The 57,524-nt window shown below is 61.2% G+C and carries 50 protein-coding genes and 1 pseudogene (1 of these 51 running past the window's edge); 26 read left to right on the forward strand and 25 right to left on the reverse strand.

The window, feature by feature from the left end:
- Positions 1 to 34: 34 nt before the first annotated feature.
- From murD to murG, 4 genes are all read left to right on the forward strand, one after another.
- Entirely contained in the window at positions 35 to 1,462 is a 1,428-nt protein-coding gene (gene murD, locus ABI_RS05470; RefSeq protein WP_006271859.1) for a UDP-N-acetylmuramoyl-L-alanine--D-glutamate ligase, read from the forward strand.
- A gap of 256 nt (positions 1,463 to 1,718) precedes the next feature.
- Entirely contained in the window at positions 1,719 to 2,876 is a 1,158-nt protein-coding gene (locus ABI_RS05475) for an FtsW/RodA/SpoVE family cell cycle protein (RefSeq protein ID WP_006271860.1), read from the forward strand.
- 51 nt (positions 2,877 to 2,927) lie between these two features.
- Complete coding sequence (locus ABI_RS05480; RefSeq protein ID WP_006271861.1) at positions 2,928 to 3,221, forward strand: antibiotic biosynthesis monooxygenase family protein; 294 nt, start codon at positions 2,928 to 2,930, stop codon at positions 3,219 to 3,221.
- A 69-nt stretch (positions 3,222 to 3,290) separates the two neighbouring features.
- Positions 3,291 to 4,442, forward strand: coding sequence for an undecaprenyldiphospho-muramoylpentapeptide beta-N-acetylglucosaminyltransferase (gene murG, locus ABI_RS05485; protein ID WP_006271862.1), 1,152 nt, complete (start codon positions 3,291 to 3,293; stop codon positions 4,440 to 4,442).
- Between the two features lie 49 nt (positions 4,443 to 4,491).
- Here the strand turns inward: murG and ABI_RS05490 are convergent, their stop codons facing one another.
- Both ABI_RS05490 and ABI_RS05495 read right to left on the reverse strand, forming a co-directional pair.
- Complete coding sequence (locus tag ABI_RS05490; RefSeq protein WP_006271863.1) at positions 4,492 to 5,058, reverse strand: hypothetical protein; 567 nt, start codon at positions 5,056 to 5,058, stop codon at positions 4,492 to 4,494.
- A 134-nt stretch (positions 5,059 to 5,192) separates the two neighbouring features.
- Positions 5,193 to 5,795 carry a hypothetical protein gene (locus ABI_RS05495; protein WP_006271864.1) on the reverse strand — a complete coding sequence of 201 codons (603 nt, stop codon included), beginning with the start codon at positions 5,793 to 5,795 and terminating at the stop codon, positions 5,193 to 5,195.
- Between the two features lie 365 nt (positions 5,796 to 6,160).
- Here ABI_RS05495 and ABI_RS26420 point away from each other — a divergent pair, with 365 nt between their 5' ends.
- Entirely contained in the window at positions 6,161 to 6,292 is a 132-nt protein-coding gene (locus ABI_RS26420; RefSeq protein ID WP_006271865.1) for a hypothetical protein, read from the forward strand.
- 16 nt (positions 6,293 to 6,308) lie between these two features.
- Here the strand turns inward: ABI_RS26420 and ABI_RS05500 are convergent, their stop codons facing one another.
- Genes ABI_RS05500 through ABI_RS05510 form a run of 3 tightly spaced genes read right to left on the reverse strand, consistent with a single transcriptional unit; the run spans position 6,309 to position 8,688 of the window.
- Positions 6,309 to 6,866, reverse strand: a complete 558-nt coding sequence (locus ABI_RS05500; RefSeq protein ID WP_006271866.1) for a hypothetical protein — start codon at positions 6,864 to 6,866, stop codon at positions 6,309 to 6,311.
- Between the two features lie 29 nt (positions 6,867 to 6,895).
- Positions 6,896 to 7,531, reverse strand: coding sequence for a hypothetical protein (locus ABI_RS05505; protein ID WP_169313707.1), 636 nt, complete (start codon positions 7,529 to 7,531; stop codon positions 6,896 to 6,898).
- A complete protein-coding gene (locus tag ABI_RS05510; RefSeq protein WP_040308616.1) occupies positions 7,528 to 8,688 on the reverse strand; it encodes a hypothetical protein in 1,161 nt (386 codons plus the stop codon). The genes ABI_RS05505 and ABI_RS05510 overlap by 4 nt, the downstream gene beginning before the upstream one ends.
- Before the next feature lie 148 nt (positions 8,689 to 8,836).
- Here ABI_RS05510 and ABI_RS05515 point away from each other — a divergent pair, with 148 nt between their 5' ends.
- Positions 8,837 to 9,916: an AI-2E family transporter gene (locus ABI_RS05515; RefSeq protein WP_006271869.1), complete on the forward strand. Its 1,080-nt coding sequence runs from the start codon at positions 8,837 to 8,839 to the stop codon at positions 9,914 to 9,916.
- Between the two features lie 84 nt (positions 9,917 to 10,000).
- Positions 10,001 to 11,635, forward strand: a complete 1,635-nt coding sequence (locus tag ABI_RS05520) for a long-chain fatty acid--CoA ligase (RefSeq protein WP_157138709.1) — start codon at positions 10,001 to 10,003, stop codon at positions 11,633 to 11,635.
- A gap of 187 nt (positions 11,636 to 11,822) precedes the next feature.
- On the opposite strand, the gene ABI_RS05525 is transcribed toward ABI_RS05520, so the two are convergent.
- Entirely contained in the window at positions 11,823 to 13,778 is a 1,956-nt protein-coding gene (locus ABI_RS05525) for a putative bifunctional diguanylate cyclase/phosphodiesterase (RefSeq protein ID WP_006271871.1), read from the reverse strand.
- Between the two features lie 86 nt (positions 13,779 to 13,864).
- On the opposite strand from ABI_RS05525, the gene ABI_RS05530 reads away from it, so the two are divergent.
- Positions 13,865 to 14,650, forward strand: coding sequence for a phosphodiester glycosidase family protein (locus ABI_RS05530; protein WP_157138710.1), 786 nt, complete (start codon positions 13,865 to 13,867; stop codon positions 14,648 to 14,650).
- A gap of 84 nt (positions 14,651 to 14,734) precedes the next feature.
- Here ABI_RS05530 and ABI_RS05535 read toward each other — a convergent pair whose 3' ends face one another.
- Positions 14,735 to 15,625, reverse strand: coding sequence for a peptidylprolyl isomerase (locus ABI_RS05535; RefSeq protein ID WP_006271873.1), 891 nt, complete (start codon positions 15,623 to 15,625; stop codon positions 14,735 to 14,737).
- 57 nt (positions 15,626 to 15,682) lie between these two features.
- A complete protein-coding gene (locus ABI_RS24900) occupies positions 15,683 to 15,973 on the reverse strand; it encodes a hypothetical protein (RefSeq protein WP_006271874.1) in 291 nt (96 codons plus the stop codon).
- Between the two features lie 257 nt (positions 15,974 to 16,230).
- On the opposite strand from ABI_RS24900, the gene ABI_RS23425 reads away from it, so the two are divergent.
- From ABI_RS23425 to ABI_RS05555, 3 genes are all read left to right on the forward strand, one after another.
- Positions 16,231 to 20,538: a beta strand repeat-containing protein gene (locus tag ABI_RS23425; protein ID WP_006271875.1), complete on the forward strand. Its 4,308-nt coding sequence runs from the start codon at positions 16,231 to 16,233 to the stop codon at positions 20,536 to 20,538.
- A gap of 396 nt (positions 20,539 to 20,934) precedes the next feature.
- On the forward strand, positions 20,935 to 22,695 hold the full coding sequence (locus ABI_RS05550; protein ID WP_006271877.1) for a type I secretion system permease/ATPase: 1,761 nt from the start codon (positions 20,935 to 20,937) through the stop codon (positions 22,693 to 22,695).
- Position 22,696: 1 nt separating this feature from the next.
- Complete coding sequence (locus tag ABI_RS05555; protein WP_006271878.1) at positions 22,697 to 24,103, forward strand: HlyD family type I secretion periplasmic adaptor subunit; 1,407 nt, start codon at positions 22,697 to 22,699, stop codon at positions 24,101 to 24,103.
- 80 nt (positions 24,104 to 24,183) lie between these two features.
- Here ABI_RS05555 and ABI_RS05560 read toward each other — a convergent pair whose 3' ends face one another.
- From ABI_RS05560 to ABI_RS26595, 4 genes and pseudogenes are all read right to left on the reverse strand, one after another.
- Entirely contained in the window at positions 24,184 to 24,603 is a 420-nt protein-coding gene (locus ABI_RS05560) for a hypothetical protein (RefSeq protein WP_006271879.1), read from the reverse strand.
- 46 nt (positions 24,604 to 24,649) lie between these two features.
- Positions 24,650 to 25,492: a DeoR/GlpR family DNA-binding transcription regulator gene (locus tag ABI_RS05565; RefSeq protein WP_006271880.1), complete on the reverse strand. Its 843-nt coding sequence runs from the start codon at positions 25,490 to 25,492 to the stop codon at positions 24,650 to 24,652.
- 88 nt (positions 25,493 to 25,580) lie between these two features.
- Positions 25,581 to 26,240 (reverse strand): hypothetical protein, encoded by a 660-nt coding sequence (locus ABI_RS26590; protein WP_374188340.1) that lies wholly within the window; start codon positions 26,238 to 26,240, stop codon positions 25,581 to 25,583.
- A gap of 9 nt (positions 26,241 to 26,249) precedes the next feature.
- A pseudogene (locus ABI_RS26595) lies at positions 26,250 to 26,924 on the reverse strand (FGGY family carbohydrate kinase); the annotation flags it as partial.
- Positions 26,925 to 27,183: 259 nt separating this feature from the next.
- On the opposite strand from ABI_RS26595, the gene ABI_RS05575 reads away from it, so the two are divergent.
- The 3 genes from ABI_RS05575 to rhaI all read left to right on the forward strand — a co-directional run bounded on the left by ABI_RS05575 (position 27,184) and on the right by rhaI (position 31,728).
- On the forward strand, positions 27,184 to 28,017 hold the full coding sequence (locus ABI_RS05575) for an O-fucosyltransferase family protein (RefSeq protein WP_006271883.1): 834 nt from the start codon (positions 27,184 to 27,186) through the stop codon (positions 28,015 to 28,017).
- 154 nt (positions 28,018 to 28,171) lie between these two features.
- Positions 28,172 to 30,262, forward strand: coding sequence for a bifunctional rhamnulose-1-phosphate aldolase/short-chain dehydrogenase (locus ABI_RS05580; protein ID WP_211211116.1), 2,091 nt, complete (start codon positions 28,172 to 28,174; stop codon positions 30,260 to 30,262).
- 140 nt (positions 30,263 to 30,402) lie between these two features.
- Positions 30,403 to 31,728: an L-rhamnose catabolism isomerase gene (gene rhaI / locus ABI_RS05585; RefSeq protein ID WP_006271886.1), complete on the forward strand. Its 1,326-nt coding sequence runs from the start codon at positions 30,403 to 30,405 to the stop codon at positions 31,726 to 31,728.
- 21 nt (positions 31,729 to 31,749) lie between these two features.
- Here rhaI and ABI_RS05590 read toward each other — a convergent pair whose 3' ends face one another.
- Both ABI_RS05590 and ABI_RS05595 read right to left on the reverse strand, forming a co-directional pair.
- The gene (locus ABI_RS05590; protein WP_006271887.1) at positions 31,750 to 35,229 is read right to left on the reverse strand and encodes an AAA family ATPase; all 3,480 of its coding nucleotides are present in this window, start codon (positions 35,227 to 35,229) and stop codon (positions 31,750 to 31,752) included.
- Positions 35,226 to 36,500, reverse strand: coding sequence for a metallophosphoesterase family protein (locus ABI_RS05595; RefSeq protein ID WP_006271888.1), 1,275 nt, complete (start codon positions 36,498 to 36,500; stop codon positions 35,226 to 35,228). Before ABI_RS05595 ends, ABI_RS05590 begins: the two co-directional genes overlap by 4 nt.
- A gap of 373 nt (positions 36,501 to 36,873) precedes the next feature.
- Here ABI_RS05595 and ABI_RS05600 point away from each other — a divergent pair, with 373 nt between their 5' ends.
- From ABI_RS05600 to ABI_RS05610, 3 genes are all read left to right on the forward strand, one after another.
- Complete coding sequence (locus ABI_RS05600) at positions 36,874 to 39,684, forward strand: TonB-dependent receptor (protein ID WP_006271889.1); 2,811 nt, start codon at positions 36,874 to 36,876, stop codon at positions 39,682 to 39,684.
- A 117-nt stretch (positions 39,685 to 39,801) separates the two neighbouring features.
- Entirely contained in the window at positions 39,802 to 41,232 is a 1,431-nt protein-coding gene (locus ABI_RS05605) for a DUF4832 domain-containing protein (RefSeq protein ID WP_006271890.1), read from the forward strand.
- A gap of 367 nt (positions 41,233 to 41,599) precedes the next feature.
- On the forward strand, positions 41,600 to 42,346 hold the full coding sequence (locus ABI_RS05610) for a DUF1961 family protein (RefSeq protein ID WP_006271891.1): 747 nt from the start codon (positions 41,600 to 41,602) through the stop codon (positions 42,344 to 42,346).
- Here ABI_RS05610 and ABI_RS05615 read toward each other — a convergent pair.
- Complete coding sequence (locus tag ABI_RS05615; RefSeq protein WP_006271892.1) at positions 42,330 to 42,602, reverse strand: hypothetical protein; 273 nt, start codon at positions 42,600 to 42,602, stop codon at positions 42,330 to 42,332. The genes ABI_RS05610 and ABI_RS05615 overlap by 17 nt on opposite strands.
- Before the next feature lie 195 nt (positions 42,603 to 42,797).
- On the opposite strand from ABI_RS05615, the gene ABI_RS05620 reads away from it, so the two are divergent.
- Positions 42,798 to 43,466, forward strand: a complete 669-nt coding sequence (locus ABI_RS05620) for a TMEM175 family protein (RefSeq protein ID WP_006271893.1) — start codon at positions 42,798 to 42,800, stop codon at positions 43,464 to 43,466.
- Between the two features lie 135 nt (positions 43,467 to 43,601).
- Here the strand turns inward: ABI_RS05620 and ABI_RS05625 are convergent, their stop codons facing one another.
- The 3 genes from ABI_RS05625 to ABI_RS05635 are packed head-to-tail and all read right to left on the reverse strand — an operon-like array spanning position 43,602 to position 45,309.
- Positions 43,602 to 44,378, reverse strand: a complete 777-nt coding sequence (locus tag ABI_RS05625) for a GIN domain-containing protein (RefSeq protein WP_006271894.1) — start codon at positions 44,376 to 44,378, stop codon at positions 43,602 to 43,604.
- Between the two features lie 23 nt (positions 44,379 to 44,401).
- Positions 44,402 to 44,962, reverse strand: coding sequence for a DUF1700 domain-containing protein (locus ABI_RS05630; protein ID WP_006271895.1), 561 nt, complete (start codon positions 44,960 to 44,962; stop codon positions 44,402 to 44,404).
- A 2-nt stretch (positions 44,963 to 44,964) separates the two neighbouring features.
- Complete coding sequence (locus ABI_RS05635) at positions 44,965 to 45,309, reverse strand: PadR family transcriptional regulator (protein ID WP_006271896.1); 345 nt, start codon at positions 45,307 to 45,309, stop codon at positions 44,965 to 44,967.
- A gap of 169 nt (positions 45,310 to 45,478) precedes the next feature.
- On the opposite strand from ABI_RS05635, the gene ABI_RS05640 reads away from it, so the two are divergent.
- Both ABI_RS05640 and ABI_RS05645 read left to right on the forward strand, forming a co-directional pair.
- On the forward strand, positions 45,479 to 46,453 hold the full coding sequence (locus ABI_RS05640; protein ID WP_040308959.1) for a DNA polymerase beta superfamily protein: 975 nt from the start codon (positions 45,479 to 45,481) through the stop codon (positions 46,451 to 46,453).
- On the forward strand, positions 46,450 to 47,265 hold the full coding sequence (locus ABI_RS05645) for a nucleotidyltransferase domain-containing protein (RefSeq protein WP_006271898.1): 816 nt from the start codon (positions 46,450 to 46,452) through the stop codon (positions 47,263 to 47,265). The genes ABI_RS05640 and ABI_RS05645 overlap by 4 nt, the downstream gene beginning before the upstream one ends.
- Here ABI_RS05645 and ABI_RS05650 read toward each other — a convergent pair.
- On the reverse strand, positions 47,252 to 48,541 hold the full coding sequence (locus ABI_RS05650; protein WP_006271899.1) for a S41 family peptidase: 1,290 nt from the start codon (positions 48,539 to 48,541) through the stop codon (positions 47,252 to 47,254). The two genes, ABI_RS05645 and ABI_RS05650, sit on opposite strands and share 14 nt — an antisense overlap.
- A gap of 100 nt (positions 48,542 to 48,641) precedes the next feature.
- Between ABI_RS05650 and ABI_RS05655 the strand changes: the two genes are divergently transcribed.
- Positions 48,642 to 49,094, forward strand: coding sequence for an Lrp/AsnC family transcriptional regulator (locus tag ABI_RS05655; RefSeq protein ID WP_006271900.1), 453 nt, complete (start codon positions 48,642 to 48,644; stop codon positions 49,092 to 49,094).
- A gap of 123 nt (positions 49,095 to 49,217) precedes the next feature.
- Here the strand turns inward: ABI_RS05655 and ABI_RS05660 are convergent, their stop codons facing one another.
- Positions 49,218 to 49,826: a response regulator gene (locus tag ABI_RS05660; RefSeq protein WP_006271901.1), complete on the reverse strand. Its 609-nt coding sequence runs from the start codon at positions 49,824 to 49,826 to the stop codon at positions 49,218 to 49,220.
- A 67-nt stretch (positions 49,827 to 49,893) separates the two neighbouring features.
- The gene (locus tag ABI_RS05665) at positions 49,894 to 51,627 is read right to left on the reverse strand and encodes a hypothetical protein (protein WP_040308618.1); all 1,734 of its coding nucleotides are present in this window, start codon (positions 51,625 to 51,627) and stop codon (positions 49,894 to 49,896) included.
- Between the two features lie 211 nt (positions 51,628 to 51,838).
- Here ABI_RS05665 and ruvC point away from each other — a divergent pair, with 211 nt between their 5' ends.
- The 3 genes from ruvC to ruvB all read left to right on the forward strand — a co-directional run bounded on the left by ruvC (position 51,839) and on the right by ruvB (position 54,120).
- A complete protein-coding gene (gene ruvC / locus ABI_RS05670; protein WP_006271903.1) occupies positions 51,839 to 52,369 on the forward strand; it encodes a crossover junction endodeoxyribonuclease RuvC in 531 nt (176 codons plus the stop codon).
- Complete coding sequence (ruvA, locus tag ABI_RS05675) at positions 52,369 to 52,974, forward strand: Holliday junction branch migration protein RuvA (protein WP_006271904.1); 606 nt, start codon at positions 52,369 to 52,371, stop codon at positions 52,972 to 52,974. Before ruvC ends, ruvA begins: the two co-directional genes overlap by 1 nt.
- Positions 52,975 to 53,085: 111 nt before the next feature.
- Positions 53,086 to 54,120, forward strand: a complete 1,035-nt coding sequence (gene ruvB / locus ABI_RS05680; protein WP_006271905.1) for a Holliday junction branch migration DNA helicase RuvB — start codon at positions 53,086 to 53,088, stop codon at positions 54,118 to 54,120.
- Position 54,121: 1 nt separating this feature from the next.
- On the opposite strand, the gene ABI_RS05685 is transcribed toward ruvB, so the two are convergent.
- The 4 genes from ABI_RS05685 to ABI_RS05700 form a co-directional block, all read right to left on the reverse strand.
- Entirely contained in the window at positions 54,122 to 54,553 is a 432-nt protein-coding gene (locus tag ABI_RS05685; protein WP_006271906.1) for a DoxX family protein, read from the reverse strand.
- On the reverse strand, positions 54,550 to 55,278 hold the full coding sequence (locus ABI_RS23435; protein ID WP_006271907.1) for an HvfC/BufC N-terminal domain-containing protein: 729 nt from the start codon (positions 55,276 to 55,278) through the stop codon (positions 54,550 to 54,552). Before ABI_RS23435 ends, ABI_RS05685 begins: the two co-directional genes overlap by 4 nt.
- Positions 55,271 to 56,095 carry an MNIO family bufferin maturase gene (gene bufB / locus ABI_RS05695; protein WP_006271908.1) on the reverse strand — a complete coding sequence of 275 codons (825 nt, stop codon included), beginning with the start codon at positions 56,093 to 56,095 and terminating at the stop codon, positions 55,271 to 55,273. The genes ABI_RS23435 and bufB overlap by 8 nt, the downstream gene beginning before the upstream one ends.
- Before the next feature lie 92 nt (positions 56,096 to 56,187).
- A complete protein-coding gene (locus ABI_RS05700) occupies positions 56,188 to 56,451 on the reverse strand; it encodes a BufA1 family periplasmic bufferin-type metallophore (protein WP_006271909.1) in 264 nt (87 codons plus the stop codon).
- Positions 56,452 to 56,641: 190 nt separating this feature from the next.
- On the opposite strand from ABI_RS05700, the gene ABI_RS05705 reads away from it, so the two are divergent.
- Positions 56,642 to 57,184, forward strand: coding sequence for a sigma-70 family RNA polymerase sigma factor (locus ABI_RS05705; protein ID WP_040308619.1), 543 nt, complete (start codon positions 56,642 to 56,644; stop codon positions 57,182 to 57,184).
- Positions 57,177 to 57,524 carry the 5' portion of an NrsF family protein gene (locus ABI_RS05710; RefSeq protein WP_006271911.1) on the forward strand. It continues 291 nt past the right edge of the window, so 348 of the gene's 639 nt are visible here — the first part of the coding sequence; the start codon lies at positions 57,177 to 57,179; the stop codon falls past the right edge of the window. Before ABI_RS05705 ends, ABI_RS05710 begins: the two co-directional genes overlap by 8 nt.

A 57,524-nucleotide genomic window follows, 5' to 3' on the forward strand; every position in this document is an offset into this window, starting at 1 on the left:
GTCAGTTCGCCGTTATGGCTGGAGATGTACTGAGATGATCCCCGTCAAAGGTTTTGAAGGCAAGCGTGTCGCCATTTTCGGCCTGGGCCGGTCTGGCCTGTCGGCGGCGCGGGCGCTGAAAGCCGGCGGCGCCGAGCCGGTACTGTGGGACGACAAGGTCGCTTCGACGGCGGCCGCCATGAAGGAAGGCTTCACGGTCGAGGACCTGAAAAAGGCCGACTGGGCGGAGTTCGACGCCCTGATGCTGTCACCGGGCGTTCCTTTGACTCATCCGGAGCCGCACTGGACCGTCAAGGCTGCCAAGGCTGCCGGCGTTCAGGTACTGGGTGATATCGAGCTGTTCGCCCGCACCCTGGCGCGGTTTCCGGCGCGCAACCGTCCCAAGACAGTGGCCATTACCGGCACCAACGGCAAGTCGACCACGACGGCGCTTATTGGCCATATCCTGAAGTCGGCGGGCAAGAACGTCCATGTCGGCGGCAATATCGGCATCGGCGTCCTGGACCTGGATGAGATGCAGCCCGGCGCCGTCTATGTCATCGAGACCTCGTCCTACCAACTGGATCTGTCGCTGACCTTCAAGCCCGATGTGTCGATCCTGATGAACCTCTCGCCGGATCACCTGGACCGGCACGGTGGCATGGACGGCTACATCGCCGCCAAGAAGCGCATCTTCATGAACCAGGAGAAGGGCCAAACCGCCGTCATCGGCGCCGATGACGACTACACGGCCGACCTTATTTCGCAGATGCGCGTCAGCCATCCGGTCAAGCTGGTCGCCATCTCGTCGCGCCGCGTCGTCGGCGACGGGGTCTATGCGCTGAACGGCGAACTCTACGACGCTAGCGGTGAGCGGGCGCGGCATATCATCGACTTGAAGACGGTGCGAACCCTGACCGGCCGCCACAACTGGCAGAACGGGGCGGCGGCCTTTGCGGCGTGCAAGGCGCTGGGGCTGACCAACGAACAGATCGCTGTCGGCATGCGCTCCTTCCCGGGCCTGGCTCACCGCATGCAGGAGATCGGCCGCATCGGCAAGGTGCGCTTCATCAACGATTCCAAGGCGACCAATGCCGATGCCGCGCGTCAGGCGATGTCGAGCTTCGACAAATTCTTCTGGATCGCCGGCGGCAAGGCCAAGGCCGGCGGCATCGATGAACTGCGCGACCTGTACCCGCGCATCAAGCACGCCTTCCTGATCGGCGAGGCGGCGGAACTGTTCGAAAAGACCATAGGCAAGGCAGCACCCTGCACCCAGTCGCGGCTGCTATTCACCGCCACTGCCCAAGCCTATGCTGAGGCGGAAAAGTCCGGCAAGGAAGAGATCGTGCTGTTCTCTCCGGCCTGCGCCAGCTTCGACCAGTTCACGGATTTCGAGGCCCGCGGTGATGCTTTCCGTGATGCGGTCAATGAGATCGCCAAGTCGGTGGCGGTTGCTGGCGTACAGGATATTGGGGCTTAAGTCGTCTTCGCGCCTTCGCGTCTTCGCGTGAAACCTTCGAACTCAGATAGGGACGTCTCACACGAAGACGCGAAGGCGCGAAGATTTTATGAGGGACTCTCAGGTTAAGTCCGACTTTAGGCAGAATACCCCGCTTGGCAGGGACGTCCGGATGGCGGGTTGCATTTCCGTTACCGAGGCGCCGCCTGGTTAATCCGATATTAACCGTGATGGGTTGAATCCTGACCCTTGGCTGTTTGCGTATTCAGGTTGCGTTATGACCCAGGCCTATGCCCACCCTTTTACCCGGACAGACCGATCGCCGATCGCCATGTGGTGGTGGACCTTGGACCGCGTCACCCTGGCGCTCGTCCTGATCCTGCTGATGCTGGGCTTCTTCTTCTCGTTTTCGTCGAGCCCTGTCGCAGCTCCGCATACCGATCCGTATGACGCCTTCTATTACACCAAGCGCCACTTCGTCTTTGCCATCCTGACGGCCGCCGGCATGATCATGGTGTCGATGCTGTCGCTGAAAGGCGTCAAGCGGGTCAGCGTGCTGGTCTATGCCGGGGCTATCTGCATCATGGCACTATTGCCGGTGATCGGCCACGAAGCCAAGGGCGGGACGCGCTGGCTGAACCTGGGGCCTGTCGCGTTGCAGCCGTCGGAATTTCTCAAACCGGCGCTGATCGTGCTGATCGCCTGGATGTTCTCCGAAGGTCAGAAGGGCAAGGGGGTGCCTGGTGTCACCGTCGCCTTCTTCCTCTATTCCGTCGCTATCGGCCTGCTGCTGATCCAGCCTGATGTCGGCCAATCGGTCCTGATCACCTGCGTCTTCGGCGCCTGCTTCTTCATCTCGGGCGTACCGTTTCGCTGGATTATCGGCATGGGGGCGACCGCTGCCACCGGCCTGGTCGGGCTGTTCTTCATCCAGCCGCACTTTCGCAATCGCCTGCTCGGCTTCTTCAACCCTGACGCCGACAGCGGCTATCAGGTCAATAGCGCCAAGGCGGCCATCGCCAATGGCGGCCTGTGGGGCGAGGGGCTGAACGAAGGCGTCATGAAGAAGCGCATTCCCGACCTGCATACCGACTTCATCTATTCGGTGGTGGGCGAAGAATACGGCCTGTGGCTAACCCTGATCCTGATCGGCATTTTCGGATTTTTGATCGTACGCGGCCTGCTAAAATCCATGGCCATGCAGGACCCGTTCCGCCAGATCGCGACCTCGGGCCTGTACATCATGCTGGGGACCCAGGTGCTCATCAATGTCAGCGTGAATCTGGGCCTGATCCCGCCCAAGGGCATGACTCTGCCGTTTATCTCGTACGGAGGCTCGTCGATGCTGGCCATGGGATTGACCCTGGGCTTCATCCTGGCCCTGACTCGCAAACGTCAGGAAGAGGTGCCGCAGGACGATCCGACCAAGTGGTGACTCCGCCGAGTTGGCGGCGTAAGATGACGCCGTTATCCATGGGAGGGTACCATGACAGCCTTCAATGCCGTTCGCTTCAAAGTCAAACTCGGTCGCGAGGACGACTTCCTCGAAGCCCATCGCGCGGCAGTCGCCGACTGGCCGGGTTTGCGCCACGCCAATATGATCAAGACCGGTGAGGGCACCTACTGTATCATTGCCGAGTGGGAGAGCCTGGAGGCCATGGCCGTTGCCAGGCCGCAGATGATCGCCACGCTCGATTCCTTCCGCGACACCCTGGAAACCCTGGACAATGGCGGGGTTACCGACCCGGTGTCGGGCACGGTCGTTCTGGCGCTGAAATAGCCGCGGGAGGAATTGCGGCGCAGCGCGATTCCCGGCTACAAGGTACAACCCTTTTCGGTGAGACATACCTTGGCCAAAGCCCCCAAACCGCGCCGCAAGGCTTCGTCCTTTTCCGAAACGCCGCTGGCCGTGGTGGCCGCCGGCGGTACCGGCGGGCATATGTTCCCGGCCGAAGCCCTGGCGCGCGAACTGATCGCGCGCGGCTGGCAGGTGGTGCTGGCCTCGGACGCCCGCGGCGCCGCCTATGCCGACAAGTTCCCGGCGATCGAGCGCCTGTCGTTGGAAGCCGCCACCTTCAAGGCCGGTGACCCCATCGGTATGGCGCGCGCTGCCATCAAGATCGCGCTGGGCACCATGCAGGCGCGCAAGGCCTTTGCCCGGCTGAAACCCTGGGCGGTCATCGGGTTTGGCGGCTATCCGTCCTATCCGGCTCTGCTGGCAGCGCTGGGGCGCAAGGATGTCACCCTGATCCATGAACAGAATTCAGTCTTGGGCCGTTCCAACCGGCAACTGGTCAAGAAGGTTGACGCCGTCGCCTGTGCCTTCCCGGTGTTGCGCATGGCGCCGTCAGAGTTGGAAGGCAAGGTCCAGGTCGTCGGCAACCCCGTCCGTCCGGACATCCAGGCCCTGTACGACGAGCCCTATCCAGCCGTCGAGAAGACCATTCGCATCCTAGTCACCGGCGGCTCTCAGGGGGCCAAGATTCTGTCCGAACGGGTACCCCAGGCCCTGGCGTCACTGCCGATATCGATCCGCATCAATCTTCAGCTCGAACAGCAGGCGCGCGCCGAGCAGGCCGAGGCCGCGGTGAAGATTTATCAGGATGCCGAGATTCACGCCGAAGTCTCGCCGTTCTTTTCCAACATGGCCGAACGGCTGGAGCGGGCCCATATCGTCATCGGCCGGTCCGGGGCCTCGACCGTTTGCGAACTCGCGGTGGCCGGCAAACCCGCGATTCTGATCCCGCTGAAGATAGCCGCTGACGATCACCAGACCCACAATGCCGAGGTCCTGAAAGAGGCCAAGGCCGCCGTTGTCATCCCCGAGGATGAGGCTACAGTTGAACGCCTGGCCGAGGAGATTCGGACGATGATCGAAGGCGCGGCCTTGCTGCCGATGCGCGCCAAGGCTGCCAAATCCGTGGCGCGGCCGGATGCCGCCAAGCTGCTGGCGGATCTGGTTGAGCGGACCGTGGCGAAGGTCAAGCAAGGCGCAACATAGGCCTCGTGCCGAACAAAGCGGCAATCTAATTTTGGGCATGAGGCAATAGCTAAAAGCCGGTACTGTCCCCCTGTACGGATATCCGGTCACAAATGTCCTTGTTTCGGAATCCGTAGGCGATCATCACACTTGTCGCGTTAGTCGCATCCGAAGTGATCAGCAACGCGAGGGCTGCGACGTCATCGGGGCCATCGTTCAGCTTCCACTTCACCGTCACTTTCCGCTCTCTTCGGAATATAGATACCGCAAAACTGCTGTCTCCATTCGACAAGGTATCCGGCGGCACTTCATCTTCCGAGATGGGGGGACCGTATTTTGCGATCAATGCCGTCCTGAGCCGTTGGTAGGAGGATATGACGGTCGTTCCGTATCCGTCATTCGGATAAAGCCTTCCGAATCCGACAAGGCTGCATACACCGGTTTCCGGTGTAAGGCCGACGACATACCGCGAGAATTCCGCGTTGGGTTGTGGCACGGTGATCGAATAGTTTTTTACCGGGCCGGAGCCATTGAACAGCTTAGCGTCCCTCAGTTGGCTGAGCGGTGTCCCCATCTCGACGCCGAAAGCGCCGGCCATGGCTGAGCCTGCCATCAACCAAGCCGCAGCGGCCGCCATAAAAATTGTCCTGTATGTCATTGCCGCGTCTTTCGTTTGGCGCAAATCGTGAACACTAGGCAGCGCCGATGTCAAATGCAATCTCGAGTGCATATGGCCATTCAGGTCTGTCATGAAAGTTGGACAAGATGATCCTATAAACCCCTATCTCGGTCGTCGGGTAGGTATTCATCCAGGCATTGACTGAAGTTTGTCATCTCATAGTTCAGGATGACGTACGTGTCCCGGCCATTTGACGATCCGGCTATCAACGCAATGCTTTCGATCCTTGATGTCGGGTCGACGCTATCCCAACCGCTCGACAAATTACGCTGGTACTTGCGCAGCGAGGCGGCAAACTGATCACGCCCGGTGAGCGTGGCGCTATCATTAAGACCCTCAAGGGTATCCGTGGGCGGGCCGTACTTACCACTCAGGGCGGTCTTCAACATCGTGAAAATCGCACTGACCTTGGCGCCGTCCAAATCATTCAACTGCTTATGCCCAAAAGCGGTGATGACGCAGACTCCGGCTTTTTTCGTCAGTTCGACATGATATTCGGAAAAGTGTTCATTCGGTACTGGCGGAATGACACCATAGGTTTGAACGGGACCATCGCCGAGTATCGGTTCCAGCGGCGAAAGCGTGAGATCTTCGAGCCTGGTCCCCATGGCGATTCCGAACGGCCCGTCGGCGGCCCAAGACGGAACCGCGATCATCAACCCCAGTACGGTCGCCAGCCACGTCCTCTGTAACATGTTCGTCCACCTTTGTACTTGTGGACAAATCAAGAACATGGCGATGAAGCTTTGTCAACCTCATCCTCGGGTTGAATGTCACTTACGGCTTGCAAGTTTAGCCGCTCTTGGGAGTAGTGATGCCGGTATCGGGTCGGGAACAGGTGGAAAAGGCATGACACGTGACGGTCTGACACGCGGATTTATGCAAAGGGTGGCCTCGTCATTCTGGCCGTCGCCGGCAAGCCCTCGATCCTGATCCCTCTGAAGATCGCCGCCGATGATCGTAAGAACCACAATGCCGAGGTGCGAAGGAAGCCAAGGCCGCGGTTGTCCTCCCCGAAGATGAAGCCACGGTCGAACGCCTAACTAAAGAAATCCGCACGATGATCGAAGGCGCGGCCTTTCTGCCCATGTGGTCCAAGGCTGCAAAGTCGATCGCCCTGCCTGAAGCCGCCAAACTGCTGGCCGACCTGATCGAGCGGAGGGTGGCCAAGGTCAGGCAGGGTGTGAAGTAATGGCTCAGCCCGCGTGCTACCCGGGCATGCATCCTTCCGAGTTCTTGAAATGATAAGAGATGAAAAGCGTCGTCGATGTTGCGTCGTCGGCGTCGGCGGACAGCATGATTCGACTGAGATCGCCCGGTGAGTCCGGTTCGAAACGCCAGAATACCGCGATCTTTTTCTCATCCCTGTAAAGTTGACCGGCAAAATCCTTGGAACCGGGCCGGTGGTCTTTCAGATCGGAGGTCAAAGGGGTGCCTTTGCCGTACTTTTTCGCAAGACCTGTGGCAATTGTGTAGGCGGAGGAGACCACCTTCTGCCCATCGGCTTCGTCCTGATTGGCATCACTGAAGGCTATCACACCGCAGGCGCCCGCCGTATCGTCGACAAGGACAAAGTAATATTGGAATTCCGGATTGATAATCGGAGGTTCCACGCGATAGGTCGTCCTCTTTCCCTCTCTTTCCCACGTCTTGATAACCTTCAGGTCCTTCGCCTTGTCGCCCATGTCGATGCCGAAGGCGCCGGCCATGGCCGTGGTTGAAAACGACCCGGCGATCAGCAGAGCAGTGTTAATTGTCCGGAACATATTTGTCCGCCTACCCGTGGGTGTCATTTTCAAAGCCCGGCTCCCTCGGCTTCGGCCTCTAGGTCGGCACAGGCGTCGTCGTTGGTAAAGGCATACGCAATCATCAGCGCTGTGGTCGACGAATCCGGCGCTGTCGCCATAAGATGGATAGCTCTCACATCGTCGGCTTTCCCGCCGTTTGGAATCCATCCCGAAGTCAGGTTGCTTTCGTCGGTATGGAGTGACGTCGCGAAATTGCGCGTAGCGGGCCTTTGGTTCTGTTGCGCCGGCTGGCCGTATTTTCGGACGAGATCGGCTTTGACTCGACTGTAAACGGCCTTGATCTGCGCACCACTTTGGTCGTTCGGGTAGTTTCGGCTGACGGCGTAGATCCGGCAGACTCCCGTCCGGGGCGACAGGTCCACCGTGTAAATGCCGAAATCCGGATTCGGCGCAGGAACCCGTATATCGTAGGATTTGACCGGGCTAAGGTCGTCGAAAACCCCGACGACCTTCAGGTCAACAAGCGGTGTCCCCATTTCGATACCGAACGCACCGGCCGTGGCCGTGTTTGAAACGGACCCGACGATCAGGAGGGCAGAGGCAAACGTCCTGAACACATATTTCTCCGGGTGGGGGATGTCACTTTCTAAGCCTGCTCCAACGGACGGGCGCGCTGTCGTCACAACCCGGAGGCATCCGATCCGCTGGCTTTCCCGCCTTTGCACTGGTTGTAATTTTTGAAGTCGTACACCAGATTGACATGTGTATCGCGCCCGTCCGGCGAGGTGGCATACAGCCAGATTTGCGCATATTGGGAGGCAGCGTCGGAGAATGTCCAGGTGCTCGAAAGCTCGCGCTGATCCTTTTCGAGAGATGCGGCGAACTGATTTCGAGCGGTGAGGCTGGCATAGGATTCCAAACCTTCCTCGATCTCCGAAGGCGAGCCATATTTCTTGGTAAGGGCTGACTTTAATGCAAAGTACACGGTGCTGACTTTGGCGCCATCAAGATCGTTCACCTGCTTGTTCCCAAATCCGACCACCTGGCAGGCGCCGGTCTGTTGCGTCAGCTTGACAATATAATCCTCAAATTGGGCGTTGGGTGTCGGCACGGCGACGGCATAGGCATCCAAGCCGTCGACTCTTGTGATAGGTTCTTCGAAGCGAAGCTCCAGATCTTTCAGCTTCGTTCCCATGCCTATACCGAACGCGCCGTCTCCGGCCGGGACCGGCGCCGCTTGATTATTGTGACCGACGACCGTCTTGCCGGCCTCGCACTGATCGTTATTTTCAAACTCATAGCTAAGAAACACCTTTGTGTTGCGGCTATCGGGGGAACTCGCGAACAGAAAGATTTCCTTTACCTGGGCTGCCTGGCCGGTGAGCTCCCACTTCGCCGAGAGGGTACGTTCATGGCTGTATAGCGATTCAGCAAATTGCTGGCGTTGGGTCAGCCGGGAGGAAGACTCAAGTTCATCGACAACCGAGGCGGCCGGCCCATAAGTCTGAGTCACTCCCGACTTTACATTCTCGAACATAGCTCGGACCTTTTTTCCGTCCGGGTCATCAGCCAGTATCTGGCCGATGGCCGTTAGCTCGCACACGCCGTCCTTTGGAGTGAGATCAACGAGATAGCCTTCAAATAAATAATAAGGTTTGGGCGGTATCACGGCGTAAACTTGTACCGTCCCTGAGGACGAAATCGGAGCATCATGTTCGAGCTTCAGTGTCTGCAATCGGCTACCCATGCCGATGCCAAAAGGACCGTCCGCCGCCCACGACGCCGTTGCCACAAACGTGGCCAAAAATACCGCCAAACCTGCTTTCTGCAACATCTTCATCCACCCTGCCTTCTGTGGACAAAGCAAGAACACGAAGGGTGCGTCTTGTCAACTACATCTTCGGGTTGAATGTTACTTACGGCTTGCAAGTTTAGCCGCTCTGGGGAGTAGTGATGCTGGCATCGAGTCGGGAACAGGTGGAAAAGGCATGACAAGTGACGGTCTGACACGCGGATTTATGCAAAGGGTCGGTTTCGTCGTCCTGGCGGTGGCGGCGACCCTGCTGGCCTACAACCTCATGAATCTATGGATCCTCATCTTCGGTGCCATCGTGATCGCCGTCGTATTGCGCGGCATTGCCGAGCCTCTGATGAAGGTCTGCAAGCTTAATGCGCCCCTGGCCGTGCTGGCCGCGGTGCTGCTGGTCGTAGGTGTTGTCGCGACGACCTTCTACCTGTTCGGCCGCGACATCGTCGCCCAGGTCCAGATCCTGTCGAAGCAATTGCCCGTCGCCTGGGCGGAGTTGCAGACCCGTCTTGAGGCGGCCGGTCTGAGCGACGAGGTTCAGGCCCAGATCGATGCGGCGGGCCAGCAGGCCGGCGGCGTCGCCTCCAAGATTCCGCAACTGGCCGGCGGGCTGCTGTCGGGTGTGGCCAATTTTCTGGTCGCCCTGATCGCCGGCATCCTGTTGGCTATCCATCCGGGCCAGTACCGCGACGGCATCGTCTTCCTCTTCCCAGACAGCTATAAGGCGCGTGTCAAGGACTCGCTCAATGTCGCTGGCAAGGCGCTGCAGCTGTGGTTCCTGGGCCAGTTCGTTTCGATGATCGTGGTCGGGGTGATGACCGGTGTCGGACTGTGGGTCATGGGCGTGCCCTCGGCCCTGGCCCTGGGCATGATGTCCGGTCTGGCCCAGTTCGTCCCCATCGTCGGTCCGGTGATTTCGGCCGGCCCTGGCCTGCTGTTGGCCGGTGCAGCCGGGCTGGACAAGTTCCTCTATGCCTTGGTCCTGTATGTCGGCGTGTCGCAACTTGAAGCCAACCTGATCACCCCGGCGGTGCAGAACCGGATATCGTCGGTGCCCATGGTCCTGACGCTGTTCGCTGTCGTCGGTTTCGCCGGGCTTTTGGGTCCGGTTGGCGTCTTGTACGCGATGCCGCTGACGGTCGTGCTTTATACGCTGGTGATGCGCTTCTACAAAGGCGAAGACGTCAGCAAGAAAGGCGACAAGCCGGAAGCCGCGGCCGAAACGCCGACGAAAAAGCCACGCCGGCGCGCCGCTATCTGAGGTTCACGCACAATTATCTTTCCCTTCGCGTCAAGTTTTGTTAGGCTCGCCTTAACAAAGAAAAACTGACTAAAGGGAAACGCCGTGCTCGGATTGATGATGGATGGGCCTCTGCTCATTTCCGCTGTTCTCGACTATGCCGCCAAATACCATGCCTCCAAGGAAATCGTTTCCCGCAACGAGGATTCGAGCCTGCACCGGTACACCTATGCCGACGCCGGGCGGCGGGCGGCGAAGCTGGCGCATGCCCTGACCAAGCTGGGCCTGCAGCCCGGCGACCGTATCGCTACCCTGGCCTGGAACAATTACCGCCATTTCGAGCTCTATTACGGAGCACCAGGCGCCGGCTTCGTTTGCCATACAGTGAATCCGCGCCTGTTCCGCGAGCAGATCGAGTTCATCATCAACGATGCGAAGGATCAGTATATCTTCACCGATCCTTGTTTTGCACCGCTGGTCGAGGCGATGGTGATCAACCTGCCCTCGGTCAAGGGCGTGGTGGTGATGGGCAGCCGTGAGCAGATGCCGGGCAATATCCTGCACCGTGCCCTGTGTTACGAAGACCTGATCGCCAACGAACCCGATCATTTCGACTGGCCGCAGTTCGACGAACGGACGGCGGCGGGGCTTTGCTATACCTCGGGCACAACCGGCCACCCCAAGGGCGTCCTCTACTCGCACCGTTCGACCGTGCTGCATGCCATGGGTCTCAACCAGCCCGGCCTGTTTGGCTTCACGCCGGACGAAACCGTCATGCCGGTCGTGCCGATGTTCCACGTCAATGCTTGGGGCGTGCCCTATTCCGCCGCCCTCGCCGGGGCCCGCCTGGTCATGCCGGGACCGCGGCTGGATGGTCCGGGTCTGCTGGAAATTATTCGTGCTGAGGGTGTGACAGTCTCGGCCGGGGTGCCGACCATCTGGATGAACCTGCTCAATCACTGCGATCAGGTCGGCCAGTCGGTAGCGCCCTTGCGCCGCGTGGTCATCGGTGGCGCCGCCTGTCCGCAGATCCTGATCGAACGTTTTGCGGCACATAAGGCCCTGGCCGTTCACGCCTGGGGCATGACGGAGACCTCGCCTCTGGGTTCGGTCAGCGTGCTGTCGTCAAACCACGAGGATTTGAGCAGCGATGACAAGATGAAGCTGCTGCTGAAGCAGGGGCGGGCCCCCTTCGGCATCGAGATGCGCATCACGGGACCTGACGGCAAGGCTTTGCCGTGGGATGGCGTGGCGCGTGGCGAGTTGGAGGTCCGCGGGCCGTGGATCGTTTCGGGCTACTACAACAATGCTGAAACGGACCAGTTCACGACGGACGGCTGGTTCCGTACCGGGGATATCGCGACCATCGACGGCGAAGGGTTTATGAACATTGTCGACCGATCGAAGGACGTCATCAAGACCGGTGGCGAGTGGATCAGTTCGATCGAGCTTGAGAATCTGGCCATGCAGCACCCCAGTGTCCGCGAAGCGGCGGTGATTGCGCGTATGGACTCCAAATGGAGCGAACGGCCGCGCTTTATCCTGGCCTTACATCCGGGCAAGACGATCACAGGGGCGGAGTTGCGTAAGGTAATCGAGCCGCATGTGGCGCGGTGGTGGATCCCGGAGGACTATATTGTGGTCGACGAGATTCCGCATACGGCGACGGGCAAGATCCTGAAGACGAAACTGCGCGAACTGTACGGAATGGAACACCATCCGCAGGCGCAGAAGCTTTAGGCTTATACCAACCCCCAAAAAGACTGACCCATCCGACCAGATGAGGTGCGGTTGGTATTGCATTTTTTTGCTCAAGCGCCGCCGCACGGGCGGCCCCTATGGGTCCTCGCATAAGCTCGGGCGGCCAAGAAGCGTTCTTTGGCGCCCTTGCCAACCCACGATGAGTCAAAATCATCGTGGGTTGGTATTACTTCCCCATCCGACGCCGCGACGGCAATTTGTGCTCGGACTCGAGGTAATGCACCACGTCCTGCTCGGGCATGGGCCGGGCGAAATAATAGCCCTGGACGTAGATGCAGCCCAACGCCTGCAAGACCTCGAGCTGTGCCGCCGTCTCGACCCCTTCCAACACGCAGGCCAGGCCCATGTCGGCGCAAAGGGCACTCAGCGACTTGATGATCTTGTGCGACACCGGGTTGGTGGTGACGTCTGCCACGAAACTGCGGTCGACCTTGATCTTGTCCAGCGCCAGGCGATGGACATGGCTGAGCGACGAATAGCCGGTGCCGAAATCGTCCAGGGATATCCCCAAGCCCAGGGCCCGGAAGGCGATGACTGCCGCACGCGCCTGCTGGAAGTCGTAGGAGATCGAGGTCTCGGTGATTTCGAAATCGATCCGCTTGGGCGAGACCCCGCTGCGGTTGATCAGGGCGATGATCTGGATAACGCTCTCGGCCTGAGAAATGTCGTGGGCCGACAGGTTGAACGAGATGCGCACCGTTTCCGGCCACTGCGCGGCCGCGCGCAGGGCCTTGCCCAGCAGCGCCAAAGTCAGGTCGCGAACCTGACCGGTGCGCTCGGCCACCGGGATGAAGTCGCCCGGACTGACGGCGCCGAGCGACGGACTGTTCCACCGCGCTAAAGCTTCAAAGGTCGAGGCCCGGCCGGTACGGGTATCGACAATCGGCTGGTAGACCAGCGACATCTCGGCTTCGAAATTTGCCGCCTGAAGCGCCTGTTCGATGACGCCGTGGCTGCGGATCTGTTCTTCGTGGCGGTTTGAGAAGACGACCACGTGTCCGCGCTGGTTGCGCTTGGCGTGGTACAGGGCGTAGTCAGCTCGTTCGAATAGCGATTCCGGTGTGTCGGCCGAGTCAGGGTAGCGGGCGACGCCGATCGAAGCACCCAGCGCCGCGTGGCTGCCGCCGATGGCAAAGGGCAGGCGCACCGTCTCGATCAGGGCCGCGCCGAAGGTTTTCAGGCGTTCCTCGCTGGGGTCGTCCCCCATGATGAAGCCGAACTCATCGCCGCCCAGGCGCGCCAGGGTGACACCGTCGCGACCGGCCTTGCTGAGCCGCCGGCCGACCTCGCTCAAGACCTTGTCGCCCGTCATGTGGCCGTAGGTGTCGTTGACCGGCTTGAAGCCGTCGAGGTCTATAATGCCGACGGCGAAGCCAGCGCCGGCCGCGGTGGCCTCGCCATGGCGGCGTTCCAGTTCGGCGAAGAACCAGCGCCGGTTGGGCAGGTCGGTCAGGGCGTCAAGATTGGCGATGCGGAAGTTTTCGTCCGACAGCCGCCGGGTTTCGGCCTGGGATTCCACCAGCCTGGCGAAGTCACGCGAATAGACCAGCAGAATCATGATCATTGCCACCGACACTAGGGCCAGGTTGACGGCGACGGCCTTAAGGCTGCCGTGGCCCTCCAGGAAGAAGAACAGGATGAACGGGCCGTTGGCAAACAGAGTGACCGACAAAGCCGCCGGCCGCAGGTGCATCAGACAGAAGACGCAACCGATCACCGTTAGCGCCATGCAGAACACCACCTGACCGCGGGCATAGGCGTCGCCGTAGGGGTAGAGCAGCAGGCCCCAGATGGTAAAGCCGAAGGTCAGCAGCGCCGCGAGTTGCGATGTCGTGCGCATGTGCTTGATGATGTAGGCGTCGCTGAACGTCTGTTTGCGCGCCTGCCACCACCACAGGCAGCGCACACCGCACAGGGTGCACAGGGCGGTCGGGATGTAGACGGCCAGCCAGGCCGGGGCGAACTGGGTAAAGGTCCAGGCCGCCGCCAGGGAATTGGTCGTCAGGATAAAATAGAGCAGCGGGATCTGTTTGGAAAAGGCGTCGAACTGCGCCCGGACCAATGGCATATTGCCGGTCGGGAAACGGAACAGGTCGAAAAAGGCAGCGAAAAGACACTTCAAACGCGAATCCAGGCAGGTTTACGTCACCGCGGCGCGGTACTCCGGGCGAAGCGTCACCCTATCTGTTCAGCGTGACTATTCGGTTAGTGAACGCCGTTAATTTCGGTCCCGAAGCTGCCGGATTGTCATGCCACAACCGCTTCACGTCGAGGGAGGCCGTTATGCGAAACCTTTTGGTTTTATGGATTTTTGCCGTGATCTTTATGCCGCTGTCAGCACTGGCAGCGGACGCCTATACAGCCGTCACGATCGATCCGGGGAAGGAGCGTCTGAGCTTTCACTGGAAGGACGCCCGGGGCCATCGCATCGCCTCGCTGTCGGGCCTGGCAAGACAGGCAAAAGAACAGGGGCGGACCTTGGTCTTCGCTACCAATGCCGGGATTTTCGCCAAGGATTTTACGCCGCTTGGCCTGTTCGTCGCCGACGGCAAGACCAGAAGGCCATTGAACACCGGTACTGGCGGCGGCAACTTCTTTATGCAGCCTAACGGCGTCTTCTATGTGGACGGCACGGGCGGACATATCGCGCGGACGGCAGGCTTCAAACCGACCCCGGACATTTCGCTCGCGACCCAGTCGGGGCCGATGCTGGTGGAGACGGGTGTCATCAACAGCCAGTTTGCCGTCAAATCAAAGAACAGGCTGGTGCGCAGTGGTGTCGGAATCAACCGTGACGGCAAGATTGTTTTCGTCATCTCGAACGGACCCGTATCGTTCTACGACTTTGCTCGTTACTTCCGCGACGATCTGCGCTGCGACAATGCGCTGTATCTGGATGGCGTCATTTCGCGCATGTACGCCCCGGCGCAAGGCCGCCGCGACACGGACGGCGACTTCGTCGGGATGCTCGCGGTGACCAAGGCTGCGAAGTAACACTGGCCGGCCTCAGACGGCATGGCAAGGGGCTACCACTTCTATGTCATAGTGAAGCAAACCGCGAAATGGCAGAAGGAAATTTCAGGGGTGCGTCCGCACCGGCGGCAAGGCATTGCATACATCGAGAGCGCCGGCGGCCTTTACGAAGAAGGCGCCGCTGCGGTTGGCCCTGGCCTTTAGCCAGGCGTCGAAGGTCGGCGTATCGCTATCGAGGATCTGCCAGTGCGGCTGTTCGGGCGCAGTCAGGTCGGCGGCCATGCGCGCAGAAACGATCTTCATCTGTTCGGGGCCGGTCTTGTAGAAGCCAAGGGCCTCGCTGCCGCGTGGCCGAGCGGTCAGGTATTCCATGCCCGCCACGATACGGCCGACGACTGCCAGGTTGCGATCGAGATGGCGCGGCGCATGGCCCATCACGGTATAAAGCTGGGTGGAGGAGCCGGTGTCTGGCGCGACATCACGCGCCACGCCGATCAGGCCATAGCAGTGGACCAGCCAGGCGCTTTTTCCGTCCGTCGCCACTGGCCATGAAGCCACATGTCCGGCCTTTCTGGCATAAGCGTCTCGCCAGGGCATGGGCTTGAATTTCAGCGTCTTCAGCGGCCAATCATATTCCGCCGGGGGGTGTTCGTCTATGCCGACCGGCTTGGTCGGATCCTCGTCGGGACGCCCCCACTGGACGACGTAATTGTCCTGGACGCGCAGGATGACGGCGCCGTCGAAATAGCCGCTGCGCACCAGCTGGCGGATATTGGCGACGTGGACGGGGGCGAAATCAGGGGCCAGCTGGTAGATGACCTGCCCACCGTCGGCCAGGGTCATGACGACCAGGTCGTCAGCGGCGATGGTGCGCCATGACGCGGGCACGGAACGGTCGAGAATGTCCTGGGGCGAAGGCGGTTCGGCGGGTTTGTCCTGCGCCATGGCCGGTCCGGCCAGAGCCGCCGTCAAGATTATGCTTGCCCAGAACTTCATACTCAACCTCCTGCGATTTCATCTGCAACTTATCATGACCATTTCAGCCGTCCACGGTTATGCCTGATAAATTGCGGAAGCAAAATCTTGAGGGTAAGTCCTGTTCAACTCCTGAACCGGTGCGCCCCTTCCGAAGGCGACACCGCGGATCAGGGTTGCGAGGGGCACGGCGCGACCTTCATAGGTGGCTCCACCGCGAACACATCCGGCATAGCGGCCGTGCTCAGTTATTGCAACGGCGAGCGGCCGGACGGCAGCCTGGCCGAAACCAACCTGCGACTTCAGGCTTGGCAGGATTGGGTCGAGGCTTTCGACTTCACGGGCGGTTCCGGCGGTGGCACCGGCCATAGCTTTCTCTCCGCCGATACCATCCGCTGCAGAAGCACCTTCAGAATGCCGGGCGCTCTCCTGAGTGAGGTCCGCGGGCATATCGCATGGTAACCACTCCGCACAGGAGCGACGGGGCTACTGCCGGAAAAATGCGATGTCAGACATACGTGATTTTCGTCGTGCTCGTTGCAGTTGGCAACATAATCAGGCATGACGTGTATCAGGCAGTTCGGCATAGCTTGTTAGCCTGAGCGCCTTTTAGGGGAAAAATCAAAATGGCGAATTTTGTTGGCGGCGCGAACGCCGAAACTTTCACGGGCGGTGCGGACAATGATACGGCTTCGGGCAACGCTGGAAACGATGTCCTGATCGGCAAAGGGGGCAGTGACGTACTGGACGGCGGCGCGGACAACGATGCGCTCTATACTGACAGTTTGCTGGGGGACAACGGCACTCTCGACCGTGACGCAACGGCCGATACGGTCAACGGCGGTGCCGGTGATGACACCATTTCGGCAGGATTCGGCGACAGCATCGACGGCGGCGACGGCGTCGACTATCTGCATGTCAGCTTCCAGGGAGCAACCTCAGGCATAAGTTTCGATATGATGCTGTCCAGCCAGACCGTGGGCGGTGCCACAATCAAGAACATCGAAAACCTGCTTTCGGTTGAGGGCAGCGAATTCAACGACATGATCAAAGGCGCGGCTATGTACTGGCATGGTGATGCGCCGTACATGCATGGCATGGGTGGAAATGACACTCTGACAGCCGGCTACTATACTTACGAAATGTACGGAGACGATGGCAATGACCTCGTGGACGGTCGCAGTTCCCAGTATCTCAACCGTCTTGACGGAGGCGCTGGTGACGATACCCTTTACAGCTACAGCAATAGCTGGACCAGCGCCCATGCCGGTGATGGGGATGACCTGATCTACGCCCACTCCGACGTCTATGGCGGCGCCGGCAACGATACTCTGATGATGACGTCGGGCACGCACAACGGCCCGGGTTACGGCGGCGACGGAAACGACGAAATCGTCGGCGCGCAGGGCGTGGCATCTGTTCTGCTGGGTGAGGGTGGGGACGATATTCTGCTCGGAAACAGCGCAGAGGACATGCTGACCGGCGGCGCTGGTAACGACTCCCTGACTGGTGGCGACAACATTCCGCACTATTATTATGGCACCGGCAGTGGCGATATTGCCGTCTACAGTGGCGCCGTTACTGATTACCAGGTAACTCGGGACCCGGACACGCAATTTGTCACCGTGGTCGACCTGCGCCCCGATTCTCCCGACGGTACCGATCTGCTGGACTCCAGCATCGAAGCCTTGAAATTTTCCAACGGCACCTATCTCGTCGATGTGGTCCTGGCGGGCGCCAATCTCGGTGTTTTAAACTTTACCGGTACGGATAACCCGGACACCTATGCCGGCAGCGAGGACAGCAACACAGCCGTAGGCAAGGGCGGAAATGACAGCTTCAACGGCAATGGTGGTTCCGATGAGCTGCAAGGCGACAGCGGCAGCGACCTGTTGAACGGCGGTACGGGGAGCGACCGCCTGCATGCTGCGGCGGCTCCGGGCAGCTACCAGACGCCATGGTACAATAATACCTATTCCCCGCCGCAGCTCGATCGCGGCAGCGAGACCGACACCTTGAACGGCGGTGCCGGTGATGATGTCCTGTCTGCGGGCTATGGCGACAGTGTAGATGGCGGCGAAGGTACCGACAGCCTGTTCATCAGCTTCCAGGGCGCCACCAGCGGCGTGACCTTCAACCTGAGCCTGACCAGCCAGGAGGTCGGGGGCGCCACCATTCAGAATATCGAAAGCGCCGTCTGGGTTGAAGGCAGCGAGTTCGGAGACACCGTTACCGATTCCGGCAATCCTTACGGGAGCTTCGGCCTTGTGTTCGGCATGGGCGGTAATGACAGCCTCAAGGCCGGCTACTATACCTCCAGCCTTTATGGCAACGAGGGCGACGATCTCGTCGACGGCCGTGGCTCACAATACCTTCAGCGTGTCGATGGTGGTGCAGGTAATGATACGCTCTACGCTAACGGTCTCACCTCAGGCATTGCTGATGGCGGTGCTGGCGACGACCTGATCTTTGCCTATAGCGGCGCAAACGGGGGCAGCGGCAACGACACGATCCAGAGCTCCGGGGCTCAGGGTGGTGACGGCAATGACGAAATTACGGCCTCGGGGTATTCCTCCGGGATGCTGTATGGCGAAGCCGGCAACGATACCTTGACCGGCAGCAATTCAGGCGATCACCTGGATGGCGGCCTTGGCGATGATCAGCTTGCCGGCGGCGTCGGCGATGACACCTATGTGGTCAATTCCGGCGATGATCAGATTGCGGAAGCTGCCAGCCAGGGCACTGATCAGGTTAACAGTTCCGCCAGTTTCACTCTGGGCGCCAATCTCGAGAATCTGATTCTGGCGGATGGAGCGGCGATCGACGGCACGGGTAACGGCCGCGCCAATGTCATCACCGGCAACGAATCCGCCAACCGTCTCGAGGGCGGTGCCGGCCTCGACACACTGTATGGCGGCGCCGGAAATGATGTCCTGAGCGGTGGAACCGGGGCCGACAGTCTGTCCGGCGGCTCGGGCAATGATACCTATGTCGTCGATGCTTCCGGCGAAGCGATCGTCGAAGCCGTGTTCCAGGGTACCGACACCGTCCAGGCGTCCGTCGGTCACACTTTGGCGATCAACGTCGAAAACCTGGAATTGACCGGTAGCGGCCATATCAACGGTAACGGCAATTCCGCCCAGAATGTGCTGACCGGCAACAGCGGCAACAACATCCTGAACGGCGCGGCTGGCAACGACACCATGGCCGGCGGCGCAGGTGACGATACCTTCGTCGTCGCCAACAGCGGCGACGTCGTGACCGAAGCGGCGGGAGAGGGCGCCGACGTCGTCCAGGCTTCAATCAACTATACCCTAAGCGCGAACGTCGAAATCCTGACGCTGACTGGTACGGCCAATCTGACCGGCACCGGCAACGACCTTGCCAATGGGCTTGTCGGCAACGATGGCGACAATCTGCTGAATGGGGCAGGTGGCAATGACGCCCTGGCCGGCGGGCTAGGAAACGACACCCTCCTGGGCGGCCTGGGCGACGACAGCTATGTTGTTGACGTGGCTGGAGACAGCGTGACCGAACTGGCAGGTGAGGGCACCGATACCGTGGTGGCCGGCCTGTCTCATAACCTTGGTGCCAACTTCGAAAACCTTATGTTTGCGGGAACCGGCAACTTCGTGGGCAACGGCAACGGTCTTGCCAACGCGATCGTCGGCAATACCGGCAACAACTGGCTGGAAGGCGCCGCCGGCAACGACACCCTGACGGGTGGACTTGGCAATGACACCTTCGTGGTCGACGCCGACGATATCGTTGCGGAAAACGCCGGCGAAGGCACCGACTGGGTGCTGGCCTCACGCAGCTATGTCCTGGGCGCAAACCTCGAGAGCCTGGCCCTGTCCGGCAGCGGCAACCTCACCGCCACGGGCAATGCCGTCGCCAACCGCATCGGCGGCAATTCGGGCAACAACCTGATCGACGGGCAGGGCGGCAATGACACCCTGCAGGGCGGCCTTGGCAACGACACCTATGTCATCGACGGGGCGGGTGACATGGTGACTGAAAATGCGTCCGAAGGTACGGACGCGGTGCAGGCGTCGGTCACCTATGGTCTGGGCGCCAACCTGGAAAACCTGGTCCTGACCGGTTCGGCCCATATCAACGGCACCGGCAATGGCGGCAACAATACCGTCACCGGCAATGCCGGTAACAACCTGCTGGACGGCGGCGCCGGAGCGGACCGCCTGGTCGGCGGGTTGGGTGACGACACCTATTACGTTGACAGTATTGGCGACAGCGTTGGCGAGAACCACCTCGAAGGCACCGACACCATCATCTCTTCGGTCAGCTATTCGCTGTTCGGGCGAGCCGTCGAGGTCCTGACCTTGAACGGAACGGACAATCTGAACGGCACCGGTAACTCGCTGAACAACACCCTCACCGGCACCAATGGCAACAACCTGCTGGATGGTGGGGCCGGCATGGACAAGCTGGTCGGCGGCCTGGGCGACGACACCTATTATGTCGACAATGCCCTGGACAATGTCACCGAACTGCATTTCCAAGGCACGGATACAATCATCAGTTCGGTCACCTATTCGCTGTTAGGCCGCGCCGTCGAGATCATCACCCTTACGGGCGCGGGCAACATCAACGCTACCGGAAATTCGCTGGGCAACACGATCACGGGCAATGATGGCAGCAACCGCCTGGATGGCGGTGTTGGTAACGACACCCTGACTGGTAACCTGGGGGCTGATATGTTCGTTTTCCTGACGGGTAGCTGGAAGGACACCATCACCGACTTCAGCGCGGCCGAGAATGACAGCATTAATGTCAATGCCTATACCGCTGGCGTGATCAATACAGCCATGGTCACCCAGATGGGCGCAGACGTTCTGGTTAATCTGGGCGGCGGCAATACCGTCACCGTGCTGAGCGCTAGCCAGGCGGATGTCCTGGACCATATGGTGTGGTAACATATTGGTGCGTGTTTCGATCCTGTAGAGTAGGATCGGCGCTCTAAGCTTTTCTTTTGACGCGCACCTTGGTCCAGAACGTGCGTCACCCGTTTCGGGAAGCTCTCTGGCCGGCCTGTCTTTCGACGGGCCGGCCAAATCTAACTGTAGTATACTAGGTTTCCCCCGATGCGCATAACGGACAAATGTCTTTGCCTTGGCTACGCGATGCGGATAAATTTTGCCCGCAAGTTCTGACTACCCACAGGCCGCGTCGTCCCAGGCGGGAAGGCGCGACTTTTTCTTTCTCGATGCCGTGCACCCGGAAAGCTTGCGCTGGGGCAGGATTATCGGGTATGGCCTTTGGGGAAATTAACACGCTATTTTTAGTCATTCTCTCCTGATATAACGGCCGCCATGATTTCATCTCTCTTCCGAATCAAGATCAACCCCGTTATGGCGGACGCGATCAAACAATGCCGGCCGCACTTCATTAATGCGGCGGTCTTCAGCTTCTTCATCAACATGCTGAGCCTGGCGCCGACGCTGTACATGCTGCAGGTCTATGGCCGCGTGGTGTCGACCGGCAGCATGACCACCCTGATCTACATTACCTTAATGCTGATCGTGTCGCTGATCGCCCTGTCGTTCCTCGACAGCGTGCGTTCGCGCCTGCTGATGCGCTCGGGCATGCGTCTGGACAAGGTGCTGGTCGGCAATGTGCTGAATCACTTGTACGCGCGGATCGGCAATGGCCGTCAGGCGACCAATGCCGGCCTGCTGCGCGAATTCGACACCTTCAAGCAGACCCTGTCAGGCCAGGGCATGGTGGCCCTGTTCGACCTGCCGTGGATCTTCCTCTTCGTCGGCCTGTGCTTCATCCTGCACCCGGTTCTGGGCTGGATGACGGTGGGCGGCGGCGTCGCCCTTGGCATCATCACCTGGCTGAGCGAGCGCGCCTCTTACCGCTACATCACCCAGGCCGCTGAAAACATGCAGAAGGCCTATACCCGCCAGGAAGCCACCACGCAGCGCGCCGATGTCGTGCGCGCGCTGGGCATGCGCCGCGCTCTGGTCAACCAGCAGCTAGAAGAGCGTCATTCGGCTCTGGACGATCAGGTCAAGGCCAATCTGAGCGTCGGCGGTTACACCACCAGCTCGAAATTCCTGCGCCAGCTGTTGCAGTCGATCTCGCTGGGCGTCGGTGCCTATCTGGCCGTGCAACAGGAAATCTCTGCCGGTGCTATCTTCGCCGCCTCGCTTCTGATGGCGCGCGCCCTGATGCCGATGGAACAGGTGATCAGCAACTGGCGCAGCCTGATCCGCGGCTACAATGCCTTCCGCACCATCGACAAGGCCCTGGCCGAAGACGCCACCAAGGCCGTGACCAGCCTGCCGCGTCCCAAGGCCGTGCTGGAGGTCGAGGGCCTCAGCATCGTGCATGCCGAGCAGAAGGCCTATATCCTGCAGAACATCACCTTCCGGGTCGGTCCGGGCGAGATGCTGGGCATTGCCGGGGTTTCCGGCGCCGGCAAGTCGACCCTGGCCCGCGTCCTGGTCGGCTGCGACGGTTACGAGATCGGCGCGATCCGCGTCGACGGCGCCGAGCGCAAGGACTGGGATCCCGAAGTCCTGGCCAAGTATATCGGCTATCTGCCGCAGGACCCAACTCTGTTCCCCGGGACGGTTCGCGACAATATCTGTCGTTTCGAATCCGGCGACTCCGACGAGATCGATGAACTGGTCATTGCCGCGGCCAAACTGGCCGGTGTCCACGACATGGTGCTGCAGCTGTCCAACGGTTACAACACTCTCCTGAACATGAATGGTCAGGGGTTGTCCGGTGGCCAGGCGCAGCGTGTTGCCCTTGCGCGGGCCCTGTATCGCGACCCGCCGATCCTGGTTCTGGACGAACCTAACGCCTATCAGGACCAGGCCGGTGAAATCGCCCTGATCAATGCCATGAACGGGGTCTGCGCCCGCGGTGGTGCCGTCATTGTCATCGCCCACCGTGCCATGGTCCTGGACCGGGTCACGCGTTTGATGATGCTGGCCAATGGCCGTGTCGCCTTCCTCGGCACGCCGGCGCAATACGCCGAAGCCATGAAGAAACAACAAGCCTCCAACGCCACGCCGACCAGCCTGGCGCCGATTACCGGCGGAAAGGCCGCCAACTGACATGCCCGACAGCACACATTTCGACCCGACCGCCCCTTCGCCTGAAGCCAAGACGCCGCCGTCGGGCGGTGGCATCGCTGGTGTCCTGGGGCTGAGCGGCACCGACGGCTCGGATGATCCACGCAAGGACATCCGTTTCGGTCTGCTGGTGGTCTTCATCTTCTTCGTCGTTCTGATGGGATGGGCGACCTTTGCCCGCGTCGATGCCGCGGTCTATGCCAGCGGTCAGATTGCCGTCGTCGGCAACCGCCAGGAAGTCGCGCACAAGGAAGGCGGCATCATCGCCGCCTTGCACGTCAAGGAAGGCGACGTGGTCCGCAAGGGCCAGGAGCTGATCACCATGTCGGGCGACGAAACCGAAGCCAATGCTAATGCTCTCATGGCGCAGTTCATCGACCTGAAGACGCGCGAGGCGCGCCTGCTGGCCGAACAGGGGTTGCGCAATAGCTTCGCCGAACCGGTCGAGTTCGCCGACCTGCCGGAAGCCTTCCGCCCGGTGATCGACGAATCCATGGATTTGCAGCGCAAGACCATGGCGTCCAACCGCACCTTCCTCGCGTCGCAGATGTCTGTGCTGGAGCAGCGCGTCGCTCAGAGCGAGCAGCAGATCATCGGCAACCAGGAGCAGATGACGTCCAACCAGACCCGTCAGGCCCTGACCAAGGATGAACTGAAGGGGGTCGAAGACCTGAACGCCCGCGGCTATGCCCCGACCACCCGGGTTCGCGCTCTGCAGGAGTCGATCGCCGGCATGGAAGGCGAATACGGCGCTCTGAGGGCCCAGGTCGCTGCGGCCCGTGCCCAGATCGGGGAAACCCAGATGCAATCCGTCGGCATCCGCAAGCAATATCTCGACCAGGTCATGGCCGACCTGAACGACACCCAGGGCCGTCTCAAGACCATGGAGCCGCAACTGGTGGCCGCGCGTGCCGCTTATGACCGGCTGCATGTCCGCGCCACGGCGACCGGCAAGGTGATGGGCCTGCAGGTCTTCACCGTCGGCGGCGTGATCCAGCCGGGTCAAAAGCTGCTCGATATTGTGCCCGAATCCACGCCCCTGGTGATCCAGGCCATGGTGCCGGCCCGCAACGGCAACGACATCAAGTCCGGCCAGATCGCTCAGGTGCGGTTCGTCTCGCTGCACGAACACAGTGCGCCGATCCTTGAGGGCAAGGTGCTGGACGTGTCGGGCGACAGCTTCACCGATAAGGAAAGCGGCAATACCTTCTATACGGCGCGGGTGCAGATCTCGCCGGAAACCCTGGCAACCTTGTCGCGCATGGGCACCGAGCAACTGAAGCCGGGGCTGCCGGTGGAAGTGGTGGTCCCGATGCGTGAGCGGACCGTTCTGCAGTACCTGCTGGAACCGCTGAACCAGTCGCTGTGGAAGACGTTCCGAGAGTCGTAAGCTTGATAACATTGAGCCAACAAAAATCCCGGATGGTTCATCCGGGATTTTTTTGTTCGCAAATTTGCTAAACTGGCTCTTCAATGAAGCCGCGATCGCCAGCGGTAGTCAAAAAACCTTTGGCCGTTTTGTACGTCTCCGGCAGAGATGATTTCGTCCAGGGTCCAAAATCGCGCGGTATAGTCATCCCCGGCCACGCCGCTGAATTTCGTTAGCATGACAGTAATAAACGCTTCAACCTCAAGGTCGCCGGAGTGCCGTCCGGAAATATCAGCGATAACGCTAATAGAAGGCATCAAGCCCAGCCGACGCTCCAGCTCTGAAAGTTCGTCGGGTCCGGCCTCTTCAAGAAGATGGGTATAGAAATTGATGTATAAACACTGTTCATTGTTAGACAACGCGACCCAAGGTGGGCCGGCCTGAGTGGGATATCGCGTTTCAAGGAAGGCGCTGACTTCGGCTTCCGTGGTTTCTATCAAATGCACGATCACGCTGCGCATACTATCAGCTCCTGATCCAGAGCGGTGACGCCCGCGTCACCAATAGCTACCGCGGCAGCGGCACCGGGGTATTGCGGTCCTCGGCCGTACGTTCGGCAATACGCACATCGATCCCGGCGTCACTCAGCCATTTGACCGCGTCCGGCGCGATACCGTCATCGGTGATTAGGACGTCGATCTTGGTGAGCGGACACACCGCCAGCGATCCTGACGCATTGATCTTGCTCGAATCCGCCAGCACGATGATTTCGTTGGCCCGTTCCATCAGGCGGCGTTCGGACTGGACCAGCAGTCCATCAGTTTGCAGCAAGCCGTTGCGCGTGATCGCCTGACAGCCGATAAACATCCGCGCCGCCGTAAAGTGCTGCAGAATGCCGTCCTCATAGGGGTTGAGGATGATACTCTGCTCACGGAAGAACTCGCCACCGGGCAGGGTCACCTTGACTTTCGGCCGCGCGATCAGTCCCTGCAGGATGGCGATCGAGGTGGTCAGCACGTGAAACGGCTCGTTCGGCATCATCGACGCCATGGTGTAGGTCGTCGTGCCCCCATCGATGATCATGGATAGGCCAGGTGTCAGGAACTCCAAAGCCGTGCGGGCTATGGCACGCTTGGACGCGGCATGGGTGATGACGGTGTCCAGGAAGCCCGGCTGGCCCTGCAGGCCTTCGCTGCGGCGCTCATCCGACGCCTGCTTGTAGGCCTTGCTCTCCGCGCGCATGGCGCCGCCGCGCACGCGCAGCAGATAACCCAGGCCGTCCAGTTCGTTGAGGTCGCGGCGAATGGTGGCCGGCGACACACCCAGGCGCTCGGTCAATTCATCGACCGAGGTGACGCGATCGGGGCTCAGTTCGTCGATAATCCGCTTCCAGCGATCCTGAAAATGCATGCGTCCCCGTATCCCGTTTGCGCGAATCGGTCCGCGCGGTGATCGATATTGATCGATCTATACGGAGGTTCCAGCCATTTGTCGATAACTACGCGGCCAACTCTGCCGTGACACGGCCGCGCCATAGTTCGCGATAACGACGAATGTCGTCGCGTAATACCGGCGTTACCACCTGGCGGGGGCGGGGCCGCGGTGCAGGCCGATCATAGAAGGCGAGCCGCGCCGCCCCTAGGGTGACGGCATTGCAGTTGTTTTCTACCACCACCAGGCCAGGGCGAAGGGCGGCAATCAGGCCGCACAAAAGGGCGTTACCGGCGGCGGGGCCTTCGATCAGAAGTTGATCATCGGCATGGACCAGGTCCAGACAGGCCGAGGTCATCAGCGCCACATACAACAGGCCGATGGCGGCCTTCTCCTCTGCGGTCTCACCCAGCACGGGAACCCCGCCATTGAGGCCTGGGCAAAGCCCTTGCGTGTCCAGGAACACCGGAAGGCCGGCCGTCCCCTTGCGCATCACCGCGCGCAGAGCGGCTTCATCGACCTCGGAGCCGCCGACGATGTTTTCATAGACCCGGCCCCCCATGAAGCGGGCGCAGGGCACCGGCCGGCCGAAGACATCGACATTGGCCAGGCAATCGCGTTGCGGCACCAGGCCCTTGGGCGAGGCGCCGGGCGCCATGGCGATGTACCAAGTTCCGGTCGACAGCAGGGCCGGTGAGGTTTCGCCATCGACAATGACGCTGGCCAGGGCGGCGTTGGTATCGTGGGCACCGACGCAGACCTTCACCGACGGTGGCAGGCCGGCGGCATCGGCCAGGTCACGGCGCAGGGTGGCCGTCGACTCCCAGGCTCGAAGCATCGGGGGAAACAGATCGGCCCAGCCCTGTTTGACGGCCAGTGATGAGAAACCCTTTCGCTCCGGGCACCACAGATCGGTGTGACAGCCCATAGAAGTGACTTCGTTGCACAGGGCGCCGGTCAGACGCCACGCCCAATACTGCGGGTAGTTGAGGATCCAGCGCACCCGGGCGAACATCACCGGCGCGCGGCGCGAATGCCAGAAGATCTGACAACCCAGGTTCAGGCCCAAGGGCAGGGACGGCGATTGGGTTTCGTCGAAGCCCGGCCGGATAAAGCCATAGGCGCGGACATATTCGGCCGGGACGGCCGATTCATAGTCCTGGATCGGCTGGACCAGTTTGTGATCTTCGTCGAGGAAGGCGCAGGTTGCGCCATGGCTGACGGGAATGATGCGGTCGATGGCAAACAGGATGCCCAACTCGCGCAGTTGTTCGATTAGCCAGTCGTGCAGGGCGTCGACATCGAAGGCGCGATAAAGGGGGGCGTCGAAATGCGGAATGGCGCGGCGGCGCTCGGTCCAGATGCGGCCGTCACTGTCGACGACACTGACCTTGGCGAAGGTCTTGCCAACATCGAAAACGACGCACTTGCCCTGATGCTTTTTTTGGCATGTTTTCCCGTTTCAACCCTGTGCCGAAGTCGCTGCGGGTAGACCCGTCGGCGCTTCGTGCCTTTTCTTTATTTGTATGACTATATCCCAAGGCGCCAGCAAATCAAGCCTTTGTGACACCGGTGACATAAGGCGGCTGCGGGTGTTGCCAAATCATGACGATTCCATTGTGCACGGTTCTTGGTTAAAGCAGATTGCAACAGTCACCAGGAGTTCGGGTGTGAGCTATATCCGCGTGCAGGCATGCAATCTCGGCAACCAGATGTTCCGCTACATGCTGGCCGTGTACCTTGGAAACCGGTTGCCGGGCTTTGAGATCTGCGGCTGCAACATGCCGGAATGGGGTCTTGTGGATGTCATCGACCGGCCGGATTGGCAGGCGCCTTTTCGCCTGCCCTACGGCCATAAGGTCGATATCGACGGCGCCCTGCGTGGGGTTGCGCCCGGCGGTGGCCACGACGGGCTGAACATCGACGCCTTCGCCCAACGGATGGAGTATTTCGGCCACGACCTGGACCGCTTCCGCCGCATTTTCCATTCTGACGAAACGGGCACGCCGGTCGGCGACGACGAGATCGTGGTCAATGTCCGCACCGGCGATATCCTGGCCGGCATCCATCCCGACTACTATCCCCTGCCGCTGGATGTCTATCGCCATATCCTAAATGTGACGGGGTTGCGGCCGGTCTTTGTCGGTCAGGTCGAGGCCGGCAACTGGTACACCGACGCCTTGCGTGCCGCCTTTCCCAGCGGCCGCTTTGTCGGCGGGCAGGGCGCTTTGGCCGATTTCCAGACGGTTCGCCACGCCCGCCACAAGATCATCGCCATCAGCACATTTTCGTGGCTGGCGGCGTGGCTGTCGAAGGACGATGCCGTCATTCACTATCCGGTGGCCGGCTTTCTCAACCCAGTGCAGCGCGGCGATGTCGATCTCCTGCCGATAGATGATCCGCGGTACCGGCTCCACCTTTTTCCCGTGCATCGCTATACCGCGTCGCCGGAAGACCAGGCCGCCATGACCGAGGGTATATGGGACATCGCCTTCGGATTTTGATTGATGTTGACGCGTATTCTCAAATATCCGCAATTGATCTCATAATGTGGCAAAATAAAGCGCCCCATGGTGATCATTTACGATTGATCGTAAGCGTTTGGGATTGTATTTAGAAAGGTACGATTGAAAACATAGTAGTGGTTGGGGTTGGCGCATGGGCGTATCGCAGGTGACACCGATGGAGGTTCTTCCAAGGCGTGGCGCGGTGTGGGACGATGCCCACCATGCGAACCTGACGCCGCCGCAGAGCCTGCTCTATCGGTCTAACTTGCTGGGGCGCGACCCGACCGTCACCAATTTTGGCGGTGGAAACACCTCAGCCAAGATCACCCAGCCCGACCCGCTGACCGGTGAACCGGTCGAAGTCCTGTGGGTCAAGGGCTCGGGCGGCAATCTCGGCTCGATGAATCGGGACGGCTTTGCCACCCTCTATCTCGACAAGGTCCGCGGCCTCGAAAAGCGCTATGGCGGCTTGGCGCACGAAGACGAGATGGTCGACTTGTTTCCGCACTGCGGTTTCGGCCTCAATCCGCGTCCTGCCAGCATCGACACCCCGCTGCACGCCTTCCTGCCTTACGCCCATGTCGACCACCTGCATCCCGATTCCGTCATCGCCATCGCGGCCGCGCAGGATTCCGAGCGCCTGACGCGGCTGGTCTATGGCGACAGTGTCGGCTGGATCGGCTGGCAGCGGCCGGGCTTCGACCTGGGTCTGCGCATCCGCGATGCTGCCGCCGCCCACCCGCACTGGCGCGGCATGGTCATGGCCGGTCACGGCCTGATGTGCTGGGGCGACACATCGGAGGCCTGCTACCGTAATAGCCTCGACCTGATCCGTCGCGCCCAGGATTTCATCGATGCCCGCTCTGCCGGCCGGCCGGGCTTCGGCGGCGCGAAGATCCGCCCCCATGGCCGGGCTGAACGCGACGCTTTGTTTGCCCGCCTGACGCCTGTCCTGCGCGCCAAGCTCAGCGCTGAACGCCTGAAGCTGGCCCATGTCGATGACAGCCCGGCCGTGCTCGACTTCGTCTGTTCCAACGATCTGGAGCGTCTGGCAGCGCTCGGCACCTCCTGCCCAGACCATTTCCTGCGCACCAAGATCCGTCCTCTGGTCCTGGCCGCCGATGCCGACGGGGCTGCCATCGATCAGGCTTTGGACGCCTACCGCGCCGGTTACGGCGCCTACTATGACCGCTGCCGACGTCCCGATAGCCCGCCCGTGCGCGACGCCAACCCGGTGGTCGTGCTGGTGCCGGGCTACGGGATGATGACTTTTGCGGCGGACAAGGCGACGGCGCGTATCGCTGCCGAATACTACACCAACGCCATCCATGTGATGCGTGGCGCCGAAGCCATGGACCGCTACGCCGCCCTGCCCGAACAGGAAGCCTTCAATATCGAATACTGGCTACTCGAAGAGGCCAAGCTCAAGCGTCAGCCGAAACCCGGCCTGCTTGCCGGCCAGGTCGCCTATATTACGGGCGCTGCTGGGGGCATCGGCCGGGCCATTGCCGAGGCCGTCCTGCAACGTGGCGGCCACGTCGTCCTCACCGACATCGACGGTGGCCGGCTGGAAGCGCTGCGCGCCGACCTCAGCGCCGTCCATTCCGCCGACCGGGTGCGCGCCTTCGAAGCTGACGTCACCGACGAAGCGGCGGTGCTGGAATCCTTCACCTATGCGGCGACACAGTTCGGCGGGGTCGACCTGTTCGTCGCCAATGCCGGCATCGCTTCGGCAGCGGCCATCGAGGACACCTCTCTCGAACTGTGGCGGCGCAATTTTGCCGTTTTGAGCGATGGCTATTTCCTGGCCGTGCGCGAAGCCTTCAAAGCGATGAAGCCTCTGGGCGGCTCGATCGTCTTTGTCGGATCGAAAAATGCTCTGGCGCCGTCGGTCAATGCCTCGGCCTATTCCTCGGCCAAGGCGGCGGAACTGCACCTGGCGCGTTGCCTGGCGGTCGAAGGCGCGCCGCACGGCATCCGAGTCAATGTCGTCAATCCGGACGCGGTCATCCGCGGTTCGCAGATCTGGAACGGTGCCTGGCGGGCGGAACGCGCGGCGGCTTATAATCTGGAAGACGCCGAACTGGAGGAGTTCTACCGCAACCGCAGCCTGCTCAAGCGCTCGGTCTTCCCGGAAGACGTGGCGGAAGCGGTCATCTTCCTGGCCTCTCCCGCGGCGTCGAAATCGACGGGCAATATCCTCAATGTCGACGGCGGCAATGCCATGGCCTTTACGCGTTAACCCTTTGCTATGGCCAATGTGACACGTTGCGGGTATGGAAAACCCATGGTAGCGCAACCATAATGTGCAGTTGAATTGACGAAAAGCCGACTTCGCGCGATGGTCTGAAAAAACAGACAAAGTAACGGGAGCGGATTCAGATGGGTTTTTTGGCCGTCGACAGGAAGATCGCGACCATACCGCAGGAAGTCATCGCGCGCGCCAACGCCAAGCTGATGGATGCGCATATGGCCGATTACGACGCCCTGGCGGCGCGTCTCGTTCGCGTCAATATCGATATCGAAGACCTCGTCGAAAAGCTGATGGCCTTTTCCGTCGGCCTGCCGTCTTGGGGTATGGTGTCGGGTGGCACGCGCTATGCCCGTTTCCCGCTGCCGGGTGAGCCAACCAATGTCTTCGAAAAGGTCGAGGACTGCTCGGTGGTCAATCAACTGGCCGGCCTGACGCCGCGGGTCTCCCTGCACTTTCCTTGGGACAAGTGCGACGACTACGAAGCCCTTCGCCAGTACACCCAGACGCTCGGCATCGGCTTCGACGCCATCAATTCCAACACCTTCCAGGACCAGACGGGCCAAAAGCGGTCCTACAAGTTCGGTTCGCTGTCGCATTCGCAGGAAGCGACGCGGCAACAGGCCATCGAACATAACCTGGAATGCCTCGACATCGGCAAGAAGCTGGGCTCGAAGGCTTTGACCGTGTGGATCGGCGATGGCTCCAACTTTCCGGGCCAGGTCGAATTTACCGACACCCTGGAACGCTATCTCGAAAGCCTGCGCACCGTCTACGGCCAACTGCCCGACGACTGGCGGCTGCTGATCGAACACAAGATGTACGAACCGGCCTTCTATTCGACGGTCATCCAGGACTGGGGCACCTCGATCCTGTGCGCCCAGGCCCTGGGTGACAAGGCGCAGTGCCTGGTCGACCTGGGTCATCATGCGCCCAACGTCAATATTGAGATGATCGTTGCGCGCCTGTCGCAGTTCGGCAAGCTGGGCGGCTTCCATTTCAACGATTCCAAATACGGTGACGACGACCTGGATTCGGGCTCGATCAATCCGTTCCAGCTGTTTCTGGTGTTCAACGAACTGGTCTCGGCCGAAAAGCGCGCCGAACGGACCGGTACGCGGTTCACGCCGTCCTACATGATGGATCAGACCCACAATGTCACCGATCCGATTGAGAGTCTGCTCAACTCGGCGCGTGCGATCGCCGGCGCCTATGTCAAGGCGCTGATCGTCGACCGTGACGCAATGCGCGCCTATCAGGAAGACAATGATGTCATCATGGCGCACAACAGCCTGCGGCTGGCGTTCGAAAGCGATGTCCGCGCGGCCCTGGCCATGGCGCGGGTTCGGATGGGCGGGGCTATCGACCCGATCGCCGCCTATCGCGAAAGCGGCTACCGCGCCCACAAGGCCGAAACCCGCAAGGCCCGCACCGAATTGGCCGGCGGGATCGTCTGATACCCTTTACGACTCCCGCCCTTATGTGCCGGCGCGCGCCGGCAGTTCGTGAATCCTGACCGACGGACACACCTGGCGGGCCATATCGCACAGGTGTTTGTGGTGGGTGAGATAGATCACCTGGCCGGAGGTCGCCATCTTCGCGAAAACTCTCAGCGTCTCTTCAGCCCGGACATCATCGAATGTCTCAAGAATGTCATCGGCGATGAAGGGCACAGCCGGGCGCCGGCTGATGAGTTCCTGGTAACCCGCCACGCGCAAGGCGAGATACAACTGAAATCGTGTGCCCTTTGAAAGTTCGGAGGCGCGTTTTGAGCTTCCATCCTCCGCGATCGCAACCAGGATTTCGCCGTCCTTCTCAGCGACCGCGGAAAGCCGGGTATAAGCGTTGTTGCTGACCAGGGCGAACGCCTCGGACGCGCGGACGAGCAGGGCGCTGCGATGACGTTCGCGATACAGGCCGAGCGCCTGCTCGGCGGATGAGATACCCAGCTTAAGCCGGAGCCATTGCAGTGCGCCGTCTTCGATTTGCAACAGCAGCGTCCGCTTCTGCTCTTCAAGTCGGGCCACCGCATCGTCGCCATCGACGGCGTTGACGGCGTCGTCACAACGGCTCTTTTGAGCAAACAAGTCTCTGAGCCGGTTTTCGTCGTTCTCAACGCTCAACGTCATGGATTCGACATTCAGCCGGGCGCCCTCATCGTCAAATGCCTCCAGCCGAGCCTGGGCCTCGCCGACTGTCGCCACCCCCAGACGGCCCAAAACCTCCTCTTCGGCCGCCTCGATCTGGCCTTGCAGATCCCGGCGGTCCGCCAGCGCCATAAGCTTTTCCAGAACCGACGGAAGGCCGGTGACACCGAAGTGCGTCGCCATCGTCGCAAGGCGTGCGTCATAGCCTATCCGTACCTCGGCCAGCCGTGCGCCCTCGGCACGCAGGTCCGCCAGCCGAGCTTCGGCGTTGTCCCGCGCGAGCGCCTGGGTATTGGCATGGGTCAGTGCGGCCATCAGGGTCTGGTCCGTCTCAAAAGCCGGCATGCCGGCTGTGAGACCCGCTTTCGCCGCAAGCGCTGCTACGACGTCCGCATAGGTCTTTTGGTCCTGCTCCATCGCCGCGATGCGGTACTCAAGGTCGACCTGAGTGGCGACGAGGGGTGACAGGGTCTCGAGTTCGACAAAGATCCGTCGCACCACGGCGGGGGGAGGGACCGCCCCTTCGCCGCCAAGCCAGCAAGACGCACAGGCGGCGTTCCAGGCGACCTGCCATGCCGCGAATTTGGTCTGAGTCGTGCTCAGCGCAGCCTTGCGGGCTTGCTGATCGCGTCGAAGCCGGGAGAGTTCTCCTTCGCTTGCCCGCAACACCGTATCGGCTTCGAGACGCTCCCGCGCTCTCTGGATCAGGATGATCAACGCCGGGTCTGCCACGGTTTCGCCGGCCGCTTCAAGTGCGCCGCGAAGGACCGTGGCCAGGGCGGCTTCGTCGGCCTCGGCGCTGGCGATGCGAATAGAGGCTCTACGCAGATCCTCATAGGTGGCAAGGGCGCGCAAACGCAGGTCCAGCCACGTCAATACCTGTTGTGCGCTCCATCCGTCGGGGGGCGTCAGGAAGATGGCGCACAAGGCCCCGGCAACCGCCGCCTCCAGGTCCGCGAGGTCCTCATCCAGCGTCGCGAGGCTTGCTCGACGGTCTTTCAACTGTCTTGCCGCAACCGCCTGTTGGACACTCAATTCATTGATACGCGCGAGATCGGAGGCACGGGACAAACGCGTGTCTCCGATCTCATCATCGTTTCGCATGGCGGCCTCAAACCGGTCTGCCGATTGGGCATTCAACGCGGATTGATGCGCCAGCCACGCCGTTTCACGATCTCGCCGGCTCTTTTGCGCCTCCCCGTCGGTGACCAGGCCACCCACCGTCTCAAGGGCCGAAAGCTGTGCCTGGGCATCACCTTCCTGGTCTTCCAGACGCAGGATTTCGGCCTCTATCTGTTTTCGATGGTTTCGGCGCTCCTGTCCGGTTTCGAGCCAGGTACAGACTATGTCGCGCGCCGGAACCGGCAGGTCGCCAAGGGCTTCGACCTGACCCGTCCAGGGTCTCAGGTCGCGAAGCTGGGCCGCCAGGATGTCTGTCTTTTCGCGGTGGTCTTCGCTGGAGACCTGTTTTCGCGCCGCATGATCCGAGGCCTGGATGGAGTCGATTACGGACAAAAGGCGATGGCGGACTGTATCCGACAGCGGATCGCGTGCCGCATTCGGGCCGCCGCGGTTGTCTTCGGCCTCACGCAGGGCGGCGGCTGCCCGGTCGTGTTCGGCGTTCGCCGCTTCAAGGTGTTCAAACAGCTTGGAATGTTCGGCCAGCAGGTCGTCGAAATGTCCGCGTACCGTGGGCGTGAGGATCAGGTCACCGGGCCTGGCATTGACGGGGCGTTCCAGGCGCTTCAAGGCTTCGGCGATCGCCCCCTTGGTTTCCGTCAGACGTTCTTTGCGCGCCGGCAGATCGTTTACGGCCGACAGATGCTTGGCGCGCAAAAGCTGAAGATCGTCGAGGGCGGCGGCCAGCACCCTGATAGGTTCGTCGACGACGATCGCGGACACTTCGCCGGAGACCTTTACGACATTGGCGGTGTTGAGCGCCTCTGCCGTCTCAAGCCCCGCGGCCTCGACTTCGAGCTGTCGTGCTGCGGCGAGCCAGTCGACAGGCGCATCGGGAATGTCCGGCAAGGCATCAAGCTCACGCTTCAGCCGGAGCACAAGCTGGTATTTCGGATGGGCGCGCAGGGCTTTCTGGAGGCCGTCGAGGCGCGTCTTGTCGTTTGCGAGCTCCCTCAAGGCGCCGGCATAGGTGTCTGCAGCGACTTGACGGGCTTCTATCAATTTGGCGTAGGCCGAGGCCGCGACGTCGAGCGCATCGGCGCGGGATTTCAGTGTGTCGAGTTCTTTCTTGCGTTGCGCCAACTCATGACTATGGCCGCGCGGCTTGAAAAACCGGTCCGTATCGCTGCGAAGCTCAATAAGCTTCTGGCTCAATAGGGACAGCCCGCTGCTGGCCGAAAACAGAAGCTCTCCCAGCGCTCCGCGGCTGGCCAGTATGCTTTCACCGCCCTGTTCGAGGGTCTCGTCATCAAGCGAGAACATGGTCTGAAACGCCGACCGTTCGATGCCGCCCAGATCCGCCAGGATCACGGCGTCGGCAATCGGCAGGCCTTGTGCATCGAGAAGACTTTGCTGGTCCCGCTTGAGGCGGGTAAACTGCGTCGCCTTGCCGTCGACCTCGACGATCCCGCCCAACTGCATCGTGTTGTAGGGGTGCTTGAACCCATACTTGGACCGCTTTTCGATACCATAGAGCAGGTCCAGCATCGCGGCGAAGCTTGTCGATTTGCCGGCTTCGTTAGGCCCGTAGATGATATGCAGGTCGGAGCCATCCGCCGGCTTTTCGCCGAACCGGATAGAAAAGTCGGTGAACTTACCGTACCGGGTGAGATCGAGCTGGTTGAACCTCATCGAGCGGTTCCTGCTACAGGGCTGGATAGGCGGGCGAGGACTTCGTCCGCGCCCTCGTGCAGAAGGGAGGCAAGGCAGGCTTCCCGTTCTGACTCGTCACGGCCCAACAGGTTGCGAAGCTCTGTCGGCAGGGCCCTGATCAGATCGCTGGCGTGTTCATCCATTTGCGATCGAAAGCCTTCACCACGACCGACGTCGTTTAACATCAGCTTGTGGAGTTCGCTCAGCGTATCGCTGCTGTCAGCATCATTGACCGGCGCAAAATCGAGTTGCAGGTCAATTTTCTCAATCCATACAGATCCCGTCATTTCCGCGTGCATGCCGACCTCCTGCTCCAGAAGGTCCATATCGCGGCGTATCGTCCAGGCCAGAGAAGAGGCGCCGGTCAAGTGCAATCTGATAATCAAATGTTCGGTGGCGACTTCGCGGCGCAAGGCCTTCAAGGCGCTAACCGTGGCGCTAACCAGGTCGCGCCAGTCTGCTATGCCGGCGATGTCCACTGTAAGCCGTTCGAACTGAGCTATGCTGACCGCATGTTCTTCGAGCGAAATGCTGCCGTCTTCAGCGATGGTCGCCAGGGAAACGGATTTCAGCCCGGCCTCGTTGATGTCGCGCCCTTGAGGATTGCCAGGCATGACAATGGTTGCCCGGCCGATGTTCACGGAACGCTTGTGAATATGGCCAAGCGCCCAGTAGTGGAAGCCGCTCGCGTCAAGATCGGCCACCGTGCACGGCGCATAGGGATCATGACCCGGCGCACCATTCAGGCTGGTGTGCATCAGACCAATATTGACGGCCTTGGCTACCGGCGGCTTGTATTTCGGCAGGAGGCCCTCAGGCGCCTTTGGATTGGCAAAGCTCAGTCCATGGATCACGATGTCCGGCAAAACGCCTCCGCGATCGAGCGCGACAGCCTCGGCGCGTCCGCCGAAGGTCGTGACGGTGTCAGGAAACGACAATTCCCTTGTGATACGGGAGAGTGCGTCGTGATTGCCGCGGAGGATGAAGGTCCGGATACCCGCAGCGTCCAGCCTGTGAAGTTGTTCCGCGAAGAAGCGCGCCGTTTTCATTGAGGTCTGGTCGCCGTCATAGAGGTCGCCGGCAATCAGGAGGGCGTCGACTGACTCTCGCAGACACAGATCGATGATCCTCACGAACGCCTGGCGCGTGGCATTGGCGACAATGTCCGCCAGGGACGGATTTCGCAAGGCGAGAGATTTCAACGGAGAATCGAGATGGATGTCCGCCGTATGCACAAAACGAAAGCTCATATGTCCGGGTTCCCCTGGCCGAGCCTGCCGCATGACAGCCTTCAGGGCCTGCGGCGGCCATCCCACGGCGAGGGCTTGGCGGCGCCGCTCATGTTCTACAGTGCGTCGCCTCGCTTGCAAAGTGGCCCCTCATCGCGAGATGGGCGCGGTCAGCTTGTTTGTTCTCCCGAGCCAGGCGACGTCGCCTCAGGACATTTATGCAACGCCTTCATTTTGCAAAATTGCTTTCGTTAAGTTTCGATTTGACTGTTTTGCGAAAGTGATGTTACGCTTTTGAAACGGTATGGTTGGAAATCGAAACGTTTCGCCACGGTTCCTTTTCAATAAGGCAAAAAATCCAGCCGTTTGAACACCTTGTGGAAAAGGATCGCACATGTCCCGTCGTCAAACCTTCCGCCGTGCCGCGCTTGCCAGCGCCGGAATCGCCGCCCTGCTGACCGCGGGCCCCTGTTTTGCCCAGGCGCAAACCTCAACCGAAACTGCTCCGGCCACTGACCAGAGCGACGACGTCATCGTGGTCGGCGTCCGAGGAAGTGTCGCCCGCGCCGTCAAGCTGAAGCGCGACGCCACCACGGTGACGGATTCTATCAGCGCCCTGGAACTGGGCATGTTCCCCGACGATAACGTCGCCGACTCGCTCAGCCACATCACCGGTGTGTCGATCTCGCGCACCGCCGGCGGCGAAGGCCAGAAGGTCAGCGTCCGCGGTCTGGGGCCGGAATACACCCTCTCGACCTTCAACGGCCGTATCCTGGCGACCGACGGCGCCGGCCGCGACTTCGCCTATGACGTCCTGCCGTCCGACGTGATCAGCGGCGCCGACGTCATCAAGGGCGCCGAGGCCGCAAACACCGAAGGCGCCATCGGCGGCCTGATCAACCTGCGTTCGGCCAGCCCCTTCGACAAGCGCGGCCAGCACGGCATCGTCCGTCTGGAAGGCGACCGCAACGGGATGTCGGAACTGGACGGCAAGAAGCTGTCGGGCGTCTACAGCACCACCTTCAACAACGACACCATGGGCGTGCTGTTCGGCGTCGTGCTCGAAGAACGCGAAGACCGCACCGATGTCGCCGGCAATGACGGCGGCTGGACGCGCAACGCCGACCCGACCGATGAAACCTGGATGTGGGGCAATGCCTGGGGCGGCTCGATCGATCCCAACGACAACGGCGTGCTGGACGAAGACGAATACGGCCTGATCGGTCCGGGCCAGTTCCGCGTCGGCTCGATCCTGGAGCAAAAGAAGCGCACCGCTTTTACCGGAAAGTTCGAATGGCGTCCGGCCGATAATTTCCGCCTGACCATCGATGGCCTGACCACCAAGCTTGACTCGCCCCAGGTCGGCTACCAGCAGTCCTTCTACCCGCTGTACGCGCCCGGCCGCTGGTCCAACATGGTCATCAAGGACGGTATCGTCACCAGCTTCGACATGGACAATCCCGATCCGGAGATGCGCCTCAATCCGGAACTGCTGAACCAGACGTCATACCGCGTGGTCGAAACCGATCTGTTCGGCGTCAACGCCAAATGGAACCTGTCGGACAGCCTGACCCTGACGGGCGACCTCTACCGCTCGACCTCAAGGCGCCATTCCGGCGGCCAGGACAGCTATGTCGTCCTGCGCATGAACCAGCCGAACTCGGCCCATATCAGCCTGACCGGCGACCGCGTCCCCAATGTCACCGTCAATTTCGCCGATGGCCGAAGCTTAAGCGCCGGCCTGGCCAGTGGCGCCTTCACGGAAGAGGATTTCAACACCCATTACTTCTCGCTGGCCGGTGACAATATCGAAGACGAGATCAACGGTGCTACCGTCGCCGGCACCTGGTACGCCGGTAAGGGGTGGCTGGATAATGTACAGTTCGGGGCCAGTCTGACCGACCGCAAGAAAACGCGTGACCTGGTCAATAACGGCCTGACCGGCGGTGCCGACTACTATTCCGGCGACAATGCCATCAATGTCGGTGAACTGGGCAATGTCATCTCGCACAGCTTCACCCTGCCCAACTTCATGAGCGAGGTCCATTCCGACTTCCCGCGCACCTTCCTGGCCTTCGACATCCAGGCCTACCAGGACGCCCTGGCGGATTATGATGGCAACCTGCGTCCCGATGGCGACCCGTATGAGTATGCCGCCGCCGCCCCGGTGTGGAACCCGCTGCAAAGCTACCGCGTCACGGAAAAGACCTGGTCGGGCTATGTCCAGGCCAACCTGGTGGCCGACCGCTGGACCGGCAATGTCGGGGTCCGGGTCGTGCAAACCAAGACCCATGCCCAGGCCTGGACCGCTGAGATCCTCGAGATCATCGAAAACGGCGCCTTCAACTACACCGCTGTCTATGATGATCCGTCGGTGATTGAGCAGGACAACGACTACACCTACATCCTGCCGTCTGCCAACCTGAACTACCGCATCACGGAACAGTTACGCCTGCGCCTGGGCGCCGCCCGGACCATGGCACGGCCGTCGGTCGAGATGCTGGCCCCGACCAGCACGACCGAGAGCGTGTCGTGGGGTGAGTTCACCCAGGTGTTCGGCGGCAATGCCGAGCTGAAGCCCTATTCGGCTGACCAGTTCGACGTCTCGCTGGAATGGTATTTCGGCCGCAACTCGATCTTCAACATCGCCGGCTTCTACAAGAAGATCACCGACCAGATCACCAGCAGCTGGGAAACCGGCGTCGACATCGGCGTGCCGGGCTACCTGTTCAATGTCAGCCGCCCAATCAACGGCGACTACGCCAAGGTCAACGGCCTGGAAATCGGCCTGCAGCATTTTCTGGAGAACGGTTTCGGCCTGCGGGCGCAATATACCCGCAACTGGTCCAAGAGCTGGGTCGGTGACCAGGAACGTCCGCTGGAAGGCATTGCGCCGTCGGTCTATTCGCTAGGCGTCTTCTATGAGAAAGGTCCGGTGTCGCTGAGCCTGTCGGCCGACCATACGGACGGTTTCGTGACGGCGACCAATGTGCTGGGCGGTGGTTTCAACGAAGAGGCCGATCCAATCACCTGGGTGACGGGGCATGCGTCGTACAAGATTACCGACCGGTTCGACATCACGATCGAAGGCCAGAACCTGCTGGACGAGGCCCAGACCTATAGCATCAACGGCAACCCGCTGCTGCCGCAGGGCTATTACCGCTACGGCCGTTCGTTTAAGATCGGTGCCAGCTACCGGTTCTGATCTTAATCTGATACCTCCCCGCACGCTCGCGGGGAGGGGGACCACCCGAAGCCGGAGCAAAGCGTCGGCGAAAGGTGGTGGTGGGGCGACTTCCTTTCCTTTATCACCGAAAACCCAATGCAATTCACATCTCTAAAGCGCCTGCGCGTCGTTCCGATCCTGTTCGCCGCGACTCTGTTCGGCTGCGGCAGTGGCTTGAACTCTGCCCAATCGGCGCCACCCACGGCGCCCACGACCCTCTCCATCACCTTCACCGCCACCAATACTGACTTCGCCAATCCGGAACGCGGCTTCTACAAGGCCGCGCCGACCGACCTGGACAAACTCACCCCCGCCTATATCGATGACGCCTATAGCAAGGGCTACCGCCTTATCTATGCCCGCATCAATCTGGAAGCCTACCGCGACACCGACCTCCCGGCGGATTACCTCAACCGCCTGGACACCGCCTTCGCCACGGCGCGCGCCGGCGGGGTCAAGCTCATCGTCCGCGCCACCTACAACTATCCGCGCGGCGAAACCGAGTACCGCGACGCCAAGGATGCCTCCCTCTCGCGCATACTGAGCCACCTGAGCCAGCTCAAACCGGTGTTCCAGAGCAATGTTGACGTCATTGCCTTCGTCCAGGCCGGCTTTATCGGCGCCTGGGGCGAATGGCATACCTCGTCGAACGACCTGACCTCGCCGGCCAATCGCACGGCGATCAAGGACGCCCTGCTGGACGCTGTGCCCTCGACACGCTTCATCCAGTTCCGCTATCCGCCCTATGTCCATGACTGGTACCCGACCCTTTCGGGTTTGGACGCGGCCTTCATGGGCGCGTTCCGCGTCGGCTTTCATAACGACTGCTTCCTGGCCAGCCAGACTGATGTCGGCACCTATGACGAAGACGCAGGCACTCGCGCGGTCCAACAGGCGTATAATGACGCGCAGGGCGACCTGGCGCCGTTCGGTGGTGAAACCTGCAATCCGGCAGACGAAGCCTCGCCGACACCGCGCACGGCCTGCAGCGACATCCTGAGCGAAGGTGCGCGCTTCAACCTGACCTATCTGAACGATGGCTATTACCGCCGCCTGTTCCACGACAACTGGACGAAGAATGGCTGCATGGCCGAAGTCCGCCGCAACATGGGTTACCGCTTCGGCCTGGTAGGCGCGAGCCATGCCGCCACCGCCAACCGTGACGCCGTGTTCGCCGTCGATATCACCGTCCGCAATTCGGGCTGGGCGCGCCTGTATAATCCGCGTCCGGTCGAGATCCTACTGCGCAGCGGCAGCACCGTTCGCCGGATCGAAACCACGGGCGGAGATCCGCGCCGCTGGTTGCCGGGCGCCGAAACCGCTCAGACCCTTAGTCTGACCATTCCCTCGGATCTGCCGGTGGGCAGCTATGACGTCCTGCTGGCCCTGCCCGATGCCGACAGCCGCATCAAGTCGGATATGCGCTATGCGGTCCGACTGGCGAATGCGGACAGCCTTGCCAAAAACCAGGCCTGGGAGAGTAGCCTGGGCGCCTTCGTCCTCGGTACATATGTGGAAGTTCGCTAATACTTATCTCAAATCGTTCTTTTTCTCCCTCTCCCCACTTGAGGCAGGGCAATTGCATATGGGTGAACAAATTCAGAACAACGGGGCTTTTGTTCCCCTATTGATTCAGGTTTGTTCACTGTTTGAATCTCATATGCAATCGCCCTGCCACTTGAGGGGAGAGGACGAGAGCCGAACGAAGTGAAGGCGATCGGGGGAGGGGTTGACGAGCATCGGCCTCGACAGCTTCTAGCGGAACAAACCCCTCACCCCAACCCTCTCCCCTCAAGTGGAGAGAGGGAGATTCCGTATGACTGACTTCTTCAGAAGCTATCCTCCGACAAAGTTGTCGGCTATCACTTACCTTCGTCTATGGAGGTCGTCCCTGATGCTGGATCGTCGCCATGTCCTGATCGCCGCCGCCGCTGCGGTCGCGCTTCCGGCTCGCGCGGCCGAAGGCGATCTGATCTATGCCAATCCGCTCAGCAAACCGTCCGATATCGCCGGCTGGAAAATGGAGGGCGAGGCATCAGTCGATTTCGACACCGGCAGGATGCGCCTGAAGAACAGGCTCTCACCCGACCAGGGTCAGGCGTCCAACTTCGTCTTGTGGAATCCTGCGGTGTTCGAAGGCGACGTCGCCATCTCCTGGAACTTCCGTCCTCTGGCCGAGCCCGGTCTCGCCATCCTGTTTTTTGCGGCCGGTGGCATCAACGGCCAGCATATCCTCGATTCCTCGCTGAAACCCCGCGCCGGCGTCTACGACCAATATACTCAATCCGATCTCGCGGCCTTGCAGATCGCTTATTTCCGCCGTCGCTGGCCGGAAGAACGCGCCTTCCACCTCAGCAACCTACGCCGGGCGCCGGGTTTCGAACTGCTGGCCCAGGGCGCCGATCCGTTACCCGATGTTGAGGACATGACGGTCGAAGCCTACCGGATGAAACTGCTCAAGACCCAAGCGGGCGTGGTGTTCAGCATTAATGATCTGTCGGTCCTCACCTGGCGGGACGACGGCACAAAGCCCACGCCGCACAAGGGCAGCGTGGGCTTTCGGCAGATGGCGCCGCTGGAAGCGGTCTATAGCGATCTCGAAGTTCGCCGTATTACCCAGACATTTATTGAGCCGGAGTAACCGGTTCAACCGGAGTCGGGGCCGGTTCGGTTGCCGGGGCTGTCTGGGCCGGCGGGTTGGCGGGAAGGACCTGGGTGGGGACCTGTTCGATGATGGTCCGGTCGGTCGTGGACGTATTGGTCTCGGACGAGGTGACCGGGTTGTTCGAGAAATAGACAGCGCCGATGATCAGCGCAGCCAGAACGACGAGGGCGAGCACGATGATGGCCGTGCTGTTGCCGTTTTCGGTCGAGTTGTTGTAGCCAGTGTTAGCCATGATGCGTATTCCTTTGCGCGGTTGCGACCACGCAAGGGTAGGGAATCCCTTGCAAAATCGCGCTACCCGAATGGGCGCCGTGACGTAAGGCGATGATCAAGCGGAATCATTACCGCGGCTCCGCACCAGACAACGCGGTTTGACAAATCGCCCGCGCGCGATAGTTTCAAGGTCAGGGTTGTTCCGGGGAGTTTCATGTCACATCACGAAAGCAATGCACGCGGTCACGACGGCCGCATGGTCGACCGCATGCTGTTTTTTTCGGACGCGGTCTTTGCCATCGTCCTGACCATCATGGTGCTGGAGTTGCATGCGCCGGTGGTCGAGCATTTTGCCAATGAGCGTGCCGGCAGTGCGGAACTATGGGACGGAGTTGCGCATCTGGGACGTCTCCTTTTTGCCTACGGCGTCAGCTTTGCGCTAGTCGGCATGTGGTGGTCGATCCACATGCGTGTGACGCGTCTGCTCACAGCGTTCGACTGGCCGACAGCGACAATGAACCTGGTGTTTCTGTTCACTGTGTCGATGGCACCGTTCGCGTCGTCTGTGCTGGGTGAGAACCTCCGCCTGGGTGCGGCGTGGCAGATCTATTGGGGCGTGAACGCGGCGACCTCGGTGGCGCTGACCGTGATGATGTTGGTTGTGTCGCGTGGCGGTGGAAAGCTGCTGGTCGGGGGCATGGCCGGACGAGAGCGGTTTGCGCGCCTGCTTCAAGCGATAGGACCGGGGGTCGGTTTTTCCGTCGGCGTGTATCTGGCAGGGATCGGCGAAGTGCAGTTGTCGCAATGGTGCTGGATTTTTATCCTGCCGGTCATGTTCCTTGCGCGGTTGGTTTGGAACCCGAAGAAAAGCGTTGTCGAGTAACTGGGTGTGGGGCCTGAGGCCCCGCATCTTCTTACCAATAAAAAAAGCCCCGCCCCGAAGAGGGGCGAAGGCTTCTTTTATTGGTAAGGAAAAGGCGAGGGGTCGCGGACCCCTCAACCCCGTAACGCGACAGCGCTATTCCTGCGTCACTTCGCCGGCGCCTGAGATATCCGTGCTCAGGCTGGTCGGCTTGGTCTTCAGCGTCACGTCGCCCATTCCCGACACATCCACAGATACCTTGCCCGTCGCCGAGATATCGGCATCACCCGCGCCGCTGATGCTGACATCGGCATCGACCGCCTTCAGCGCTTCCAGATTGGCGTCGCCATTGCCCGAGATATCGAGTTCCAGGGCCTCGGTCTTGCCGAACACCTCGGCCTCGCCAGCACCGGAAATACGCAGGTCCAGCTCGGGTTGGTCATAGCCATGGATGGTCAGATCGCCCATCCCGGCCACTTCGAATTGTTTCACCGACGGCGCGGTGATCGTCACACGGATGGTGTCATCGCCACCGTCGACGTCCAGGCCATGCTCATTCAGCTTCAGGCTGATTGTCTTGACCACACCCGGGCCATCCTTCAGTGACAGCCGGCCGTTGTCCAGCACCAGGCGATCGACCAGCGACTTGGGCCCCGTGGCCGAGACCGACACGGTCGGTCCCTGGGTGTAGACCACCTCGACCGGCGCCGAAATGGTCAGGACCTCACCGCCGGCCCAGGCCAGGGTCTTCGTCTCGACCGGCTCCGGCTTGACGTCCTGGTCCTTGCGGAAGCCAATATGGTTGTCGTTCTCCATGAACGAGATGCTGTAGCCGTTGCTGATGTCGTGGCCGGCAATGCTGGCGGCGGCGGTCAGACAGACCAGGGCGATGGCGGTGCCGAAACCCGTGACGAGTAGAAGCGTGCGGATCATGATAGATTCCTCCCAATCCGAATTCAGTTGTCGAGCGCGGGCTTGAGCACGCGATAATGCAGGCGGCCGTACCAGATCAGGCCGTTAACCAGCCACACACTCAGCACGGCGGTGAAAGCGCCCAGAGCCGCGGCGCCGGCCATGACGCCGACTCCACCCAGCATGGCGGCGGCCACGCCGCCCGGCAGTGGCGTAAAGGGTCCGGCAGCGAACAGGACGCCACCGGCGATGAAGATACCGATCGCGGCGGTAAACACCCCGATCAAAGTCCCCACGACGCCACCCAAAATCGGCAGCAAGACCAGGATATCAAGCGCGCCGAGGCCGATAATCCCCAGTACGGCGCCCGCCGCGGCGGACGGCGTTTTCGCCGATTCCCAGTTTTTCATACCGGCTTCGGCTTTCAGTTCGCGGGCCAGGCGGCCCGGATCGCCCAGGGCAGCCGCCACATCAGCCTCGCTGCGGCCAGCCGCCGCGGCTTCGGCGAAGTGCGCCTCATAGTCGGCGGCGATGTCAGCGATGGCCTCGGCCTTCAGACCCGACAGGCCGGCCTTCAGCCGTTCGATGAATTGATCTTTCGTCATTCTCAGGCCTCCTGGGTGACGGTAGGGGTGGGGTCCAGCAGGGCGTCGACAGCATCGGTAAAGCCGCGCCATTCGGAGCTCTGGTCCTGCAACGCGCGGTGCCCGGCGCTGGTCAGGCGGTAGTACTTGCGCGATGGACCCGCTGAGCTTTCGACCAGGTAGGTATCGACCAGGCCGTCCGACTGCATGCGCCGCATCAGCGGGTAGATCGTACCTTCGCCCATGCCGATGGCATCGGACAGACGTGAGGCGATCTCATAAGCGTAGCTTTCGCCACGTGCCAGCACCGCCAGCACGCACAGACCCAGCACGCCTTTCTTCATTTGAATGTCTATGGTTTCAGGCATTGGCCCTCCATCCGCTACAGCCAGGAACATCCCGGCGTTGAACTGTGTATAAAACAAGCTACCTTCCAACGCAAGGTACTAGTACATTAAATGATAGTAAGCTTTGACAGGTAGCTTGCACCGCAAGGAACGCTGGCCTTTGTCCGTGATCCGCGGCATAGACAAAGCCATGAAAACGCTCGTGGAAATGAAATTCGGCTCGCACCTGTACGGTACCGCGACGGCCCAGTCGGACCTGGACGTCAAGGCGGTCTACCTGCCCGATGCCCGCGATATCTTGCTCCAGCGCGTGAAGCCGTCCGTCAACATCGTCCGTGAAAAGGCCCGCGGCGAGAAAAACACGGCCGACGACATCGACTTCGAAGCCTACAGCCCGGCCAAGTTCCTCGACCTGCTGGCCGATGGCCAGACCGTGGCGCTCGACATGCTGTTCGCGCCGGACGACATGATGCTGTCGCCACCGGACCCCATCTGGCATGAGATGAAGGCCTTGGCGCCGCGCCTGTTCAGCCGCAAGACCACAGCCTTCGTGAGCTATTGTCGCCAGCAGGCGCGCAAATATGGCGTCAAGGGCGCGCGTCTGGCCGCGGTGCGCCTGGCGCTGGACGGTCTGATCGCTATTGAGGATACCTACGGTGCCAATACCAAGCTGGGTGTTGCCGAAGCCGAAATCCGTGCCCTCGCGCAAAATCACGACCTGTTGGACATTGTTGTCCTGCCGCACCCAGATGGCAGCCCGGCAAGCTACTTTGATATCGCCGGCAAGAAGGCGATCTTTTCGGCCTCGATCAAGGGCGCGCGGACCATGGTGCAAAACCTGTTCGACGAATTCGGCGCCCGCACCCGCGCGGCAGAGGATAACCAGGGCGTCGACTGGAAGGCCATGACCCACGCGGTCCGCATCGCCGATCAGGCGATCGAGTTTCTCGACACCCGCCAGATTACCTTTCCGCGCTCGAATGCGGCGCATTTGCTGGCGATCAAGCGCGGCGAGATCGCTTACGCCGCCGTTGCCGAAGAGATCGAAACGCTGCTGGCCAAGGTCGAAGCCGCGGTGGAACGCACCACACTTCCGGAGGCGGTCGATCGCAGCGTGATCGACGATTTCGTGGCGGCACTCTATCGCCAGGTGGTGATGTCATGATCCCGGTTTCGCAGGTGTCGACCCAAGCCCGAGCCTATATAGGTGAACGCCTGACAGAACTGGCGACGGAACGAGGCGTGCGGATTCTGTTCGCCGTCGAATCGGGCAGCCGCGCCTGGGGCTTTCCCTCGGCTGACAGCGACTATGACGTCCGCTTCGTCTATGCCCGGACCGAGCGGCAGTATCTCTCCGTGCGCGACTATCGCGACGTCATCGAGACGCCGTTGCTGGAGGATGAAACCCTCGGCGTGCCGTTCGACCTGAACGGCTGGGACCTGCGTAAAGCCCTGCGGTTGGCCATCAATTCCAATCCGATCCTGCACGAATGGCTGGTCTCTCCCATCCTTTATGCCGGCGACGATGCCCTGCGCGACGATATCCGCTGGTTCGTGAACGCGACGGCCGATCCGGCCGCCTATGCCTATCACTATGATCGCCTGGCGCGCGGCGCCTGGGAGCAGATCGGCGACGAAGACACCGTCAAGATCAAGCGCTACTGTTATGTGCTGCGGCCAGTTCTGACGCGGCTGTGGCTGCGTGACCGAGACGGCCTGCCGCCGATGGATGTCGCGTCCCTATGCACGGGCTTGAAGCTGGAGGTCGCTGAACTCTCCGCCATGGCGCAATTGTTCGCGCTGAAACATGCGGCGGATGAACAGGATCGCCTGCCGCGCCAGCCGGTTCTGGACGCGTTGATCGCCTCCGTCCTGGCCGACAAGCCGCCACGGCCGCCGCAAACCGAGCGCTTCGACGCCCGGACGGTGGAACTGGCCGATGGCCTGTTCCACCGTTTGATCACTAACGGCGTTTGAGCGATGGGTCGCCGACCCGTATCCGTTCCATCAAACCTAGTACGGCGGCTGCATGTCCCTGCGGTCCATACAGGTCCAGAACCACATCCGGCGCGATGCCCTTGCCTTCAGGCACAAAGCCCGACGGGTCGCGATAGATTTCCGCCGACATCGTCACGTCCCAACCGTCGCCCAAAGGCTTGGTGATCTGATCCGAAAGGGCACCGCGCGTGGTCGTCCCCACCTGGACCACATTCGGCAAAGCCTTCAACAGCAATACGCCCGTCTCACCGGCGCTGACCGTGATGTCGCTGGTCAGCACATAGACGGGACCCAGAAAGCGCGGGCGTTGCGATGGCACGGCATAGACAGATTGCGGCTCAGTCTGAGGACTGCCAGCCGGCCCCCGGGTATAGGCCAGCCTTTGCTGGTCAGCAAACCGGGGCGCGATCACCTGCGCGACGCGGTCGTAGCCGCCGCGATTGTTGCCGAGATCGACAATGACCGCGCGCTTGCCCTGGAAAGCTGACATGGCTTCGTCGAGGATGGTGTCCAGCGCGCCAGTATCATAGTCTTCGGCTTCGCCATCGAACGCGCCCATTGTCATGATATTGATATAGCCGATATCATCGTTGACGCCCCAAAAGACGCGCTTGTTGCCGACCTGATGCCCCTGGCCCAGCAGAATGTCGTTCAGTACCCCGTCGCGATAGCTTCGCAACCAGGCTTTCTGGGACTCAACGTCGCCGATCCGTTCCAGGGTGTCCGCTTCGCCAGTCGTGAATGTGCGCTCATCGGCATGGACTTCGCTATGCGTGTCATCCAGGACGCCATAGACCCGCGTCAGGGCCGTCCACAGGTCCGTGTCATTCACGATCGGCCCAATGCCATTCACAGCCTTGTCCAGATCCACGCCTCGCGCTTCCAGTGGATACCAGGCGCGAAGATTGCCGATGACAAAGTCGTACTTTTGCTGCGGCGTTAGCGGGTTGCCCTTGGCGCATGCGGCCGGCAAGGCCGGTAAACGGTCAAAGATATAGCGCGTGCCACCGGCTTCACCGGCGAAATTGGCTCGCTCAGGCGTCACCTCTTGATAGACTCTAAACTGCTCTTCGGGATCGCCGCCACGCGGGTCTTTAATGCACAGATCGCCCGCCTGATGGTACAGGGTCGGCTGGCCATCTCTCAACTCCAGAACATAGCCATAGCCCTGGGACTGCCATACGCCCGACGACTGAGGGGCTTCGGCTATGGTCGAGAAAGGTGAGGCGAGCAGCAACAGGGCGATGGAGATCATGCCCTATCCTATCCCAAAGCCGCTGACGGCGTTTGGCGAATTTCGCTGCTTTCATAGCGAAATTCGTTGCCATTGAGCAATTCTATGGCGAAGATCGCCTATGGATGATTTTGACCGCAAACTTCTTGAAATCGTGCAGGACGACTGCACCTTGTCCGATTCCGAGATGGGGCGGCGGGTGTCGCTATCGGCTTCGGCGGTGCGGCGGCGCTTGGCGGCCATGCGCAGATCCGGCGTCATTGCCGCGGAGGTCGCTGTGCTTGGCTCGGTAGCCCAAACCGGTATTACCGTCATTACCAGTGTGGCATTCGAACGTGAAACCCCGACGGTCTATGACGATTTCCGCAACCGCATGAAGGCCGATCCGCATGTGCTGCAATGCTATTCGGTCGCCGGCCAGGCCGACTTTTTCCTGGTCGTGGCCGCTTCCAGCCTGGAAGCTTACGAGGCCTGGGGCGAGCAAGTTCTCTTGTCCGATCCGGCCATTCGCCGTTACGACAGCTACGTCGCCTGGTCGACGACCAAGTTCACCACTCGGCGTCCGGTGTTCTGATCTGGGCTTATAGAAAACAAACGCCGCACCGCAGGCGATAAGGCTGAAACCCAGCGCCATCTGCCATTTCAGCGCCTCGCCGAGATACAGCCACGAGAACAGCACGAAATTCGGGCGCGCTTCTCAAGCTCTGAGCTTGCCGGCCTGGTCACGTATGCTCTGGTTCAGCCGATCCAGTTCCGCGGCCAAACGTGCGACACCCGGCTGGGCCGCCTGGTCCAGCAGGGTCTGCAGCAGTCGTGTCATTCCGTCTTCGTAAAGGCTGATAACCTCGTCCTGAGTACGGACCAGTTGGCGCAAGGCCTTGGCCTTGGCGCGGATGCGGTCTTCTTCGCGGGCATTACGCAGAATGTAGGCCAACTGGTAGGACAGCATGCGCCAGTTCAACGGTTTCGGCGCGAAGGCAGTAGCGCCGACAGCGTAGGCGCGGTCGATGGCCTTCATGTCGTCGCGGCTGGTGACGACCACAATCGGCAGGTCGCAGAGCGCCTCGTCGGCGCGGACCTGACGGATCAGTTCGAAGCCGTTCATCACGGGCATATCGAGATCGACCAGGGCTAGGTCGAAACCGCCCAGACGCAGACGTTCCAGGCCTTCGCCGCCATGGCTGGCCAGTTCGACGGTGACGCGGTGGCTGGACAGTTGGGCATGGGCGAATTCGCGCAGGATGGGGTCGTCGTCAACCACCAGCAAACGCGCCGCTTCAAGCCAGGCCTGACCCTCCGCTTCCATCAAACAACGCCGCTCCGGGACGAACACAGTCCGTATCCGTCATAACGCGCAATCGTATAATAAGCCCTTAAGCGCCGAAGCGGGCGGCGTCCTTGCCGGCATTGTCGGCCATGGCCTTCAGCCCCGGATGTTCCGGCTTCAGCGCCGACAGGTCGGAAAACACCTTGTGCGCCTTCTTGTACAGCGGTCCGGCCACATCGAACCTGCCCTGCATTTCACGCGCCTGAGCCAACCGCGCCAAGGTGATGGCGTGAGACGAACGGGCGGCTATGTCATCCGGTTTCAGATAGGAGGTCGTCTCGTGCAGGCGGCTCAGCTCCTCCAGCGCGTCGGCGCCGGCGGCGACATTGCCCGCCTTCATCTGCAGGTCGGCATAGGGCGTCAGCAGTTCGGTGCGTACGGCAGGATCGCTGATCACGCCCAGGGCACGTTCGATGACCGGCGGCAGCTTGGCGGCATCGCCGGCCATCTGGTAGCGCCGCGTCAGGTAGAGATGGATATTGGCATCGGCCGGATCCAGTTCGGACACCCGGGCATAGGCAATCATGGCGCGGCTGTCGTCGCGGCCCATATGCAGGGCACCATAGACACGCCACAACTCAGCCGCGGGACCGGTCTTGCCATCCTGGGCCAGAGCGTCGGCATGAACCTGCAGTGCACTGGCGGCGGCGCTAAGGTCGCCCGAAGCAATCAGATCGAAGATACGGCGGCTGTGGCTGTCACCGTCGTAATAGAGATGCGATACGCGCACGCTCAATTCATCCGCAGCGATGCCGCGTGTGCTGTCCGGCCACACCGAAAGCGCCGTCTGGACGGCTTGGCGGATGTCAGCCTCGCCATTGACGACGGGAGGAGCTACGGTTTCGGCGGGGAGGGGATCGACAAAGCGCATGGCCGACGAGATGACGGCGTTAATGTCGCTCTGCGGCGCGGGGCGCGGTGACGCGGTCGGTTCGGCCAGAAGGGCCACTTCGACCGGGTCGGGCAAGCTGTTGGTGACAGTTTCCACGGCCTGAGGCGCGGTCACGGCCATATCGGGGCGGATCGGGATGATCTTGGCGCCTTCACCTTCCGGTGCGACGCGTACGACGTTCAGGCCGTGCGCGTCTGACAGGGCGGCATTGGGATCGAAACCAGTTGCCGCGGCGGCTGCTGGGTTCTGGCTCAGAAAGGAATCGGAGGCGTTGTCGTGGAAGATGGCCGGTTCCAGCGACGGCATCTCGGCAACCGGGACATCAGCGAAGAGAGGCACAGCCGCCACCTCTTCGATTTCTACGTGGGGCGTCGGGGCGGCGTTGAGGCGATGGGCATCGAACTTCAGGCTGCCACGCGTGTCGCGCGGCGGCATGACGGTCAGACCCTCGGAGGTGGGGACGTGCAAGGGATCTTGGGTTACATGATCCTCAGTCGTGTCCGGCACATAGGACGGCATGGCCGCGGCTGGTGCGACCATGACCGGCGCCGGCGTAATGGGTGCCGGGGCCGGGGCGCGTTCGGGACGCGGCGCTTTTTCGGCCTTCACCTTGACTGGCTTGGGACCGGATCGCGAGAACAGACGCAATACCATGCCCAGAATACCAATGATCGCCAACACGGCGGCACAGGCGAAGACACCTCCCCAAACCTTTTCGGCGCGAACCCATAGGAACCAGTCATCCGGACGGTTGGTCAGGATCGGCGCTTCGCCGCGCAGAGCGGCCAGGGCGCACACCACCAGCGCCAGGATAACCAGGGCGACAAACGGTGTCATCTTCGGTTTCGCCGGAGGAAAAGCCTCCAGGGTCGAATTCGTAGTGCTCATTCAGGCCCCCGTAACTGTAACCTTCATAAAACCTTAACCCCAGCTTTGGTGTTATGGCAATCTTAACTTCTTCATCCCGTCCCGGAATGGTGAAATAAGGCTTCCGCCGCGACTGTTGTGCAACTTTCCGGCCAAACGGGTTTTCGCGCCTGACGACGAGTTTTTTGTAAATCTTGCTGACACTTTCGCCAAATGTGGCTAAATCGAACATATGATGAACAGAGTTAGGATTCTCGGCCTCGACCCAGGCCTTCGCCGGCTGGGCTGGGGCGTGATCGATGTCGAAGGCGCGCGCCTGTCGTGGGTGGCGCATGGCGTTATTGAACCGCCCCAGGGCGACGACCTGGCGGTTAGGCTGCTCAATCTGTTCGAGGGTGTGAATGCGGTGATCGCACAATGGCAACCCGATGAGGCCGCCATCGAAGAAACCTTCGTCAATATGAACCCGTCCTCGACCCTGAAACTGGGCCATGCCCGGGCCGCCGCCATGCTGGCCCCGGCCAGGGCCGGCCTGGTGGTCGCCGAATATGCCGCGCTGGATATCAAAAAATCGGTAGTTGGCGCTGGCCGCGCCGAAAAGGACCAGGTTTTGTTCATGATCAAGCGCCTGCTGCCCATGGCCGGCAAGACCGAGGCCGGACTGCCGACCGATGCCGCCGATGCCCTGGCCTGCGCCGTGACACATGCCCATAAGCGCAAGATGAACGGACTGAAAGCAGCTTTGAAGCGGGGGGCGGCTTAATGATTGGACGGTTACGCGGGCCGTTGCTGGAAGTGGGTGACGAAGACGCCGTCGTCGAGGCGGGCGGGGTCGGCTATATTGTGCGCTGTGGTATCCGTACCCTGGCGGCCATGCCCAAGCCCGACACCGAAGTCATCCTGCACATCGACAGCCAGACACGTGAGGATGGCACGCGGCTGTATGGCTTCCTCAACAAGGACGAACGTCAGGCGTTCCAGGCGCTTCTGGGCGTCCAGGGCGTCGGCCCCAAGGCGGCGCTGGCTGTGCTGGACGTGCTGAGCCCGGGGCAACTGGCCCAGGCGGTTGCGCAGGATGACAAGGCTTCGGTCGGCCGCGCCAATGGCGTCGGTCCGAAACTGGCCCTGCGCATCGTGGTCGAACTGAAGGGCAAGGCCCTGACATCGGCGACCTTCGAGCCGATCGCGCTGAAACCGGCGGAGCCGGTAAAGGCTTCGGTCAATGGTGAAAGTGTCGCTGCCCTGATCGGCCTGGGCATTTCGGAAACCCAGGCGCGTCTGGCGGTCGAGGCCGCGATCCAGACCTTGGGCGCCGATGCGGCCCTGCCAGCAGTGATCCGCACAGCCCTCAAGAATTTGGGTAAGTAGCATGTACGAAACGTCCAAGCAGGCTCAGATACAGCGCCCGACTGGGCGCCGCGCACACTTGCGCGCCCCATCGGAGCTGCGCGCGCAGCGCGCATGGCGTGAGATGTAAAAATGGCGCGTTTGGTATCTGGAGAGTCCGACAACGACTACGAGGAAAAGGCGCAGGACCGGGCCCTGCGGCCGCAAACCTTCGACGACTTTGTCGGCCAGGCGCCGCTGAAGGCCAATCTGAAGGTCTTTGTCGATGCCGCCGCGCAACGCCGTGAAGCGCTGGACCATGTGCTGTTCTACGGCCCGCCGGGTCTCGGCAAGACGACCCTGGCCCAGATCGTCGCGCGCGAACTGGGCGTCGGCTTTCGCGCCACCTCGGGTCCGGTCCTGGCCAAGGCGGGCGACCTGGCGGCCATCTTGTCGAACCTGGAACCCAATGATGTCCTTTTCATCGACGAGATCCACCGTCTTAGTCCGGCGGTCGAGGAAATCCTCTACCCGGCCATGGAAGACTATGTGCTGGACCTGATCATTGGCGACGGTCCGGCGGCGCGTACGGTGCGCATCGACCTGGCGCCGTTCACGCTTGTCGGTGCTACGACACGGGCCGGCCTGTTGTCGACGCCGCTTCGGGACCGTTTCGGGATTCCGCTGCGGTTGGAATTCTACACGCCGGAGGAACTTGTCCGCGTCGTCATGGGCACGGGCCGCAAGATGGGTGCACCTCTGTCGGAAGATGGCGCACTGGAGATCGCCTCGCGGTCGCGCGGCACGCCCCGTGTGGCCGGACGGCTGCTACGCCGTGTACGCGACTTCGCCACGTCCGACGGCGTGGCGCTGATCGACAAAAAGGCGGCGAGCAAGGCTTTGGCGCGACTGGAAGTCGATCCGGTTGGGCTGGACCACTCCGACCGCCGCTATTTGAAGGCATTAATCGAAAACTACGGTGGTGGTCCGGTCGGTCTGGAAACCTTGTCGGCGGCGATAGCCGAGGCCCGCGATGCGGTCGAGGACATGATCGAACCCTATTTGCTGCAGCAGGGCTTTATCCAGCGTACCCAACGCGGTCGCATGGCATGCGCGAGGGCCTACCTGCACTTGGGCCTGACCCCGCCGGCGGCGCCAACGGGGACAGGTGAACTGTTCGACAACTGATTCAGCGCTTCCGCCCCAGCCAGTGATCGATGCTGAATAGCCCGCCGCCATGGGCGACAATGGCGAAGCTCAGCAGCAGCAGGAAATAGTTCTCGGCATAGCCGGGATAGACAAACACCGCAATAACCAGCGTCATGGCGAACAGACCCGCCGCCGCAATACGGCTGAGCAGACCGACGAGCAGCAACACGGGCAGGGTCAATTCACCTGCCGCCGCCATCACTGCCGCAAGGTCGGGCGGTAGCAAGGGCACCTTGTACTCGTCGGTAAACAGGGCGATCGTCGCCGGCCAGCTCTGGATCTTGGTCAGGCCGGCGAAAAAGAAAAACTGGGCCAGGTAAATACGAATGGCCAGAAGCGACAGGCCTTTCAGCCAGCCCAGGCCGAGCAGGCGGGTTTCGAACTGGTTGTAGGCGGTCAGAAGGGTGGTCATGAAGGGTTCTCCGAAAGGGAAACAAGAAGGCCGTTCTGAACCAGTCGGGCCAGCAACGTCTGCAGAAGGGACATATCGTCGGGAGTGGGGTTGAGGCGGTCGAGCACGGTCATCAGCGACCGTTCCTGCGTCAACAGGGTGAGGAATTCGGCCTCCAGAGGGGCCAGGCACAGGTGCAGAATCTCATCGTCGCGGGCGCGTCCGATCAAGGCGTCGCAGACCAGACTGTGCACCGGCGATGGGGCCTCGCCGGCAAGAGCTGCGGTGTAGGCCGGCCTGATGTCATGATCGAGATGTATCCGTTGCGTGGCGGGATGCAGGCCAATGCGGCCATGCGGATCCAGCAGGGCCTCGAAGTCACACGCCGGCGTATCGTCGGCGCATTCGGCGCGGTGCAGCGCCCATTCGTACCGCGCCAGAGCCGGCAACCAGTCGATGGTCAGTTCCGGATGCCGAGTCAATAAGTCGGCAAACTCATCACCATACAGGTTGCGATCGCCATGCACCTGCGGATGGGCATGGATGTAATCGCGGGCGAAGGCCTTGAAGGCTTCCTCACCCAGTGTCGTCCGGGTGGCGGCATACACCTCCTCCAGACAGGCGATCAGCCCCAGGAACCAGGTATCGTGATGGACGCGCAGGCCGGGATGCTCTGGCGGCTGTGATGCGGTTACCGCCTGCAAAAATTCGACCTGGAAGCCAGCCAGGGAGCGGGTGTCAAACATGGGCAGGTATCCGCGTATGGCGGTCGGCCTCGGCGGCCTGGGCCAGCAGGATATCGAGAGGCGGGATATCGCTGTCCCACTCGATCAGGGTGGGCTTGGGTCCGAACTTTTCCAGCGCCTGATTGTACAGAGACCAGACGTCGGCGCCGACAGTGGTGCCATGGGTATCCAGCAGAAGTTCGCCCGACCGGATATGGCCGGCGAGGTGAAACTGCTGCACCGATTTTGCGTAGCCTATGCCATCAAGATAGGCGAGGGGATCGCGCTTTAGATTATGCGCACTGACGAAAATATTGTTTAGATCCAGCAGCAGTCCGCAGCCCGTTCGCCGCGCCAGCAATGATAGAAATTCAGGTTCGTCGTAATCCAGACCGTCGAAAGCGACATAGTTGGATGGATTTTCGATCAGCACCTGGCGGCCGACAAGCTGTTGAAATTCATCGATATGGCCCGCAAAAATGTCCAGCGCTTCATGGGTGAGGGGGACGGGCAAGAGATCCGGCACGCAGACATGGCTGTAGGCGGACCAGCTCAGATGCTCTGACACCAGGATGGGATCGAACCGCTTCACCAGCGCCGCGACCTGCCGCAGATGTTCCCTGTCGAGACCATCTGCCCGACCCAGCGACAGGCCGACGCCATGAAACGATAAAGGATAGGTTTCGCGCAGCCGCTCCAGGGTTTTCAGCCGGGCGCCGCCGCCGAAATAGTTCTCTGTATGGACTTCCAGGAAGCCCACGGCTGGACGATGTTCGGCGATCTGCGCCACATGCGGCGCACGCAGGCCGATACCAGCGGCTAAGGGGAGTGGGGGCATGGTCAGTTGCGCTCAAGGGAGGCGCCTTCCCGCCGGGGCAGCGGGAAGGCGCGATGGGCCACCGTCCAGGGGGAGACGGTGGCCGGTGCGTATTACGAAACGACCTTGCCGCCGGCCAGCTTGGCGCAGGTGCCGGTCGGGACATAGACCCATTCGGCCGGATCGCGGTCGGCCTTGGCCTGGCCGGCGCAGGAGTGCGCCTTGGTGGCGCAGTCGTTCATGCGCGCCTTGGCGACGCCGGCGCACTTTTCGAAGCCTTCCTTGGCCGAAGCCGTAGTGGCAACCAGGGCGGCACCGCCGACCAGGGCAGCCAGGGCGGCAGTGACTTGCAGAACGCGGATCGAGGTATTGGACATGGGTGTATTCCTCAGACAATGTTGAAAGGCATGCAGCAGCGCATCCTGGCTGAGGTTTACGCAGGGCGGATACATCGGGTTACATCGCGATCGCGGAAATTTTCGCTGGCCTGATGCCACCTGTGCAGCTTACAACCGCAAACAAGGCGATCGTTTAAAAAGGCGGTCCGGCAGTGTAACCTTATTGGTCATGAACACGTATAATTCGGACGAATGGCAGGGGTGGATGCGTGCGGCGCTGAACGGCGACGCAGGCCTTTACCGCAAGCTGCTGGCCGCCGTGCGGCCATGGCTCCTGTCCTATTTCCGCCGCCGTTTGTACGGCAGCGAATGTGAAGACCTGGTACAGATGACCCTGTTGAGTTTACATGAAAAGCGTCACACCTACGACGTTTCCGCGCCCTTCATGCCGTGGATTGCGGCGATCGCGCGCAACAAGCTGATCGACTATGTCCGCAAGGCCGGCCGTCATGTTCATGTCGAGCTGGACGAGGCCATGGGCGTCGATGATGGCCTGCGACCCGAACTGGCCGCGCGTGATGTCCAGGTGCTGCTGTCGCAGTTGCCCAAGGATCAGGCGCGCGTCATCGGCCTGCACAAGCTGAATGAACTTAGCGTCGAAGAGACTGCGGCTGCGACCGGCAAGTCTGCGTCGGCGGTCAAGGTCATCGTGCATCGCGGGCTGAAAAAGCTGCAGGGCCTGGTCGGCCTGAAGGGAGGCACCAATGAGTGACGCCCTGATCGACGATCTCGCCAAGGACCTGAAGCCGGTCAAGCCAATGCGGACATGGCCGATGTGGCTGGGCGCGGGCATCGGCCTGGTCCTTGCCGCCGCCTATGTCATTGGTTTCTACGGCCTGCGTCCCGAGCTGGATGGCGGAACGTTCACGTTCATGGCCATCGGCAAACCGCTGCTGTTCCTGCTCACCGGCGTCAGCGCCCTGTGGGCCGTGTCCGGCCTGGTGCGGCCGGAAGGCTGGCTGAAATGGCGTCATATCCTGCCAATCGCGGCCATGTTCGTCCTTGTGACGGGGGCCCTGATGCTGGATCTCGGTCGGTCTGGCATGGCCGGG

This window comes from Asticcacaulis biprosthecium C19 (assembly GCF_000204015.1).
Lineage (GTDB): Bacteria > Pseudomonadota > Alphaproteobacteria > Caulobacterales > Caulobacteraceae > Asticcacaulis > Asticcacaulis biprosthecius.

Bases quoted from the DNA above. Each gene is read 5' to 3' on its own strand.
- ABI_RS23425 (WP_006271875.1), top strand. From the start codon at position 16,231: ATGGCGAATTTTGTTGGCGGCGCGAACGCCGAAACTTTCACGGGCGGT.
- rhaI (WP_006271886.1), top strand. From the start codon at position 30,403: ATGGGTTTTTTGGCCGTCGACAGGAAGATCGCGACCATACCGCAGGAA.
- ABI_RS05510 (WP_040308616.1), bottom strand. From the start codon at position 8,688: ATGAAGATGTTGCAGAAAGCAGGTTTGGCGGTATTTTTGGCCACGTTT.
- ABI_RS05645 (WP_006271898.1), top strand. From the start codon at position 46,450: ATGATCCCGGTTTCGCAGGTGTCGACCCAAGCCCGAGCCTATATAGGT.
- ABI_RS24900 (WP_006271874.1), bottom strand. From the start codon at position 15,973: ATGGCCGGTGCCACCGCCGGAACCGCCCGTGAAGTCGAAAGCCTCGAC.
- ABI_RS05495 (WP_006271864.1), bottom strand. From the start codon at position 5,795: ATGTTACAGAGGACGTGGCTGGCGACCGTACTGGGGTTGATGATCGCG.
- ABI_RS05615 (WP_006271892.1), bottom strand. From the start codon at position 42,602: ATGGCTAACACTGGCTACAACAACTCGACCGAAAACGGCAACAGCACG.
- ruvB (WP_006271905.1), top strand. From the start codon at position 53,086: ATGGCGCGTTTGGTATCTGGAGAGTCCGACAACGACTACGAGGAAAAG.
- ABI_RS05490 (WP_006271863.1), bottom strand. From the start codon at position 5,058: ATGGCGGCCGCTGCGGCTTGGTTGATGGCAGGCTCAGCCATGGCCGGC.
- ABI_RS05590 (WP_006271887.1), bottom strand. From the start codon at position 35,229: ATGAGGTTCAACCAGCTCGATCTCACCCGGTACGGTAAGTTCACCGAC.
- ABI_RS05595 (WP_006271888.1), bottom strand. From the start codon at position 36,500: ATGAGCTTTCGTTTTGTGCATACGGCGGACATCCATCTCGATTCTCCG.
- ABI_RS05625 (WP_006271894.1), bottom strand. From the start codon at position 44,378: ATGATCCGCACGCTTCTACTCGTCACGGGTTTCGGCACCGCCATCGCC.
- ABI_RS05515 (WP_006271869.1), top strand. From the start codon at position 8,837: ATGACAAGTGACGGTCTGACACGCGGATTTATGCAAAGGGTCGGTTTC.
- ABI_RS05665 (WP_040308618.1), bottom strand. From the start codon at position 51,627: ATGAGCACTACGAATTCGACCCTGGAGGCTTTTCCTCCGGCGAAACCG.
- ABI_RS23435 (WP_006271907.1), bottom strand. From the start codon at position 55,278: ATGTTTGACACCCGCTCCCTGGCTGGCTTCCAGGTCGAATTTTTGCAG.
- ABI_RS05560 (WP_006271879.1), bottom strand. From the start codon at position 24,603: ATGCGCAGCGTGATCGTGCATTTGATAGAAACCACGGAAGCCGAAGTC.
- ABI_RS05635 (WP_006271896.1), bottom strand. From the start codon at position 45,309: ATGCCTGAAACCATAGACATTCAAATGAAGAAAGGCGTGCTGGGTCTG.
- ABI_RS05620 (WP_006271893.1), top strand. From the start codon at position 42,798: ATGTCACATCACGAAAGCAATGCACGCGGTCACGACGGCCGCATGGTC.
- ABI_RS05475 (WP_006271860.1), top strand. From the start codon at position 1,719: ATGACCCAGGCCTATGCCCACCCTTTTACCCGGACAGACCGATCGCCG.
- murD (WP_006271859.1), top strand. From the start codon at position 35: ATGATCCCCGTCAAAGGTTTTGAAGGCAAGCGTGTCGCCATTTTCGGC.
- ABI_RS26420 (WP_006271865.1), top strand. From the start codon at position 6,161: ATGATCGAAGGCGCGGCCTTTCTGCCCATGTGGTCCAAGGCTGCAAAG.
- ABI_RS05605 (WP_006271890.1), top strand. From the start codon at position 39,802: ATGCAATTCACATCTCTAAAGCGCCTGCGCGTCGTTCCGATCCTGTTC.
- ABI_RS05705 (WP_040308619.1), top strand. From the start codon at position 56,642: ATGAACACGTATAATTCGGACGAATGGCAGGGGTGGATGCGTGCGGCG.
- ABI_RS05685 (WP_006271906.1), bottom strand. From the start codon at position 54,553: ATGACCACCCTTCTGACCGCCTACAACCAGTTCGAAACCCGCCTGCTC.
- ABI_RS05700 (WP_006271909.1), bottom strand. From the start codon at position 56,451: ATGTCCAATACCTCGATCCGCGTTCTGCAAGTCACTGCCGCCCTGGCT.
- ABI_RS05535 (WP_006271873.1), bottom strand. From the start codon at position 15,625: ATGAAGTTCTGGGCAAGCATAATCTTGACGGCGGCTCTGGCCGGACCG.
- ABI_RS05565 (WP_006271880.1), bottom strand. From the start codon at position 25,492: ATGCATTTTCAGGATCGCTGGAAGCGGATTATCGACGAACTGAGCCCC.
- ABI_RS05480 (WP_006271861.1), top strand. From the start codon at position 2,928: ATGACAGCCTTCAATGCCGTTCGCTTCAAAGTCAAACTCGGTCGCGAG.
- ruvA (WP_006271904.1), top strand. From the start codon at position 52,369: ATGATTGGACGGTTACGCGGGCCGTTGCTGGAAGTGGGTGACGAAGAC.
- ABI_RS05650 (WP_006271899.1), bottom strand. From the start codon at position 48,541: ATGATCTCCATCGCCCTGTTGCTGCTCGCCTCACCTTTCTCGACCATA.
- ABI_RS05580 (WP_211211116.1), top strand. From the start codon at position 28,172: ATGGGCGTATCGCAGGTGACACCGATGGAGGTTCTTCCAAGGCGTGGC.
- ABI_RS05640 (WP_040308959.1), top strand. From the start codon at position 45,479: ATGAAAACGCTCGTGGAAATGAAATTCGGCTCGCACCTGTACGGTACC.
- ruvC (WP_006271903.1), top strand. From the start codon at position 51,839: ATGATGAACAGAGTTAGGATTCTCGGCCTCGACCCAGGCCTTCGCCGG.
- ABI_RS05660 (WP_006271901.1), bottom strand. From the start codon at position 49,826: ATGGAAGCGGAGGGTCAGGCCTGGCTTGAAGCGGCGCGTTTGCTGGTG.
- ABI_RS05555 (WP_006271878.1), top strand. From the start codon at position 22,697: ATGCCCGACAGCACACATTTCGACCCGACCGCCCCTTCGCCTGAAGCC.
- ABI_RS05550 (WP_006271877.1), top strand. From the start codon at position 20,935: ATGATTTCATCTCTCTTCCGAATCAAGATCAACCCCGTTATGGCGGAC.
- ABI_RS05600 (WP_006271889.1), top strand. From the start codon at position 36,874: ATGTCCCGTCGTCAAACCTTCCGCCGTGCCGCGCTTGCCAGCGCCGGA.
- ABI_RS05610 (WP_006271891.1), top strand. From the start codon at position 41,600: ATGCTGGATCGTCGCCATGTCCTGATCGCCGCCGCCGCTGCGGTCGCG.
- ABI_RS05655 (WP_006271900.1), top strand. From the start codon at position 48,642: ATGGATGATTTTGACCGCAAACTTCTTGAAATCGTGCAGGACGACTGC.
- ABI_RS05630 (WP_006271895.1), bottom strand. From the start codon at position 44,962: ATGACGAAAGATCAATTCATCGAACGGCTGAAGGCCGGCCTGTCGGGT.
- bufB (WP_006271908.1), bottom strand. From the start codon at position 56,095: ATGCCCCCACTCCCCTTAGCCGCTGGTATCGGCCTGCGTGCGCCGCAT.
- ABI_RS05500 (WP_006271866.1), bottom strand. From the start codon at position 6,866: ATGTTCCGGACAATTAACACTGCTCTGCTGATCGCCGGGTCGTTTTCA.